Origin of the sequence: Alteribacillus iranensis (assembly GCF_900113025.1) — a bacterium.
GTDB lineage: Bacteria > Bacillota > Bacilli > Bacillales > Marinococcaceae > Alteribacillus_A > Alteribacillus_A iranensis.
Genome location: NZ_FONT01000003.1, coordinates 230,687 through 288,357, shown reverse-complemented (window position 1 = coordinate 288,357; position 57,671 = coordinate 230,687). Strand labels below are relative to the sequence as shown.

Annotated in this window: 54 protein-coding genes (2 of these 54 running past the window's edge); 15 read left to right on the top strand and 39 right to left on the bottom strand. The window is 42.4% G+C overall.

The annotated features are described in order from the left end of the window. Together BM095_RS09120 and BM095_RS09115 are read right to left on the bottom strand one after the other, a co-directional pair. Positions 1–543, bottom strand: partial view of a Ger(x)C family spore germination protein gene (locus BM095_RS09120; RefSeq protein WP_091660564.1) — the 5' end (the start) only. 660 nt of this gene lie to the left of the window's left edge; 543 of the gene's 1,203 nt are visible here — the first part of the coding sequence; the start codon lies at positions 541–543; its stop codon lies beyond the left edge, outside the window. Next, positions 540–2,096 carry a spore germination protein gene (locus BM095_RS09115; protein WP_177194760.1) on the bottom strand — a complete coding sequence of 519 codons (1,557 nt, stop codon included), beginning with the start codon at positions 2,094–2,096 and terminating at the stop codon, positions 540–542. The genes BM095_RS09120 and BM095_RS09115 overlap by 4 nt, the downstream gene beginning before the upstream one ends. A 130-nt stretch (positions 2,097–2,226) precedes the next feature. Between BM095_RS09115 and BM095_RS09110 the strand changes: the two genes are divergently transcribed. Further along, a complete protein-coding gene (locus tag BM095_RS09110; protein WP_091660990.1) occupies positions 2,227–3,519 on the top strand; it encodes a purine/pyrimidine permease in 1,293 nt (430 codons plus the stop codon). 408 nt (positions 3,520–3,927) lie between these two features. Then, entirely contained in the window at positions 3,928–4,911 is a 984-nt protein-coding gene (locus tag BM095_RS09105; RefSeq protein WP_091660558.1) for a sodium:calcium antiporter, read from the top strand. 20 nt (positions 4,912–4,931) lie between these two features. Here the strand turns inward: BM095_RS09105 and BM095_RS09100 are convergent, their stop codons facing one another. Both BM095_RS09100 and BM095_RS09095 read right to left on the bottom strand, forming a co-directional pair. After that, positions 4,932–5,492 (bottom strand): TlpA family protein disulfide reductase, encoded by a 561-nt coding sequence (locus tag BM095_RS09100; RefSeq protein ID WP_091660555.1) that lies wholly within the window; start codon positions 5,490–5,492, stop codon positions 4,932–4,934. After that, positions 5,489–6,574, bottom strand: a complete 1,086-nt coding sequence (locus BM095_RS09095) for a glycosyltransferase (protein WP_177194759.1) — start codon at positions 6,572–6,574, stop codon at positions 5,489–5,491. The genes BM095_RS09100 and BM095_RS09095 overlap by 4 nt, the downstream gene beginning before the upstream one ends. Before the next feature lie 456 nt (positions 6,575–7,030). On the opposite strand from BM095_RS09095, the gene trpS reads away from it, so the two are divergent. Further along, a complete protein-coding gene (gene trpS, locus BM095_RS09090) occupies positions 7,031–8,020 on the top strand; it encodes a tryptophan--tRNA ligase (RefSeq protein WP_091660550.1) in 990 nt (329 codons plus the stop codon). A 907-nt stretch (positions 8,021–8,927) separates the two neighbouring features. Here the strand turns inward: trpS and BM095_RS09085 are convergent. Both BM095_RS09085 and BM095_RS09080 read right to left on the bottom strand, forming a co-directional pair. Continuing rightward, entirely contained in the window at positions 8,928–9,680 is a 753-nt protein-coding gene (locus BM095_RS09085; RefSeq protein WP_091660547.1) for a DUF3603 family protein, read from the bottom strand. Positions 9,681–9,760: 80 nt separating this feature from the next. Then, entirely contained in the window at positions 9,761–9,970 is a 210-nt protein-coding gene (locus BM095_RS09080; protein ID WP_091660545.1) for a hypothetical protein, read from the bottom strand. A gap of 93 nt (positions 9,971–10,063) precedes the next feature. On the opposite strand from BM095_RS09080, the gene BM095_RS09075 reads away from it, so the two are divergent. Genes BM095_RS09075 through BM095_RS09065 form a run of 3 tightly spaced genes read left to right on the top strand, consistent with a single transcriptional unit; the run spans position 10,064 to position 14,036 of the window. Next, on the top strand, positions 10,064–10,345 hold the full coding sequence (locus BM095_RS09075; protein ID WP_091660542.1) for a hypothetical protein: 282 nt from the start codon (positions 10,064–10,066) through the stop codon (positions 10,343–10,345). 21 nt (positions 10,346–10,366) lie between these two features. Next, positions 10,367–12,931, top strand: coding sequence for a CBS domain-containing protein (locus BM095_RS09070; RefSeq protein WP_091660539.1), 2,565 nt, complete (start codon positions 10,367–10,369; stop codon positions 12,929–12,931). 58 nt (positions 12,932–12,989) lie between these two features. Next, complete coding sequence (locus BM095_RS09065) at positions 12,990–14,036, top strand: LCP family protein (protein ID WP_245757859.1); 1,047 nt, start codon at positions 12,990–12,992, stop codon at positions 14,034–14,036. Between the two features lie 79 nt (positions 14,037–14,115). Here the strand turns inward: BM095_RS09065 and fabF are convergent, their stop codons facing one another. Next, on the bottom strand, positions 14,116–15,360 hold the full coding sequence (gene fabF, locus BM095_RS09060) for a beta-ketoacyl-ACP synthase II (protein WP_091660537.1): 1,245 nt from the start codon (positions 15,358–15,360) through the stop codon (positions 14,116–14,118). A gap of 57 nt (positions 15,361–15,417) precedes the next feature. Next, positions 15,418–16,353, bottom strand: coding sequence for a beta-ketoacyl-ACP synthase III (locus BM095_RS09055; RefSeq protein WP_091660535.1), 936 nt, complete (start codon positions 16,351–16,353; stop codon positions 15,418–15,420). A gap of 215 nt (positions 16,354–16,568) precedes the next feature. On the opposite strand from BM095_RS09055, the gene mnmH reads away from it, so the two are divergent. Further along, a complete protein-coding gene (mnmH, locus tag BM095_RS09050) occupies positions 16,569–17,642 on the top strand; it encodes a tRNA 2-selenouridine(34) synthase MnmH (protein ID WP_091660533.1) in 1,074 nt (357 codons plus the stop codon). A 59-nt stretch (positions 17,643–17,701) separates the two neighbouring features. Here the strand turns inward: mnmH and argF are convergent, their stop codons facing one another. The 11 genes from argF to ctaG all read right to left on the bottom strand — a co-directional run bounded on the left by argF (position 17,702) and on the right by ctaG (position 30,299). After that, positions 17,702–18,673: an ornithine carbamoyltransferase gene (argF, locus tag BM095_RS09045; RefSeq protein WP_091660530.1), complete on the bottom strand. Its 972-nt coding sequence runs from the start codon at positions 18,671–18,673 to the stop codon at positions 17,702–17,704. Next, positions 18,660–21,848 (bottom strand): carbamoyl phosphate synthase large subunit, encoded by a 3,189-nt coding sequence (locus BM095_RS09040; RefSeq protein WP_091660528.1) that lies wholly within the window; start codon positions 21,846–21,848, stop codon positions 18,660–18,662. Before BM095_RS09040 ends, argF begins: the two co-directional genes overlap by 14 nt. After that, positions 21,841–22,914 (bottom strand): carbamoyl phosphate synthase small subunit, encoded by a 1,074-nt coding sequence (locus BM095_RS09035; protein WP_091660525.1) that lies wholly within the window; start codon positions 22,912–22,914, stop codon positions 21,841–21,843. The genes BM095_RS09040 and BM095_RS09035 overlap by 8 nt, the downstream gene beginning before the upstream one ends. A gap of 28 nt (positions 22,915–22,942) precedes the next feature. Then, positions 22,943–24,112: an acetylornithine transaminase gene (locus tag BM095_RS09030; protein ID WP_091660523.1), complete on the bottom strand. Its 1,170-nt coding sequence runs from the start codon at positions 24,110–24,112 to the stop codon at positions 22,943–22,945. 33 nt (positions 24,113–24,145) lie between these two features. Beyond that, positions 24,146–24,925: an acetylglutamate kinase gene (argB, locus tag BM095_RS09025; RefSeq protein WP_091660520.1), complete on the bottom strand. Its 780-nt coding sequence runs from the start codon at positions 24,923–24,925 to the stop codon at positions 24,146–24,148. 24 nt (positions 24,926–24,949) lie between these two features. Continuing rightward, entirely contained in the window at positions 24,950–26,182 is a 1,233-nt protein-coding gene (gene argJ / locus BM095_RS09020; protein ID WP_091660517.1) for a bifunctional glutamate N-acetyltransferase/amino-acid acetyltransferase ArgJ, read from the bottom strand. Between the two features lie 16 nt (positions 26,183–26,198). Continuing rightward, on the bottom strand, positions 26,199–27,230 hold the full coding sequence (gene argC, locus BM095_RS09015) for an N-acetyl-gamma-glutamyl-phosphate reductase (RefSeq protein WP_091660985.1): 1,032 nt from the start codon (positions 27,228–27,230) through the stop codon (positions 26,199–26,201). Positions 27,231–28,121: 891 nt separating this feature from the next. Next, positions 28,122–28,433 (bottom strand): peroxiredoxin family protein, encoded by a 312-nt coding sequence (locus BM095_RS09005; protein ID WP_091660512.1) that lies wholly within the window; start codon positions 28,431–28,433, stop codon positions 28,122–28,124. A gap of 9 nt (positions 28,434–28,442) precedes the next feature. Continuing rightward, positions 28,443–28,622 (bottom strand): hypothetical protein, encoded by a 180-nt coding sequence (locus tag BM095_RS09000; protein WP_091660510.1) that lies wholly within the window; start codon positions 28,620–28,622, stop codon positions 28,443–28,445. A gap of 96 nt (positions 28,623–28,718) precedes the next feature. Next, a complete protein-coding gene (locus BM095_RS08995; protein ID WP_245757857.1) occupies positions 28,719–29,342 on the bottom strand; it encodes an SCO family protein in 624 nt (207 codons plus the stop codon). A gap of 24 nt (positions 29,343–29,366) precedes the next feature. Further along, positions 29,367–30,299, bottom strand: coding sequence for a cytochrome c oxidase assembly factor CtaG (gene ctaG / locus BM095_RS08990; RefSeq protein ID WP_091660507.1), 933 nt, complete (start codon positions 30,297–30,299; stop codon positions 29,367–29,369). A gap of 201 nt (positions 30,300–30,500) precedes the next feature. Between ctaG and BM095_RS08985 the strand changes: the two genes are divergently transcribed. Beyond that, positions 30,501–31,316 (top strand): Cof-type HAD-IIB family hydrolase, encoded by an 816-nt coding sequence (locus tag BM095_RS08985; protein ID WP_091660504.1) that lies wholly within the window; start codon positions 30,501–30,503, stop codon positions 31,314–31,316. Between the two features lie 62 nt (positions 31,317–31,378). Next, entirely contained in the window at positions 31,379–31,831 is a 453-nt protein-coding gene (locus BM095_RS08980) for a GNAT family N-acetyltransferase (protein WP_091660501.1), read from the top strand. A gap of 49 nt (positions 31,832–31,880) precedes the next feature. Here the strand turns inward: BM095_RS08980 and BM095_RS08975 are convergent, their stop codons facing one another. After that, positions 31,881–32,444 (bottom strand): helix-turn-helix domain-containing protein, encoded by a 564-nt coding sequence (locus BM095_RS08975; protein ID WP_091660498.1) that lies wholly within the window; start codon positions 32,442–32,444, stop codon positions 31,881–31,883. Positions 32,445–32,539: 95 nt separating this feature from the next. Between BM095_RS08975 and BM095_RS08970 the strand changes: the two genes are divergently transcribed. Both BM095_RS08970 and BM095_RS08965 read left to right on the top strand, forming a co-directional pair. After that, positions 32,540–33,262, top strand: coding sequence for an AzlC family ABC transporter permease (locus tag BM095_RS08970; protein WP_091660496.1), 723 nt, complete (start codon positions 32,540–32,542; stop codon positions 33,260–33,262). Further along, positions 33,262–33,567 carry an AzlD domain-containing protein gene (locus BM095_RS08965; RefSeq protein ID WP_091660494.1) on the top strand — a complete coding sequence of 102 codons (306 nt, stop codon included), beginning with the start codon at positions 33,262–33,264 and terminating at the stop codon, positions 33,565–33,567. The genes BM095_RS08970 and BM095_RS08965 overlap by 1 nt, the downstream gene beginning before the upstream one ends. Before the next feature lie 91 nt (positions 33,568–33,658). Here BM095_RS08965 and BM095_RS08960 read toward each other — a convergent pair whose 3' ends face one another. The 7 genes from BM095_RS08960 to BM095_RS08930 all read right to left on the bottom strand — a co-directional run bounded on the left by BM095_RS08960 (position 33,659) and on the right by BM095_RS08930 (position 38,844). Then, positions 33,659–34,480 (bottom strand): YitT family protein, encoded by an 822-nt coding sequence (locus BM095_RS08960; protein WP_091660980.1) that lies wholly within the window; start codon positions 34,478–34,480, stop codon positions 33,659–33,661. A gap of 48 nt (positions 34,481–34,528) precedes the next feature. After that, positions 34,529–35,290: a serine aminopeptidase domain-containing protein gene (locus BM095_RS08955; RefSeq protein ID WP_177194757.1), complete on the bottom strand. Its 762-nt coding sequence runs from the start codon at positions 35,288–35,290 to the stop codon at positions 34,529–34,531. A 295-nt stretch (positions 35,291–35,585) separates the two neighbouring features. Beyond that, positions 35,586–35,894 (bottom strand): hypothetical protein, encoded by a 309-nt coding sequence (locus BM095_RS08950; protein ID WP_091660488.1) that lies wholly within the window; start codon positions 35,892–35,894, stop codon positions 35,586–35,588. A gap of 102 nt (positions 35,895–35,996) precedes the next feature. Further along, positions 35,997–36,884 carry a hypothetical protein gene (locus tag BM095_RS08945; RefSeq protein ID WP_091660486.1) on the bottom strand — a complete coding sequence of 296 codons (888 nt, stop codon included), beginning with the start codon at positions 36,882–36,884 and terminating at the stop codon, positions 35,997–35,999. Positions 36,885–36,977: 93 nt separating this feature from the next. After that, positions 36,978–37,121 (bottom strand): lmo0937 family membrane protein, encoded by a 144-nt coding sequence (locus tag BM095_RS16375; protein WP_143083206.1) that lies wholly within the window; start codon positions 37,119–37,121, stop codon positions 36,978–36,980. Positions 37,122–37,354: 233 nt separating this feature from the next. Further along, entirely contained in the window at positions 37,355–37,723 is a 369-nt protein-coding gene (locus BM095_RS08935) for a rhodanese-like domain-containing protein (protein ID WP_091660481.1), read from the bottom strand. 14 nt (positions 37,724–37,737) lie between these two features. Further along, positions 37,738–38,844 carry an AI-2E family transporter gene (locus tag BM095_RS08930; RefSeq protein ID WP_091660478.1) on the bottom strand — a complete coding sequence of 369 codons (1,107 nt, stop codon included), beginning with the start codon at positions 38,842–38,844 and terminating at the stop codon, positions 37,738–37,740. 684 nt (positions 38,845–39,528) lie between these two features. On the opposite strand from BM095_RS08930, the gene BM095_RS08925 reads away from it, so the two are divergent. After that, on the top strand, positions 39,529–40,707 hold the full coding sequence (locus tag BM095_RS08925) for a TAXI family TRAP transporter solute-binding subunit (protein ID WP_245757856.1): 1,179 nt from the start codon (positions 39,529–39,531) through the stop codon (positions 40,705–40,707). A gap of 255 nt (positions 40,708–40,962) precedes the next feature. After that, complete coding sequence (locus BM095_RS08920) at positions 40,963–42,912, top strand: TRAP transporter permease (protein WP_091660476.1); 1,950 nt, start codon at positions 40,963–40,965, stop codon at positions 42,910–42,912. A gap of 44 nt (positions 42,913–42,956) precedes the next feature. Here BM095_RS08920 and BM095_RS08915 read toward each other — a convergent pair whose 3' ends face one another. From BM095_RS08915 to BM095_RS08905, 3 genes are all read right to left on the bottom strand, one after another. Next, on the bottom strand, positions 42,957–43,352 hold the full coding sequence (locus BM095_RS08915; RefSeq protein ID WP_091660473.1) for a hypothetical protein: 396 nt from the start codon (positions 43,350–43,352) through the stop codon (positions 42,957–42,959). Between the two features lie 365 nt (positions 43,353–43,717). Then, complete coding sequence (locus BM095_RS08910) at positions 43,718–44,572, bottom strand: MurR/RpiR family transcriptional regulator (protein WP_091660471.1); 855 nt, start codon at positions 44,570–44,572, stop codon at positions 43,718–43,720. A 26-nt stretch (positions 44,573–44,598) separates the two neighbouring features. Beyond that, positions 44,599–45,993 carry an aspartate aminotransferase family protein gene (locus BM095_RS08905; RefSeq protein WP_091660468.1) on the bottom strand — a complete coding sequence of 465 codons (1,395 nt, stop codon included), beginning with the start codon at positions 45,991–45,993 and terminating at the stop codon, positions 44,599–44,601. 355 nt (positions 45,994–46,348) lie between these two features. Here BM095_RS08905 and BM095_RS08900 point away from each other — a divergent pair, with 355 nt between their 5' ends. After that, on the top strand, positions 46,349–47,545 hold the full coding sequence (locus BM095_RS08900) for a KamA family radical SAM protein (protein WP_091660466.1): 1,197 nt from the start codon (positions 46,349–46,351) through the stop codon (positions 47,543–47,545). 89 nt (positions 47,546–47,634) lie between these two features. Here the strand turns inward: BM095_RS08900 and BM095_RS08895 are convergent, their stop codons facing one another. The 7 genes from BM095_RS08895 to BM095_RS08865 form a co-directional block, all read right to left on the bottom strand. Next, a complete protein-coding gene (locus tag BM095_RS08895) occupies positions 47,635–49,095 on the bottom strand; it encodes a sodium:solute symporter family protein (protein WP_091660463.1) in 1,461 nt (486 codons plus the stop codon). A 1-nt stretch (position 49,096) separates the two neighbouring features. Continuing rightward, a complete protein-coding gene (locus BM095_RS08890) occupies positions 49,097–49,321 on the bottom strand; it encodes a DUF3311 domain-containing protein (protein ID WP_091660461.1) in 225 nt (74 codons plus the stop codon). Positions 49,322–49,470: 149 nt separating this feature from the next. Beyond that, the gene (locus BM095_RS08885; protein ID WP_091660458.1) at positions 49,471–50,379 is read right to left on the bottom strand and encodes a fumarylacetoacetate hydrolase family protein; all 909 of its coding nucleotides are present in this window, start codon (positions 50,377–50,379) and stop codon (positions 49,471–49,473) included. A gap of 100 nt (positions 50,380–50,479) precedes the next feature. Further along, complete coding sequence (locus BM095_RS08880) at positions 50,480–51,274, bottom strand: ABC transporter ATP-binding protein (RefSeq protein ID WP_091660455.1); 795 nt, start codon at positions 51,272–51,274, stop codon at positions 50,480–50,482. Then, complete coding sequence (locus BM095_RS08875) at positions 51,261–52,271, bottom strand: ABC transporter permease (protein ID WP_091660452.1); 1,011 nt, start codon at positions 52,269–52,271, stop codon at positions 51,261–51,263. The genes BM095_RS08880 and BM095_RS08875 overlap by 14 nt, the downstream gene beginning before the upstream one ends. A gap of 89 nt (positions 52,272–52,360) precedes the next feature. Continuing rightward, positions 52,361–53,425 carry an ABC transporter substrate-binding protein gene (locus BM095_RS08870; RefSeq protein WP_091660450.1) on the bottom strand — a complete coding sequence of 355 codons (1,065 nt, stop codon included), beginning with the start codon at positions 53,423–53,425 and terminating at the stop codon, positions 52,361–52,363. A 640-nt stretch (positions 53,426–54,065) separates the two neighbouring features. Then, the gene (locus BM095_RS08865) at positions 54,066–54,635 is read right to left on the bottom strand and encodes a hypothetical protein (RefSeq protein ID WP_091660447.1); all 570 of its coding nucleotides are present in this window, start codon (positions 54,633–54,635) and stop codon (positions 54,066–54,068) included. A 133-nt stretch (positions 54,636–54,768) separates the two neighbouring features. On the opposite strand from BM095_RS08865, the gene BM095_RS08860 reads away from it, so the two are divergent. Then, positions 54,769–56,535 (top strand): B12-binding domain-containing radical SAM protein, encoded by a 1,767-nt coding sequence (locus tag BM095_RS08860; protein ID WP_091660445.1) that lies wholly within the window; start codon positions 54,769–54,771, stop codon positions 56,533–56,535. Here the strand turns inward: BM095_RS08860 and csaA are convergent. Beyond that, positions 56,528–56,857, bottom strand: a complete 330-nt coding sequence (gene csaA / locus BM095_RS08855) for a chaperone CsaA (RefSeq protein WP_091660442.1) — start codon at positions 56,855–56,857, stop codon at positions 56,528–56,530. The genes BM095_RS08860 and csaA overlap by 8 nt on opposite strands. A gap of 5 nt (positions 56,858–56,862) precedes the next feature. Continuing rightward, positions 56,863–57,671, bottom strand: partial view of a hypothetical protein gene (locus BM095_RS08850; protein ID WP_091660438.1) — the 3' portion only. The gene runs 37 nt beyond the window's last position; the window shows 809 of its 846 coding nt (coding positions 38–846); the start codon falls outside the window, past its right edge — the gene reads right to left on this strand; the stop codon is at positions 56,863–56,865.

Sequence of the window (57,671 nt, the reverse complement as noted above, 5' to 3'; positions counted from 1 at the left end):
CTTATAAAATTCACGCATTTTTACTACCGTATATTCTGCTATGAATTCCGTTTGGTCTAGCGCTGAGATGATTTCCAACGAGGACAGATCACTATACAACGTAGCCGTATTTAAAATATCGAGAGGATCATGAGGAGTAATAAAGAAGTAACTATTCAAGCGAAGCATTTCATTTCTCCTCAATATATCTAAATGCTGCATGAAATGATCGTCTCGAGCCAATTCTTCTCCCAATATCCAAGTACGGGTATGAGCAAAATACAAACGCCGTTTTGCATAGCGAATAAATTCCCGGGCGCCATTTAATAAGGTATCCGCTTCTTTTTGTAAAATTACGTTGCTTCCACCGTCCCCTCCTCCTTGAGGAGCTCCTGAACTTTCCGTCGAAGTCGGTTTAATACTTTCTGTCGTCATCACTATTTTGTCTTCTTCTTTATTCAACCCAACCCCTAACACGAATAAGGAATCATCGATTTCCTGGTTGTTCCAGCAAGCTGTTAATAGGAAGAGACAACTTGTCATGATAATCAGCTTCTTTTTCATTCTTTGCCACCTGTCTTTGGTAAAGCTGTAATTTTTTCATCGCGGCGGTGAGGCACGCTTCTCGGTCGGTGTTTAATCCACCGAAGAGGCAAGCGAATGAGGGCGTCCTCCCAATCACGGAAATAAACAGGAGCAAATGGGGCCATATACGGAACACCGACAGAAGTTAACGAAACCATGTGTGTTAAAAGGCCAAGCATGGCCACGAACAAGCCATAAGCCCCAAACAAGCTGCTAGCCGCAAAAAAGAAAACTCTTAAGAGAGCGGTTACGTCTGCAATCGGATTTATTACAAAGGATGCAATATAAGCAATAGATACTACGATGACAGTTGGGGCTCCAAACAATCCAGCGGACACAGCAACTTCACCTAATATAAGTGCCCCAACTATCGATAAGGCCGATCCTACTTGCTGCGGCAATCGAATGCCTGCCTCCCGAACGACTTCAAACATAATAATGGATAAGATAACCTCCATAGCTAATGGGAAAGGTACCAGCTCACGCGCTTGGACAATGGGCACGATCATGTCAGAGGGGATGGTTTCTTTGTGAAAATTTAGCGCCGCAATATAGATAGCAGGAAATGTTGTACTAATAATAAACGACAAAAATCGTAACAACCTTATGAACGATACATAGTAAGGTCTGGAATTGTAATCCTCGACATTCTGCATATTTTCGATAAATAGGTGCGGGATAAATAAGCATATCGGTGTTCCGTTGATAAGTACGAGAATACGCCCTTCCATTAATAAAGCGGCCGCTTTGTCAGGCCGTGCCGTATTACCAATGGTAGGAAACATCGTATAAGGATGATCCTCGATGTATTGCTCGAGCTCTCCAGAACTTTTCAGACTATCTACCTTTACCTCTTTTATTCTCTCTCGAACTCTATTCAAAAGCTGTGTATCCACGATGTCATTCATGTAGGCCAGTGTAATCGTTGTTCGACTGATCTCTCCTACCACTATGGTTTGGAAACGCAAACTGGGATGGGAAATACGCTGACGTAACAAGGAGATATTGACTGCCGTTGATTCCACAAACCCATCTCTTGCTCCCCGGATTGCCTGCTCTGCCTGCGGTTCATCAATCGAACGCACTTCAAATTTAGAAGCGTTTATTAAGAGAGCCTTATTCGATCCTTCCGTAAGAAGCAGAGTATTTCCCTTCAGTACTTGTTCTACTGCTTGATAAACATTTTCTTCTTCTTTCCATTCATTGATAGTTATCCTTTCTTTCAGCCTATTTCCTTGGCTGTCTTCAGGCTTTTTTAACAGTGGCTCAATGACATGTTCACGGATTGCTTCATCGTCTATGATCCCGTCTATGGAAAGCAAAAGAGCAGCTTGGGTTCCCCGGTTCACCATAGGGATCGACATCGTACGAAACATGACGTCCGGACTGTCCCCTAACTGCTGTTTCAATATGTTTTTATTTTCATCAAGAGAGATAGTAAAAGAAATAGAAGGTTTGGCAGGTTTCTGTTGATCATTTCTATTTCTTTTTAGTCGTTGTAACACACGGTATACATTAGGATATCCTCTCATTGTTTCCCTCCTGCTATTCCTTACACTCTTAGGATGATGGAAATGTGTCCAATTTATGTACGTTTTGAAACGCTTTGTGATACACTTAACAAGAATGCAGGACATAGTACATAGTTGAGGAGGGATTCTTGTGAGGTTGGTGTTATCTTCCTTACAGTGGGTCGCCTTCATTTTAGCGAGTACCATTGTCGTTCCAATCGTTATCGGAGAAGCATTTGGCATGACGTCTCTTGAAATCTCTGAGTTTCTGCAACGTACTTTATTTGTGCTTGGAATTGCAGGTTTGCTGCAAGTACTGTTTGGCCATCGTCTTCCTTTAATGGAAGGGCCGGCCGGGTTGTGGTGGGGAGTGTTCATCGTTTATGCGGGATTGGTTTCATCAGGAGGTCTCACAGGCGAAAGTGCCCTGCGGCAGCTTGAAGCAGGTATGCTGATCAGCGGTACACTTTTTTTAATCGCTAGTCTCTTCCGCTGGATTGACACGATAAAACAATTATTTACCCCGTTGGTGACAGGCACATATCTCATTCTTCTCGTGTCCCAATTAAGCGGGTCATTCATCCAAGGCATTTTAGGGATTGATTATTTTACGGATCAAGTGGATGCCAAAGTGGCTGTACCTGCTATTGGTATATTAATCGTTACTATCCTATTATCGAAAACAAGCATCCCTTTTATCCGCAGTTATTCTATCCTCATTAGTTTAGTAGCCGGCTGGTTACTTTTTTATCTACTTGGACTGACAAAAGAAACTACGAAGCGGACGGACATGTTTTCTTTTCCTGAACCATTGGCTTTTGGCATACCAGAGCTTTCAAGTGGAATGGTAATTAACGCTATAATGACAGCGATGCTATTATTAACAAATATGATTGCAAGTATGAAAGTGGTAGAAAAGGTCATCAGTTCACATTCTCCACAATCAAGAGAGCTCGATTATAATCGTGCCGGTGTCATTACAGGGATCAATCAATGGCTGAGTGGATTGTTTGCAGCCGTCGGTAATGTACCTCTTTCTTCTACGGCAGGTTTTTTGTTAACGACAAAAACGATAGAAAGATTACCGTTTATTATTGGGAATGTCCTTGTTATTCTCATTAGTTTTTTTCCAGTTTTCACTTCGTTTGCGGCCAATATTCCGACGCCAGTTGGATATGCCGTCATTTTCATTACGATTGCCAGTCTTGCTTCTCTCGGAGTAAGGGAATACCACTCTTTACAATTGACGGAGCGTAACCTATTTATTATCTCGATTTCGTTAATGATTGGTATCGGCAGTTTATTTGTCCCTGGTGAAACACTCACACATTTGCCAGGTGTTATTATGGCTCTCACGAATAACGGCCTCATTCTCGGTACTCTCGTATGTATCCTTCTCGAACAAGGCTACCGGGTCATCGACCACCATAAACATAAAAAATGAATCAAAATGGAATAAGATGCACGCTCTATCAGAACCCAGCTGCCCTATGACCAGGCAGCTGGGGAGTCAGAATTTTTATTGGTTCCATCCTGAGATAATCTTAACGCCCCTCCCATTAATAAGTCATTGACCCGCTACGAACTCCATGCTACTATGAAACTGTGAATAAAAAGGGGAGTAGCGTCCAATAGGATAAACAAATCGTCATGACAGTGCTGAATGCACTCGGTTTGTTTAGGTTGTGCTGTGCACAACGCACGCAAGACCTTTTTATGAGAGGGTTCCTGTATCTACGTACAGCCTTCTCATAAGAAGGTCTTTTTTTGTGTGTTCTTTTAAACACCCTGTATATCACTTGTTAAAACTCGAAGATCGCGGGGTATTGGTAAAAAGGAGAGGAGAATTGCTATGATATTTGTTTTATTTGGTATTGCCGCCCTCATTACAGTGGTAACAGCTGTTAAGCTGTCTACTTATGCGGATGTCATTAGTGAGAAGTCAAAATTAGGAGGCATGATGGTCGGTACCTTGCTTCTAGCTGGAGCAACGTCCCTTCCTGAAGTAACGACAAGTTTAACCGCTGTTTTTCTTGATAATCCAGACATCGCAGTCGGAAACGTGCTGGGTAGTAATATGTTCAATTTACTAATTATTGCTGTCTTTGATTTAGTTTATCGAAAAGAGAAATTGTTTTCACAAACGTCCTTTTCTCACGTGTACACCGCGGTGCTTGGAATGTTTTTAGCCGCAATGGCTTTGTTTGCTTTGATGATAAAAACAGAGATTTCCATTCTTGGTATTGGTATCGATAGTCTCTTGATACTCGGCGTATACGCAGTCGGCATGTATATCATCAATAAGAATGGCGAGGGCGTGGTTCCTGCAGAGGAAGAAATCAGCGAAGAAGGTCCAGCATACGCCATATCCCTTCGTCATGCAGTCATCGGATTTATCATCGCGGCCATTGTTATTTTAGGTGCCGGGTCTGCCCTTACCATGACTGGTGACCAAATAGCAATTCAAACCGGACTGGGCTCTAGTTTTGTCGGAAGTTTTCTGATTGCTGCTTCGACATCCTTACCGGAAGCAATAGCCGTGCTCGTTGCACTTCAGCTTCATAATCACAACCTGGCTCTCGGTTCGATTCTCGGAAGCAACCTATTTAATATGATTTTATTAGCGGTGAGTGATATTGGTTACTTTCATGGGCCCATTATTGCAGCAGCCAGCACCGTTCACCAAATTACAGCAGGCGCTGTCTTAGTACTTGGAACAATTGTATTGTTGGCGGTACTTCGCGGCCGAAAAAAATCATTTCGAGTGTACCCATGGCCTTCTGCTCTCCTGATTGTCGTTTACTTTATTTCCTCTTATCTCATTTTTGTTATCTAGCAAGCTGAAGGCTGGACAAGCTAAGAGCTGGGAATGGATCTCAGCTCTTTATTTAATTCATCAGCTGAAATCGGTCCATAAAAGGTATTTTGGATCGTACCATTTGTATCGATAAGAAAGGAGACGGGTACCATCGAAACATGAAACGCCTCTATGGCCTCTCCTTCTTTATCCAGCAACACAGGCATCGATAACTTTGCTTCCCGGACGAAGGAATAGACGTCTTCTTTTCGATACTCTTTTGAGGTGGCATTGACAGCTGCCACGTGAAACTTATCTTTATTCGACTCGTAAAGTTGCGATAACTGCGGAAGCTCTTTCTGACAGATATCACACCAGCTCGCAAAAAATGTGAGAAGAAGCGGTTTGTCCGAAAACTGTCCGACTGTGTACATATCTCCGTCCATTCCCGGTAACTTTACATCCGGAGCTTTCTCCATCGCTCCTGCCGTCTCGTAGTCAGATGTCGCTCGTACTGCTTCTTCTACAGGAGTGGTAGCTGCTTGATAATACATCCCTGATAACAGAATAATGCCACAAACCGCTAAGAAAGTTAATCTCTTTCTAAAAAAGTGCATCATTCATACTCCTTCCTCTTTTCTTCCCATGAGAAAGTCTTCGAGATACTTAGTATTGTGTCTACACTATTTTCCTCTTTCATTCGCCGGAGTCTTCTCTTCCATTTTACTTGCTTAAACGGATCGTTTAGTAATTCATCAGCTTGTACCTTTATAGCCTGGGTTGAGTGCGCCCAATAGGCAGCTTTGTTCTCTACAAACCGTGCGGCATTTTTCTCTTCTTGTCCGGGAAGCGGAGAATAAATGATAAGAGGGACTTCTCCTAATGCCGCTTCTGCCATCGTCATTCCCCCTGCTTTGCTTATTAGTAAATCTGCGGCCTGCAAGTATTCCAAATAATCGGCTGAAAACGTTTTGACATACACATCATGGCCTCGAATGACCATTTCCTTTTTTCTTGCTTTTTTGTCTCCCATCATAACGATCGTTGAAGGCGTCTCCCGTTTTGTAAGGACGTTCAGCACTTTTTTGTAGGGAAACCACCCTGTTCCTCCCCCGCACAAAAGAATCAGTGGTTTATTTCCATCCCAGCCATTCCGAAGATGGGTTTCTTTTTTTGAGAGCTTCCTTTTCTCCATCAAAGCAGGAAGTCCCGTCGGACATACAAATTGTCCTGACTGTATAAAAGAAGGTTTATCCAATTTCGAGGTAAACCATCCATTTACCATAGGGTGACTCGTTATAGGCGGCGTCCAATAATCTGTGGCGATATTATATAAGGGGGTACGAATGCGATGGCGAGCTTTTATATCTGCAGCAACAGCAGTCAGCAGCGGATGAACTGATAAAATAAAATCCGAACGAAATATAGTCATAAATGACGGATCAAGTCGGCGTGATAACCATCCTATGACAGGCTGTATAGATGCCGTTTCCATCGCAGCAATGGTTCTCCAAATGTCTGGATAAAACCGTATGCTATATTTATATGCGATTTTGCTACTTTGAAAGAGATACAGCATCCGTTCTTCCAAGGGCCGAAAAATTTGCGCGACATCCTGACGGTCCTCAGCTCTTCTCTGTAATAATTCGGCTGCACGATCATGCCCTTTCCCGTAACCCGCTGTAAGAATATGAACCTTCATGTTAAGTCTCCTCATCAGTTTGTCCTACTATATGCAATATCGAAGGAAGACATGCATAAGAAAAGCGAAAGTGTGTAAGGAAGATCGGCTAAAGAAAAAGGAACTTCTACTAAAACCACCCACATCGTGTGGGCCTCCAGAGCGTCTGGTCGCTGGAGCTAGACATCACTCCATGAATGTTATGCTTTCCTATCTTCTGAAAAAGGACTCCTGTTTACTAGGCGCATGACTTTCGTTATGATGTTATTAGCCGAAAAGCGCTTTTTAAGAAAACTTGGATGACCACCAAGTCTTCACGAAAACACAAGCGTTTTGCTTTCGAGGATCAGGGCATGGAAATACACAGCAAGATCAAACCAAAAAGCCCTTTTGAAAGCAAGCAATGAAGCTAGATCGTATGAAAACATAAAATACTTTTATACTTTCTAAAAGTACATAGAAAGGAATGGAATCGTCATGAAAACAGTATTTTCAGGCATCCAGCCAAGTGGCACATTAACATTAGGGAATTATTTAGGGGCACTTCAGCATTTTGTAGAATTACAGGAAGATCATCACTGTTTCTTTTGTATCGTGGATCAACATGCGATTACCGTCCCCCAGGAAAAAATGAAGCTTCGTAAGAATATCCGCAGCCTGGCTGCTCTCTACCTTGCATCAGGGATCGATCCGGAAAAATCTACATTGTTCATTCAGTCGGAGGTACCCGCACATGCCCAACTCGGCTGGATTATGCAATGTGTGTCCTATATTGGTGAACTCGAACGCATGACCCAGTTTAAAGATAAGTCAGCGGGAAAAGAAGCTGTCTCTGCCGCCCTCTTAACATACCCGCCTTTAATGGCTGCGGACATTCTTTTGTATAATACCGATATCGTGCCCGTTGGAGAAGATCAGAAACAGCACCTGGAACTCACTCGTGACTTGGCCGAACGATTTAACCACAAATATAATGATATCTTCACTATTCCGGAGGCTCATATTCCAAAAGTAGGCGCTCGTATTATGTCTCTTCAGAACCCGGAAAAGAAAATGAGCAAATCCGATGAGAATCAGAAAGCATTTGTTTCTATGCTTGATGAAGAAAAAACAATCATAAAAAAAATCAAGAGTGCTGTGACAGACTCTGAAAATGAGATCCGTTTCGATAGGGAAAACAAGCCTGGTATTGCTAATTTAATGTCTATTTATTCTCTTGCCACTGGAGACAGTCTAGAGGACATTGAAAAGAGATATACCGGGAAGGGATATGGGGACTTTAAGCAAGATACGGCGGAAGCGGTGGCTGCGCTATTACGCCCCGTACGAGAACGCTATCATGAACTCATTGAGTCCGAGGAGTTAGATAAGATTTTGGACGAAGGTGCAGAACGAGCAGGACGAGTGGCTGCAAAAACATTAGCGAAAGCAGAACGAGCCATGGGCCTTGGCCGGAAAAGAAGATAACTAAAGAAAAGCAAAAGGCTCTTGTACAGGACATGCTGACTTTTGCGTTGACTTTTGCGTTAGCTAGTACACGACGTACCGACCTCTGTTTGCGGTCCTAGAAGAAGATCAACTACTGACGTTCGTGTATTTAGCAAAGGATCCGTATCCTGACGTTTGTGATCTTAGCAGAAGATCGACTGTTTATGTTTGTGTACTAAGCAAAAGTTCCCTGCCTGTCGTTTGCGTTTTTAGCAGAAGAATCGCTATTCGACAAGCGCTGGAGACCCGTCAAGGTGGCTTGCCGCCGCAGCACGGGTTGAAGCGACCTCGAGCCGATGGCACCTGGAGCTAGACAAATAGAAATGCGCAAGGAGAGCCAGGCCGCCAAGAGAAGGAAAGAGACCCCGCCCCCATGGGGACGCCTATCTCCATAAAAGTTACACGTACCAAAATAAACCAGGGATAACCGGCCATGGTTGTCCCTGGTTTTTCCTGAAATATAGGAAAGGTATGGTTCGTAATGTACGAACCACTTAGATGGCATGCCAATAAAAAAGAACACCGCCTATGTATTCCATGTTCTGTGGAAACGGCGATGCTCGTCATCCTTTTACGTCAGAAACTATTGTGTTTCTGCTAAAAACACAAATGTCCTGCACCACTCAGGTCGCTTGTGTTTTACTTATCTTAATAGCCTTTGTCTTTCTGCCACACTTTGCCTACCCAAAAGCTGATGCCCACTGTTCCGAGGGCAAAAACGATTGTCGAAATTTGCATTACTACAGTAACGAATCCATCCATCATGCTTGTCCACCTGCCTCATTGTCTTGTTCTACCATCTATTATAGAAAACTATTATCTCTCTGTAAAGCTTCTCTTCCCTTATAAGACAGACGAAGCGGGTATGTTCTCCTATGTTTCAACGTTATTTCACTTCTTCTTCGTGATGCATGTTCCAAATCTTTTCAAAGAATGGCTGTCCTTTGATCATTTTCTGGCACAAATCATAATGAGAATCCGACCATCCATGTTTTACTTCATCAAATAAACGATCCCAGACTTCCTCTTTCTCATTCATTTGCACCTCTTCGTATCCGGCAGGATTCCATTCTGTGTACCAATATCTTGTTTCAGCCGAGGTCCCGGAGGTTTGCAGTTGATCCAAAGCCATAAACAGTAACTGCTTTAATTGTCGTTCTTTTCGCGTCAATCCAACCATATACTTGGGATGCGGTGAAAGAATGTGATATTCTTTCGGCGGCGGATCAAACGACAGATCAAAACATTTCTTTTTCTCTGAATGACTTTCCATAATTTCTTTCGTGAGCCGCTCTTGCTTCGTAGTAAGACGGCTTTTTCGTATAGGTGTCTGATAACCTAGTGTATCGATGGCTAATGCTCGCTCGCCATCAAACATAACAAAGCAATAATCTAGCGTGATCTTTGTCATGTTTTTACGAAGCACACTTTTTTGATACACTTCATGCAAGAGCTCTTCCGGAATGTCCTCCATACGGTTTTCGATAAAATCAAATAATCGTTCTGTTACTTTTACAATTTCTGCTTGTTCTAATACTTCAATTCTGTCTTCTGACGTCCATTCTTGAAAAGGACATACATTATACCCGTTTTCTTCTCCCTCAAACCAATTTATCCATACGTCACGGATCCGGGCCATGTCCTCACCCTCCTTGATATCCAGTAGTATCCACAGTATAGTCAGAGAGAAAATGTTTTATTCTGCCTGCCTTTGTATTTCTATCTATATTTTTCCGGAAAACAAATACTGGCGGCCATTAAAAGAAGTCCTATCGCAAAAATAATGGTTTCCATTCTTCTACTAACAAACATAAAATATCCCAAAAATGACAACCCGGCTGGGATATAATTAAGGTAGGCAATTAAACAAATGCCACCGCCTGCAGCTAAGCCGCAGCCGGTGCACCACATCATTAGTCTCGCGGTCATAGACACCGCTCCTTATCCAAAGTTTAGTAATAGTAAGGACATCATTGGTTGTGCGATGCCAGCCTTTACTACACTATGCAAAAGGGGATTTGAATGACTACTCATCGGGAAAAATTACAAAACGAATTATACGAGAAAATGGAGGAGTATGACGATCTTGTTCGGGAATTAAATGAACGAGCCAGACATTTAGGGAATGAAACATATTTTACTCACCTGCGCCTCTACAAAGAACAAAAAGACCAAATAGAAGATATCATGCGTTATTTTGATGAGGTCGGAGTAAACGCTTCAGAAAACACGACGGAAATGATAGTCACTCTCGCTTTAAAAGAGTTTCATCAACAGCTCATGCGGATAAAAAATGATCAGTAAGTGAGAGATGGGAGGATATAAATGGAGATAATTTTAACTCATGAAAATATGGATTTCGATGCGTTAGCATCCCTCGTTGCTGCATCTAAGCTTCACCCCCATGCAAAGATGGTGCTTCCTTCCTTGCAGTCCGATCAAGTGAAGCAATACTTAGCCATATACCGAGATAGTTTTTCATTTCTTTCCGAGTCACAAGTGGCATGGGAGGAGATCACTCATGTTATCTTAACGGATGTGAATACCATCACGCGTACGGTCGGTGCTTCGAAGTTAAAGGAAAAAAAGGTGTCCATCACTGTGTATGACCACCACCCTCTTCCTCAAGATACGAATTCATCAGAGGATACATACATCATACAAGACACAGGAGCAGCCGTAACCATCATCATAGAAGAAATGATGAACCAAAAAGTTGATATCAGTTCATACGAGGCCACGCTTTTTGCGCTTGGTCTTTACACAGATACCGGCTCCTTTACATATCCGGGAACCACCATTCGTGACTTAAAAGCAGCCGCCTTTCTTATGGAACATGGCATGCAGCTCGATGTTGTACAGCAATTTTCCGATGAAACTCTGTCGAAATCCCAACAACAGGCATTTCAGCATTTTTTAAACGAGTCCGAGCATGTCGAGATAGATGGGTTAGAAATTGTGATCGCATCTTTTGCAACGACTGAATTTGTTAACAGCCTTAACAGCATAACGTCACGTGTGTTAGAGACAACGGGAGCAGATGTGGTAGTAACCATTACGGACATGAAAAATAAAGTATTTGTTATCGGCCGTTCTGCTACAGATCGTTTTCAACTAGGAAAGCTGATGGAACATTTCAATGGAGGCGGCCATTCGAAAGCGGCTTCGGCTTCCATAAAAAACGGGGATATCGAGGAAGTGAAACAACAAGTATCTGATGTGATACCTCATATGGTCCTTTCTGCCGTACAAGCCGTTGACCTTATGTCAGCACCTGTTAAAACGATAGACCCAGCCACTACGATGGAAGAAGCCAAACAAAACATGCTTTATTACGGCCATAACGGCTTACCTGTTGTGAACGAAAATGGACAGCTCGTCGGTATTATTTCAAGACGAGATATTGATAAAGCGACTCAGCACGGCTATGGGCATGCTCCTGTTAAAGCTTATATGACATCACAGCCAGTCACTATCACGACATCCACCACGTTTGAAGAAATACAGCAATTGATGATCGAACATAACATCGGACGCCTACCTGTCATGGAAGACAACAAAATAATTGGGATTGTATCTAGAACCGATGTTATTGAGCATATGCATGAATCGTCACAATCCAAAAAAGAAACCTCTACAATTCGTCCTCAAATGGAAAAATTATTACCCGAGCCTACTTTTTCACTGCTAGAACGAGTCGGTGAGCTTGCGGATTCCATGAAGATGAATGCTTTTATCATTGGCGGAGTTGTGAGGGATTTAATTATGGGGATTCCGAATGAGGATATTGATATCGTCCTGGAGGGAAATGGCATTGAGTTTGCTGAAGCTTTTGCTAATAAAATCGGCGGTACAGTAAAACGTCACGAAACGTTCTATACAGCGACAGTCGAGACAGAGAGCGGGATCAAGCTAGATTTTACGACCTCTCGTACAGAATACTATGAAAAGCCGGCGGCTCTCCCGACGGTCTCTCGTTCCAACATTAAAGAAGACCTCTTTCGAAGAGATTTTACGATGAATGCTATCGCAGCGTCTTTACAGCCTGGCCGCTTTGGAGAATTAATTGATCATTTTCACGGTCTCTCTGATATCCATCATAAGCGGTTGCGCGTTCTACATAATCTCAGTTTTGTGGAAGATCCTACTCGTATTTTACGAGGCATTCGTTTCGAAGAACGGTTTGGCTTCCGTATGGACGAGCAAACAGAGGCTTTCATACGGCAATCCACTGGTTCGATCTCCGCATTATCCAAAGCGCGAATTATAACCGAGCTTCGCTATTTATTTTCTTCCGCTTCCCCGGTTCGGGTGTTCACTAGACTGTCCGAATTAGGCGTGCTTGATTCCTTCCTTCCAGGGGCCGTGTGGAGCACGTATTCCGAAGCCGTCCTTACTCACTTTTTGCGTCATCCTGAGGTACAGTCCTGGTCGGTAACGGAGAAAGAATATTGGTTTTTTATTACTCTGTGCTTGTACATCGAAGATTTTAAAAAGCCTTCTCTTGCTAGAATGGCAGCCGAAACGAGACAACAAAAGAAAGTAGTGAATGATATTTTTTCATTGTTGGAACACTATCCAGGATCCTATTTCAACACACCTGGTATGTTTCATAACATAGCACACCAAACAGAGGATCATGCTCTCCTCTTTACTTCCTGTGTTCTCTACCCTATAGACACAGATGTATCTGCTATGATAGAAGACTACCGACACAAAAGAAAAGATTTAACCAACTGGGTAGGCGGTGATGATTTAAAAGAAGCAGGAATATCTCCCGGTCCCTCCTACAAAAACTATTTATTCCAGCTTGAACAAGCGATTCTCGATCATAAAATTAAAAACCGGAGGGATGTTTTGCAATATATTCACACAAATTTCCTGTCATAATTCACTCCACCCCGTTCCTTTGTTATAATATCGATGAGAGGCTTGAGGGGGTCAAATTGTGAGAACGGATCGCAGGAAACGTTCCCGTAGGAAGAAACGTATATTAGGGACATTTTTATTTATATTAATGACAGCAGGAGCTGTAATTGTTTATTCTCAAACCAATTTGTTCGGGGGAGAAGATTCAACGGATCCAGCCCAAAATATAAAAGAATCGGGCCCGCCTGCTGTGGAAGGGTCACCAGCAGAGGTAGATGATGAACAGCAGACAGAAGAAACGCCAGAAGAGAGTTTGAATTTCCTATTAGTAGGAGTCGACGATAAAGAATCGGGAGCCGCTCGCACGGATACCATCATGTTGGCTAATCTAAAGCCAACGTCCGGAGAAGTAAAGCTAGCCTCTATTATGAGAGATACTTATGTAGAAATACCCGGGCACCAAAACAATAAAATTAATGCCTCCTTTTCCTTCGGAGGGATCGATTTACTAAAAGAAACAGTGGAAGATAACTTTAACATTCCTATTGATTATTATGCCACTGTGAACTTCGATGGATTTGTGGAAGTGGTCGACACCTTGGCTCCGAAGGGTCTTGAAATCGAAATTGAAGATCGCATGTATTACTCCGATCATTCAGGTGACGTCTATATCGACTTTCAACCTGGCAATCATAATTTAGATGGTGAAGAAACGTTGAACTATGTACGGTACAGAAGTGACCACGAAAATGATTTTGGCCGGGTCAGACGCCAACAGGAAATCTTACGGACATTAAAGGACAAGCTATTTTCAGCCAGCAGTGTTGTCAAGGTTCCTCAGCTGATTGGTGCGATACGCCCTAATCTTGATACCGATGTTTCAACAAGTAAGATGATAGGTTTGGGGAAAGACATCATGCTCCATCCGGTAGACCACATTGATACGATGCGGATTCCTACAGAAGATGCCTACACCGATCAACGCTACAGCCATGCAGGAGCTGTGTTAGAGCCTGATCTTGAGAAAAACCGGCAAATCCTTCATGAATTTTTTGAATTAGAAATGGAACATGACTCCATCGTGTCAAGTTCCATTCAACAGAACAATCTTAACACCTCTCCGTGACATGAAACTATCGCGAATGACCTGACTTGAATGTATAAAAAAGCTGACCACTGGCTGCATACCAGGATCAGCTTTTTTCTTATGCTTCAAACTTTTTAAATGCTAGCGTCGCGTTGTGTCCTCCAAACCCTAAAGAGTTACTGAGAGCCGCCTGAATGTCGGCCTTCCTCTGCTCATTTGGCACGTAATCCAAATCACACTTCGGATCGGGCTCTTTATAGTTAATGGTTGGCGGCACAATGCCTTCTGCTATTGCTTTTGTCGTGAAAATTGCTTCAATGGCGCCGGCTGCTCCAAGTAAATGACCAGTCATGGACTTGGTAGAACTCACCATTAAGTTGTCGGCATGAGTGCCGAACACGTTCTTAATAGCAGTCGTTTCAAACTCATCGTTATAAGGGGTGCTCGTCCCGTGTGCATTAATGTATTGAAAATCTTCCGGACGAAGATCGGCATCCTCTATTGCGATAGACATAGCGCGTGCTCCACCTTCTCCCTCAGGGGCAGGCGCAGTTAGATGGTACGCGTCGCCTGTCGCACCATAACCTACAATTTCCGCATAAATATGCGCTCCTCGTTTTTCAGCAGACTCCAATGATTCAAGGATAAGAATTCCGGCCCCTTCTCCCATCACGAAGCCATCACGGTTTTTATCGAATGGTCGAGAAGCCGTAGCTGGATCATCATTTGTTGAGATAGCTTTTGCGGAGCTAAAACCGGCTACTGAAATATTTGTGATCGGAGCCTCAGTGCCTCCTGTGATCATTGCATCTGCGTCCCCACGCTCAATGACTTTAAACGCATCTCCGATGGAATTAGCTCCAGAAGCACATGCTGTCACACTACAAGAATTAATGCCCTTCGCCCCTGTCATAATAGACACTTGGCCGGATGCCATATCCGGAATCATCATAGGAACAAAGAATGGGCTTACCCTGCGATAGCCTTTGTCCAAAAACTTTCTAAATTGTTCTTCGTACGTCTCCATACCGCCTATACCAGAACCAATCCATACACCCACTCGGTTTGCATTGTCGTCTGTAATCTCAAAATCTGCGTCATCAAGTGCCATTAAAGAGGCTGCAACAGCGAATTGAGTGAATCGATCCATCTTCCGTGCGTTTTTCCGTTCGATAAAGGAAGTAGCATCAAAATCTTTCACTTCCGCAGCGACTTTCATTGGAAATTCATCTTTATTTACACGTGTTAACTCACCAACACCTGATACACCTGCCACGACATTTTCCCATGTCGACTCTGTATCAAGGCCTAATGGGTTGACAGTCCCCAAGCCTGTGATAACCACTCGATTTTTCTTAGCCATGTCTCTTTCTCTCCTTTGTCTGAATATCCTATCTTACCATAACAGTCATCCGAATGATCAGCGACCCCAGCGCATAGCAACAGAACCCCAGACGAGGCCAGAGCCAAAACCAACCATTACAAGGAGGTCTCCGTCTTTTATTTTACCATTATTCCTCTCTTCCACCACAGCGATAGGGATAGAGGAAGAAGAAGTATTACCATATTTATGAACTGTAGCAGCCATTTTCTCTTTTGGCAATTCTAATCGCTGTCTCGCTGCTTCCATAATGCGAATATTGGCTTGGTGAGGTACTAGAAAATCAACATCCTCTTTCGAATACCCTGCTTTCTCTACGACATTTATGGATGACTCTCCCATTTGGCGTACCGCAAATTTAAAAACTTCCCGTCCGTTCATTTGTAAATAAGGATCCTGCATGATGTGCTTCGCACCCGAACCGTCCGCACCAAGTTCAAATGCGAGAAATCCTTTTCCTTCTGATACGGGTCCGACTACAGCTGCTCCCGCTCCATCTCCAAATAATACGGCTGTGTTTCGATCACTCATATCCGTGACTTTAGAAAGCTTTTCTACTCCGATAACGAGTACTTTCTCATAAGTTCCCGTTTTTACGAATTGGTCTGCGGTAGACAGCCCGTAAATGAATCCAGCACATGCAGCGCTAATATCCATGGCAGCTGCTTTTTTAGCACCTAGTCTTTCTTGTAAAAGAGCAGATACCGAAGGAAAAGGATAATCCGGAGTAACTGTTGCCACGAGAATCATATCTAATTCTTCGGCACTTACTCCCGCATCATCCAATGCTTTTTCAGCAGCATAAAAAGCCATATCTGAAGTATCTACATCATCGTCTGCAAACACTCTTCGTTCTATTCCGGTTCTCGTCCGAATCCATTCATCACTTGTATCTAACGTCTTTTCAAACTCTGCATTCGTAATTTCTCTACCCTCAGTAAACGTCCCCATTCCCCAAATTCCTGCGTTACGCATAAAAGGTTCCTCCTATAGACAATCTCTCACTGTTTTTATTTATAGTTATCATTTCATATTATGACCAGGTATTATTTTATATGAAGTATACACAGATGTCTAGCTGTTGTAATCCTCTGGAACTCTGATAACCTTTACTCCATTACATAAGAAGCATATAATAAAATAAGATGTATTCCGCGGCTTTGCCGTTCAATTCAACTGAGGTGTATACCATGTTACAAGATATAACATTAACAGAATTGCTGGAACGACGAGATCGACCAACACACGCACTAGTCGATGTCCGGTCTCCGATCGAATTCGAAGAAGGTACCATCCCAGGGAGTATCAATATTCCTATTTTCACAAACGAAGAGCGTGCGGAAGTAGGAACCATTTATAAACAAGAAGGTCCAGAAGCCGCGAAAGATCATGGTCTCGTTCTGTTCTCGAAGAAGCTTCCTGACTTTATTAATACTTGTAAACAATTAAATACCCCGATCACTGTCTTCTGCTGGCGCGGAGGCATGCGCAGCAAAACAGCTGCCACTGTCCTTGACCTGATGGGAGTGCCGGTGACTCGCCTGCAAGGAGGTATTAAATCCTACCGCCGCTGGGTTGTTCACACACTAGATACGCTGGACTTTTCCCCAGAAATGGTAGTTCTTAATGGATATACAGGCACGGGAAAAACGAAGATATTAAAACAGCTGGCTGCCGACGGCGTCCCTGTCATTGATTTCGAAGGGCTGGCTCACCACCGCGGTTCTATTTTCGGCCATATCGGAAAGAATCCAGTGAATCAGAAAACCTTTGAATCTACTCTTCTTCATGAATTGCTTCGCTTTCAATCGGAGCCGTTTGTTGTAGTAGAAGGGGAAAGTAAACGGATTGGTAAGTCAGTGCTTCCATCCTTTATTTTTGATAAAAAAGACAAAGGACGACAAATATTTATCCAACTCCCTATCGAAGAGAGAGTGAGTAATATCGTAGAGGATTATCAGCCGGACAAGTACTTTGATGAATTCATTGAAGCTTTTGAGCGCATTCAAAAGCGTATTCATACTCCCGTCGCAAAAGAAATCCGACTTCACTTAAAAAGTGGCCGTTATAGAGAAGCTGTTCGTCTTTTACTGGAATTTTATTATGATCCTCGCTATAACCATTCGACAGAGCATTTTCCTGAACACCAAAAGCTAACAATCAAGGCAACGAACACGACCGATGCGTACAAGCAAATTACCAGCCTTTTATCCGACCGACTCCCTATAAGGGAAGTGGTAACAAATAACCAGACAGGATCCTAATGTCCTGCCTGGCTTTTATAAAATGTATTTCCTTCTGTAGTCTCTTTCTGCGTGGAACCTTATCCTCCAATGACAGCTGCAAGCATTGCTTTTTGAGCGTGCAGCCTATTTTCTGCTTGATCATACACAAACGAATGCGCTCCATCAATGATTTCTGATGTCACTTCTTCTCCGCGATGAGCAGGGAGGCAATGCAAAAAGATAAAATCCTCTTTCGCATGAGAACATAGCTCTTCTGAAACTTGAAAACCTTCGAATGCTTTTTCTCTATCACCTTGTTCTTCTTCATATCCCATACTAGCCCACACATCGGTATAAATCACATCTGCCTCTTTCACCGCTTCCTTCGGAGAATGAGTGAGCTCTACTTTTGTCCCTTTTTCTTCCGCCACCGCTTCAATTTCTTTCCAGACGTTTTCATCAGGCTCGTACCCTTTTGGAACTGCCAATGCTGCGTCCATTCCCAATTTGGCACAAATAATCATTAATGAATGTGCCACATTGTTTCCATCCCCTACAAAGGTAACTTTTAAGCCCTCGAGGCTTCCTTTCTGTTCTTTCACTGTTAAAATATCTGCGAGCGCCTGACAAGGATGGTATAAGTCCGTTAAAGCGTTAATGACAGGGACCTCTGCATAGGACGCCAGTTCTTCTACCATTTCATGAGAGTTTGTCCGTATCATAATAGCATCTAGAAACCGCGACAAAACATGCCCTGTATCTTTTATTGGTTCACCGCGCCCAATTTGCATATCTCTCGGACTTAAAAAGAGAGCATGACCGCCAAGCTGTGTCATCCCAACTTCAAAAGACACTCTCGTCCGTGTAGACGCATTCTCAAAGATCATGCCAAGTGATTTCCCTTGTAACATGTCTGGTTGGTAAGGTGCTTTCTTTAGTTGTTCCGCAAATTCCAACAGTTGTGTTAGTTCGTCTCCCGTATAATCAAGGAGAGTCAGGATGTCCCTGCCTTGAAAACCGGCAGGGATATCAATTCTCGTATTTTCACTCACTCCGTTACACTCCTTCATAAACTTCCGTGAACTGTTCCAGCCATTCATCAATAGCTTGAGGCTCTTTCATCGTTCCTGTCATGGCCTCGGCCATCAATGTAAATGTCTGCGGGTTGGTCACAATGGTTTTACGCTGTTTCAGCGCTTGCTGTCTCCGCGCTTTTCCTGTAGAATGACCCGTTTTCGGGAAGCTGAGATATGCTGCCGATTCTTCATTCGTTATCCATTGATCAAAGGACATCACTTGATCGGCAAAGTCTGTATCGCTGTCTGTCACTAACGTACACCCTAGTTCTTTTAAATGTTTCAGAGCAGGAAGACTTGCTGCTACCTGTGATTCATCAATGTCACAGAACACAAGACCTTTTTTCTTAAATAACAATGGAATTTGACTTTCAGACCAAGCAAACGCTTTTTGGAAGGCTTCTTTTTTGTCTTTAGCCATGGCAATCAATTCACCCGTCGATTTCATGTCCGCTTCAAGAAGAGGGTCGATGCCTGCAAGCTTTTCATTAGAGAAAACAGGAGCCTTCACCGTATAATAAGGTGTCTCTTCCAATATACCTGTTTTGCCTCCGCTCCACTTTTTCACAGAGGTCCCAAGCAGCATTTGCACAGCGCCTTCTACCATTTTTACTCCTGTTACTTTAGAAAAGATAGGAACAGTTCTTGATGCCCGTGGATTAATTTCGATAACATACAGACGCCCATTTTCATAGACAAATTGGATGTTAAATATGCCTTTAAAATCCATGCCTTTCGCAATGTTTTGAGCATATTGAACAGCCAGCTCTTTCGTTGTTTCATCGAGGGAAAATGGCGGAGTTACTGCCATGGAGTCACCTGAGTGGACACCCGCTGGTTCTACGTGTTCGAACATACCTGGTATGAAAATATCATGTCCGTCTGTAAGAACGTCTACTTCTAGTTCCTTCCCTGGTAAAAACGCATCGATGAGAATAGGATATTCTACATTCTCGTTTACCGACGATAAGTAACTTTCGAGTTCCTCTTTATTTGTCAAAATCGCCATTCCCTGACCGCCGATAACATAAGAAGGACGCAAAAGGATTGGATATCCAACTGTCTCTGCTTTTTGAAGAACGTCTTCTCGATCATAACCGGTCACGCCGGGAATATGAGGAACGTCTACTCGCTGCATAAATTCATAAAATCGTCCTCGGTCCTCCAGTTGGTCAATCGTGTCGGAAGAGGTACCCAGTACTTTCAGGCCGGCCGCTTCCAGCTCTTCCGTCAGTGAAATGCCGGTCTGACCGCCAAGTTGTACAATGACCGACTCCACCTTTTCTACGTGAGCCACGTGAAGCACATCTTCAATGGTCAACGGTTCAAAATAGAGATGATCCGCCATCTCGAAATCGGTACTCACTGTTTCTGGGTTGTTATTAATAATAACCGCTTCATATCCAGCTTCTTGTACTTCCATAGCTCCATGAACCGAACAGTAATCAAACTCAATACCTTGACCTATTCGAATCGGCCCTGAACCGACAATAAGAATTTTAGGTTTACTTGTAGCATCCTTCTCATCACTGTTTTTATACCAGCTGGAATAATAGTAAGGAGTTTCCGCGGTAAATTCTCCGGCACACGTGTCCACCATATGATAGGATGGCAGGATTCCCCACTCTTTTCTCTGATTATAAATATATAATGGATCTATTTTCCACTCGTCAGCCAGCCACTTATCCGTAAAACCGGCTTTCTTCCAAGAAAGTAACTTGCTCTCTGATACGTCGCTCCACGTATAAGTTTTAATGTCCTCTTCCATGTGAATCAATTTCTGGAATACATGTAAAAAGAATAAGTCAATCTCTGTTTTATCGTGAATCGTCTGTACGCTTTCTCCATGTCGTAACAGATCCATAATAATAAAGAAGCGCTGGTCGTTTTGCTCATCAAGCTTATGATAGAGCTCGCTCACTGTGTTTTTTGCCAGGATTGGCAACGATAAACCGTACGTTTTAATTTCGAGAGACCGTACAGCTTTTTGAAGAGCCGCTTCCAAATTACGTTCAATGGCCATGACTTCCCCGGTCGCTTTCATTTGTGTGCCAAGCGTCCGATCGGCATACGTAAATTTATCAAATGGAAAACGCGGAAACTTTACAACAACGTAGTCAAGAGCCGGTTCAAAACTTGCATACGTATGACCGGTTACTGGGTTTAACAGCTCATGCAGATGATAGCCCGCGCTAAGCTTAGCGGCCATTCGTGCAATGGGATAACCGGTTGCTTTGGAGGCGAGAGCCGAGGAACGGCTGACACGAGGGTTTACCTCAATAATGTAGTATTGCTTGCTCTTTGGATCCAAAGCAAATTGAATATTACATCCACCTACAATACCAAGGGCTCGAATGACTTTTAAGGAAGAAGAGCGAAGCATTTGGTATTCCATATCAGTCAATGTTTGAGCAGGTGCCACTACGATGGAATCACCTGTATGGACGCCGACCGGGTCAATATTCTCCATGCTGCAGATCGTGATACACGTGTCATTGCTGTCCCGCATGACCTCAAATTCAATTTCCTTAAATCCTGCAATACTTTTTTCGACAAGACATTGATGGATGGGGCTTGCTTCTAAGCCGCCTTGTATAATATAACGGAGTTCCTCTTCATTATGAGCAATTCCCCCGCCTCCTCCACCGAGCGTGTAAGCGGGACGGATAATGATCGGATACCCTGTTGCATTTGCAAAATCTACGGCTTCTTCTTCTTTCTCCACTATATCACTTTCAGGGACGGGCTCCCCTAGTTCATTCATGAGAGAACGAAACAGCTCCCGGTCTTCCCCTTTTTTTATCGACTCTACCGGCGTTCCAAGAAGAGTCACATTGTATTTGTTTAAAATGCCTTCTTCATCTAAGGCAAATGCGAGATTCAGTCCTGTCTGCCCACCTAACGTAGCGAGAAGACCATCCGGTTGTTCCTTTTGTATCACTTTCTCCACCGATGCCACCGTTAGTGGTTCAAAATATACCTTATCAGCACATGCTTCATCCGTCATCACGGTAGCGGGGTTGTTATTCATTAAAATAACCTCCATCCCTTCTTCCCGCAATGCAAGACATGCCTGTGTACCAGCGTAGTCAAATTCCGCAGCCTGACCGATAACAATGGGCCCAGACCCGATGACAAGCACCTTTTTTATCTTCGTCTCTTTAGGCATAGGTTCTCTCTCTCCCTTTTTTCTTTAGATGTACATAAAACTGATCATATATTTCTTTGCTGTCCGCTGAGCTGGCATCAGGGTGAAACTGGGTCGTGATGATATCATGCTTTAAATGAGAGAGCCCTTCCACGGAACCATCATTCACATTTTTATATTGAACAATAAACTCTCCTTTTGGAAGGCTGTTTTCGTCTACTTTATAACTGTGATTTTGTGCGGTCATAAAGACTTTGTTTGTCTTTACATTCAAGACAGGTTGATTTGCGCCACGATGACCAAAATGAAGTTTCTCTGTTTTCGCTCCAAATGCTAATGCAAGAATCTGATGACCCATGCACAAGCCGAGCGTTGGATACGTTTCAGCGAGCTCTCTGTATTCTGGAAGTTGTGCTTTCACTTGAGCTGGGTTACCAGGACCGTCCGAGAAGAAAATTCCGTCCGGTTTTAGTTCGCTTATTTTCTCTGAACCATAGTTGTACGGCACAACCGTTACCCGGCACCCATATTGAAGTAAATGTGAAACGGTTGACGGCTTGTATCCAAAATCGATCATCACCACATGGAATCCGTCTTTTCCAAAAGAGAGAGGTTCCTTTGTACTTACCTCACGAATCACTTTTCTTTCTTCCATCGGTTGATACGTTTGAAAGCTGGCTTTTTCGTGGGAGGTGCTGAGAACAGCACCCATTTCTCCTTTTTCACGGACTGTTTTTACAAGCGCTCGTGTGTCCACATCGGACAAAAAAGGGATGCCAGCCTTTCGGAACACGTCTGGAAGTGACTCTTCTGCCTCATAATGAAACACTTGGTCTTGTGTCTCACTAATGACAATACCCGCCGGCTGAATGGAGTTCTTATCGATGTCGTTCAGATTCCATCCATAGTTACCAATGAGGGGATATGTAAATACAACAATTTGTCCATAGTAAGAAGGGTCTGTTAACACATCCTGATATCCCGTCATGTCCGTACAAAACACAATTTCTCCATAGATATCCTCCGTGCTCTCTGCAAGCTGCCCTTCAAATATCTCTCCGCTCTCCAGCTTAATATATCCCTTCATTTCAATACCTCCTCTTGTTGACTCTTTTTCACTTCTCTAGTACAGCCTTTACAGCTTCGATGCCTTTCATGAGAGTATCCCATTCAATCGTAAGCGGCGGCAACAAACGAATGACATTCGGACCGGCTCCGATGACGAGAACGCCCTTCTTCTGGACTTCTTTGATGTAATCGGCAGCTGGTTCGGTCAGTTCAATCCCAATCATAAGTCCCTTTCCACGTACTTCTTTTACATTAGGAAGCGGACCAATAAGCTGCTCTATTGCTGAAAAACATTTTTCACCTTTAGAAGCTGCCTCTTCGATCCAATTCTCTTCTATTAATGTAGTTAACGTCGCTTCCGCTGCAGCCATTGCCAACGGATTGCCTCCAAAAGTAGAACCATGGCTTCCAGGACCGAAAGCGTCTTTTAATTTCTCTTTTCCAATTACAGCTCCTGTCGGAAATCCATTCCCCAATGCTTTCGCTGTAGTAATAATATCAGGAGTTAAGTTGTAATGCTGGTGAGCAAAGAAAGCTCCGGTACGACCTAATCCCGTTTGTATCTCATCAACCATGAAAAGTGCGCCTTTTTCTTTGGCCAAACGCTCTGCCGTTGTAAGAAATGACTCCTCCCCTGGAATGACGCCGCCTTCCCCTTGCACGACTTCTACGAGGACAGCAGCTGTAGTATCATCAATAGCTTTCTCCAGCTCATTCACGTTGTTGTAAGGTATATATTCAAATCCTTCAAGCTTTGGCCCAAATCCCTGATGGATGCTATCTTGGCCAGTAGCAGCCATACTGCCATAGGTACGACCGTGAAAAGACTGGACAAAGCTGATGATCTTTTGTCGTCCGGTATGCTTTCTTGCGAGTTTAATCGCTGCTTCATTTGCTTCTGTACCACTATTTACAAACAATACTAGATCGCCGCATGAATGTTTTGTCAGCAGATCTGCAGTGTTGGCCTGCCCTTCATATTGAAAAAAATTGGAGCCATGCCAGCCTTTGTGCAGCTGGTCTTCAACAGCTCTCGTAACGGCGGGATGACAATGACCAAGGCTTGTTACTCCTATTCCTGACATGAGGTCAATATATTGTGTCCCGTCCTGGCCGGTAATAAAAGAGCCAGCTGCCTCTTTAAAAGCAATATCCCATCGTTTATATACTGGAAAAAGTTGTTCTCCTAACTGTGCTGGATCTGTATATGAGCTCATCCACGGTTCCTCCCATGCTGCATCGTTTTATACTTACGTAATAGTTTCTTTTTGCTTCATAATCGCAGTTCCCTTTAAAGAGCCATTCGCATACGTGTTTTTCCCGTTCCCATTCGCAATCGTTACCTTTTCAATATTCCCTGTTAAACTAGCTGCTGCGGCTTTTACTTTAGGAATCATGCCGCCATAAATCGTTTTGTTCTTAATTAACGTGTCAATTTCATCTACGTCTAACTTCTCGGTGATCTTTCCATTAATGAGAACCCCGTCTACGTCTGTCACAAATACGAGTTCTTCTGCTTCTAATGCCCGGGCTACTGCTGCAGCCGCTTCATCTGCGTTGACATTTAATTTTTCCCCATCGCCTGCAGAAGCAATCGGCGCGATGACCGGTATCACATCATTCTTAATAAAAAATTCAATAATTGTTTCATTCACTTCTTCCACTTTCCCAACAAGACCCAATGTTTCAAGGTCTACAGGAGATGCTTTAAGAAGCTCTCCGTCTACACCTGACATACCGACAGCTTGTGTTCCAGCTTTTTGGAAAGCAGCTACGAGGTTTTTATTCACTTTTCCGCTCAATACCATTTCTGCAGCCTCTAATACCTCATCGGTAGTCTTCCGAAGACCGTTCACAAACTCAGATTCAATGTCTAGCTGCTTGAGCATGTCATTGATTGCCGGTCCGCCTCCGTGGACAACCACAGGATGTTTCCCGCACTCCTTCATTGCCGCAATGCTTTCAAAAAAAGCGGAGGGCAGAGCATCAACCGTAGAGCCTCCGCATTTTATAACTACAATCTGGTCCATGATCCACCATCTCTCCTTCTTCGGTTACGAACGATAACCTGCATTGATACGAACATAATCATACGTTAAGTCACATCCCCAAGCTTTCCCAGTGCCAGTACCCATGTTTAAATTTACATCAATCACAATGGTATCCTGTTCTAAATAGGCTTTTGCTTCCGTTTCAGAAAAATCTACCGGCGTACTGTCTTTTAATGTTACGACCGGTCCAACTGCGATATCGATCGTGTCCGGATCTAAGCTAATTTCACTGTATCCTAGTGCACATATAATCCTTCCCCAGTTCGCATCTGTACCGAAGACTGCCGTTTTAACGAGGTCAGAACCGACAATTTGCTTTGCCGCTTTTCCAGCTTCCTCGTCTGTTGCTGCTCCTTTTACGTTCACTTCAATCAGCTTTGTTGCTCCCTCGCCGTCCCGGGCAATTTTTTTGGAAAGATCTTCGCATGCCATCTCCAGCGCTTTCACAAATTTATTCCATTCCGGATGAGAAGGAGTAAGAGAGTCATTTTCTGCAAGACCGCTTGCCATCACGACAGCCATATCATTCGTAGATGTATCTCCATCGATAGTAATTCGATTAAACGTTTTGTTCGTCACTTGAGATAAAGCTGTTTGTAAATGTTCCGGCTCAATGGCAGCATCGGTTGTCACAAAACTAAGCATCGTGGCCATGTTTGGGTTAATCATCCCTGACCCTTTTGCTGTCCCGCCGAACGTTACTTTTTTATTATCAATCGTTGTTTCATAGCAAGTGTGCTTTTTTACGATGTCAGTCGTGAGAATTGCTTCATTAAACTGATCCGCATCTTCAAAGTCAGACTGAGGTTGCAGACTTTGTATACCTGGAACAATCTTTTCCATATTTAATTTCTCACCAATTATTCCAGTCGAAGCAACGGCGACATGATGATCGGGCACTTCAAACGTTTCTGCCGCTGTATTTCTCATTTCGTAGGCATCTGCCAAGCCTTGCTTCCCTGTACATGAATTGGCATTGCCGCTATTCACTACAATCGCCCGGAGTTTTCCTTCAGTCTCTATGCTCTCTTTACTAACTTGGAGAGGTGCAGCTTGAATTTTATTCAATGTATAAACCGCAGCCGCTGATGCAGGAACATCACAATAAATGACACCTAGATCTCTGCGTTTCTTTTTAACTTTAGAGTAGACTCCCGCTGCTTTAAAACCAATTGGTGTAATAATGCTGCCGTCGTTTACCTCTGTAATATCTGTAGCTGTTTCCATCTTGCTCATAATTCGCCTCTCCTCCTTATGGATAAATTGGAATGGTGTTTAATCCTGTTCCCTCTTCAAAGCCAAACATTAGATTCATATTTTGGACAGCCTGCCCGGACGCTCCTTTCACGAGGTTGTCAATGACTGAAACGACCGTTATCCTTCCCGTTCTTTCATCGATAGAAAAACTCATATCGCAATAGTTCGTACCATACACTTCTTTCGTGAATGGAAATGTCCCATTTTCTCGTACCCGCACAAATGGCTGATCCGCATACACAGATTCGTACAGAGCAGTAATTTTTTCTGTTGACCAACCTTCTGTTAACGGCGCATACATCGTAGCCATAATTCCCCTGGTCATTGGGACAAGATGAGGAGTAAATGTGACGGTTACTTCTTTGTTAGCCCAGTCACTTAGCTGCTGCTCGATCTCTGGTGTATGCTTGTGTTCATTCACCTTGTAAACTTTGAAATTATCATTCATTTCACTGAAGTGAGTCATGGCGGAAGGGGAACGTCCTGCCCCTGTCGTACCTGACTTCGCATCTATAATTAAGTATTCCGGTTGTATCGCACCTTCTTGGATCAGAGGGGCCAGCCCTAATAGAATAGCTGTTGGGTAACAACCAGGATTCGAAAGCAGCGATGTATTCTTAATGCTTTCTTTTTTCCATTCGGACAGTCCGTAAACGGCTTGCTGTAGCAAGTGATTCGGAGCACTCTTCCTGCCGTACCATGCTTCGTAAATATCGCTTCTTTTCAATCGAAGATCTCCAGACAAATCGATGACTTTCGTTTCTGGCACCAATTCAGCGCTCAGTTCAGCTGACACTCCTGGTGGTGTAGATAAAAACACAACGTCATATTCTTTTAAAGTTGCTGCATCTATGGTTTCTAACGTTTCATCAATAATCTCTGTCACATGAGGATAGCTTTGAGCCATCGTTTTCCCTTCTTGAGAGGATGAGAATACAGCAATATGCTCTATTTCCTGATGATTATGCAATAGTCGTATTAACTCTATTCCCCCATAGCCTGTTGCTCCGACAATAGCTGCTTTCATAAACTTGCACCCCGTTCTATCTTTATACATTTTCTGTTGAGTATTATTATAAGTGTGAATATATATTAATGCAACTGTATTTTTATATTTTTTCTGCTGAAATCTTTTCTTTTGATTCACTTGCTGTTTACCCTCTAATTCCAAAAGGTGAAACCGCAAATTTTATACATGTATGTATGAATAATGCATTTCTATCTTATTTGTATTTATATGCATGATTGACGAAACACCATGTTGTGCGAGGGGCTGCTTATTGCATTCTTTATCTCTTCAATCCTTCTCCAATGATTAACTGACACCAGCATCCATTCGTAAAATTCCATGAGCGAGCCTGTGCAATTTTAGGGATTTCGCATCTTTGCCTGACTTTCCGGGAAATGCGCGTTGATTTTGGGTACCTTTCGTCTCCTTGCCTTACCTCATGACATCTCCACTTCTCTTCTTGGGCAGCTTTCCGCCTCCTGCCTGACCTCCTAGAAAATTCACCGCAGTTTTGGGTACTATTTATCTCTTTGCCTTACCTTATGACACCACCACTTCTCTTTTTGGGCAGCTTTCCGCCTCTTACCTGACCTCCTAGAAAATCCACCGCGGTTTTGAGTACCTTTCGTCTCCTTGCCTTACCTTATGACACCACCACTTCTCTTTTTGGGCAGCTTTCCACCTCTTGCCTGACCTCCTAGAAAATCCACCGCAGTTTTGGGTACTATTCATCTCCTTGCCTGACTTTCCACAAAAACCAGCATAATTTTTGGTCAACTTTCGCCCTCCTCTTCCTCACGGTGAACGTTCCAAGGGGGGTACGACCTCCCTCCGATTTCCACTTTTCAGTAAAACCGATTAAAAAAAACCCTTTTAATGATCTGGATTAGTCATTAAAAGGGCAGCAAGTTATTCTAAAGCATTATTTATTTTTTCTGCTGTATCGTTAATGTTCTCTCCCCAATAATCGTCTTCTTCCGAAGTAATCAATTCACCATTTTCATCGAATACAGAATAACCACGAACAGATGTCTCTTGTCCTTTCATATCTGCTTTCTCTATAACGTCCATGGAGGGATCAGATAAAAATTCAAAAGTAAAACCCATCTCTTCCTTCAATTCCACATGGTGTTCAGGAGAGTCACTGCTTAAGGCATACACGTTTGCATCCATCTCTTCAAACAACTCATAGTTCTCCTGCAGCTGCACGAGCTGCGCAATACAATGACTTCAGCCAACCCCGGTAAAGTGTAAAAATACGGTTGGTTTGCCACTTTCCGTAACCGTTACTTCTTCCCAATTTTCATTAACTAAAGTCATTTCCTCTTCATCGCCGCCTCCACAGGCCGTGAGCAACAAGCTCGTTACTGCAGCAACGATAAAGAAAAGGAATCTTTTTGATTTCGGCAAAGTCCTTCCCTCCTTTACATAAGGGTTCCCATGAAGTTTACCACTTTCACAGTTTATCAATATTAGATGGAAATCACTAGTCTTATATCCTAATATCTATTCCATTAGCTGCTTTAAATCATTTACAATCGGCTCAGGGTCATTTTCCAAACCATCATAACTTCGTATGACTTGTCCTTCAGGATTAATTAAGAAGAACGTAGTAGCGTGAATGATGTCTTCATTTTCTGGATCCTTTTCTACCACGCTCTTAAAAGACTCTTTTCCTATTTCTTTTATTTCCTCTTGCGTATAACCCGTCAAGAAATCCCAGGAACTATAATCCGCCCCGTAATCATCCCCATATTTCTTCAACTGTTCCGGTCCGTCGAATTCTGGATCTACTGTAAACGAAACAAGTCTGACGTCTAAACCTTCCTCTTGTAATTTTCCTTGTAAATTCAGCATGTTCGGAGTCATCAAGTTGCAAACCGTCGGGCACCGGGTGAAAATCATATTAGCCATCCAATAGTCCCCTTCTAAGTCCTTATCCGTTACTGTATCTCCATGTTGGTTTACCGCTTCAAATGGAATAATCTCCATCTCTGCGGCTGATAAATCATTCCCATTTTTCGCTTCTGGTTCACTGCCGATTTCATACAACCATGAACAACCGCTTAACAACACAAGTCCTATCGTTATACTTATCAGCACTTGTACAAGCCGTTTCAAGATGATCACTCTCTTCCTCTTATCCTTGTACTTTTACCGGTTTTTTAAATGGTTTGCATGAGCCGGAATATCACTAATGGTCGTCTCCCCGTCTTGTAATGACTCTTTGGAGAGCCACTGTTTAAACACATAACCAATAGTACTCATGTATACAATCTCTTGTGCAATTTTCATCAGTACTCCTGCCAGCTGCTGATCTGGGTGAACATCCAAAAAGCGGAAACTGCTTCCCGCGGAGTCCACGAGGCCTGGCGGCAGTGTGTCACCGGGCGGCAGACAATAAGCCATTACGTTAGACCACACCGCTGGGTTGGTATATGTTTCATACATGGCACTTCCAGCAAATATAATTAAAGCACAAGCCGGCGTGATGAGAATACCGTTCCCAAATATATAAATAATCCGGCGTAAATCAGATAAATTATGATTAGATGGCAGCGGTGCAAGCATGTGCCACCACATTAACCCTGCCGCTCCCAGTAACACAATGTAATAAACACTGTGCAAAGGCTTATTAAGCATTAACGCGTCAAAAACAGCAGGTATATGATACACAGAAAACAAACCATTAAATAATAGCAGGCCAAGAACCGGATTCATTATTACAGTATGAGACCAATTTGCTTTCTTTTTCCATTTATAAATGAATGTATGAAGAACCCATTTTGGGATCGATAACAAAAATAAAGGCACCGCCGCAAAATAGGCAAACACCATTTGTATCATATGAATGGTCATGGATGAATGACCGGCAATATATAATGGACTTCCCCACCCAAGATATAAAGCAAACAGCCCTAACACAAAGTAAACTTTTTGTCGCAATGGAACGTCCTCTGCCCCAATAAACCGATCGCGGCGCTTTACTGTTATCCAATAATACACGAACGCTACTCCGGCTAAAACGGCGATTAATTCAGGCGTCCACAGAGCCCGAAATGAAAAAGTAGAGAAAAATTCTTGCATCGTACGCACTCCTTCGTTGATACCGTACCGGCTAGAAACTTTTATTTATCATGACACTAGTTTAAAATAGAAGCGAGCATCTTCTTTTAAATATAGCATATTTTAAAAAAAGAAGAGATAGTCTCAGACGTCATTTCTAACAATCTGTTGAACGGTACGTTGCTTTTTTTATTATGGACAGAAAGACGAGGTTAAAGACGTATGCGCAGACATTTAATTGCACTTGATTTGGATGGGACCCTGTTAAAGAATGATAAGACGATTTCTACACGTACGTATCAAGCTCTTAGAAAGGCAGCGGCAGCCGGCCATATTCTCGCCATTGCGACGGGAAGGCCTTATCGTGCGAGTAAGATGTACTATCAGCAACTCGGAATGAAAACACCAATTGTAAATTCAAATGGTGCATACGTACATCATCCAGGTGATTTCTCGTATAAAGCCCATCACTCTCCATTAGACTTGGAGACGGCCAAAACCGTTATCGATACGTGTGAAGCATTTGATGTATATAACATCCTGGCAGAAGTAGTAGATGACGTTTTCCTTAATAACTACGATGAACAGTTTCTTGACATGTTAGCAATCAGTACAGAACCGGCAGCGTTCGGCAATTTAAAAAGAATCTTACCGACCGATCCTACTTCTATGCTCGTCTACCCGAAAGCAGAAAATGCCGAAGAACTACAAAATATTATATCAGGCAAGAAAAGCCAAGGCGTCAATCAACGATCATGGGGCGCTCCGTATCATATGATCGAGGTGATACGAGCTGGGAATAATAAGGCGATGGGGTTACGTAAAGTAACAGAGTATTGCAATGTGACGATGGATGACGTGATTGCATTTGGAGATGAAGTAAACGACTTAGAAATGCTGAGCGAAGCAGGACTCGGAGTTGCGATGGGGAATGCTTCCGCCGAAGCGAAGTCTGCCGCCAATCATGTTACGTTAAGCAATGAAGAAAATGGAATAGCTATTTTCTTAGAGGAATATTTGAATATAGAACGTGCGTAACTTATGATAAAATAAAAAAAGTGGCGTTCGGGAATAGATGTTAAAGAGAGAGGAGGCCTGACATGCATATTTATGAAGTAGAAAAAGACAGCAGTCAAGACATGCGAGAACGAATTGCTGATTTAATGATGGGTCAAATGGAATCTATAGGAAAAGAGAATGCATACGATTTGCTATTACATTCGATTGACTTAGCGTTGACAGATGATTCAATGGCTCATATATTCGTGGCAGAAGACAACGACAGCATACTCGGAGTCGCATTTCTAAACGTTAGCATCAGCCTGCAAAAAGGCGGCTACTACATCTGGCTTAACGATCTATATGTACATAAAGAGTACCGTAATCAGGGGATTGCTAAAAAACTGTTACTAAAAATTATTTACTGGGCAGAAAACAACGGTATAAAAGGCATTGAGCTGGAAACAGGGGTCAGCAATGCTGCCACGAAGGCTTTATACAACTCTCTTGGCTTTTATGATGTCGTATCAAAACGATATGGCTTTCAGTTTTAATCGCTACCATACAAATCAGTGTCTTTAATGGCACTGATTTTCTTATTCTTCAGGAGGAGGAATAATAAATGATCATCGTACATCTGGCCATATGATTAGATTTATTTCTGTAAGTATGGTCATGATTCGCTTTAAATCGAAGAGCGTCTCCTGTTTTTAATACATACGACCTACCCTTTATATGAACCTCGAGCTCCCCTTCTGTGAGGAAGAGATACTCCTCTACTCCTTCAGGATGAGCTTGGGAAAAATATTCATCTTGAGCATCCAATTCAATATAATACACTTCAAACGGTGTTTCTGTATTTTTAGGGATGACCGGCTTAACATGAAACGTTCCTTGTTCTCCCTGTAACACTTCTAGTCTGTCATAGTCAATATACTGCACATCCGGCCGCTCTGATTCGATGAACGTACTAAATGCAACGTGAAGGCCGTTTGCTATTTTCCATAGTGTCCCTACTGTCGGATTCGATATTCCTCTCTCAATTTGTCCAAGCATCGGTTTGCTCACTCCGGTCCGCGCTGCTGTTTCCTCGAGGCTTAACCCTCTTCTTTTTCGTATGTAACGGAGCTTGTTTCCAATCTGTTTGTTTAAGTCCTCATATTCCATAGCAACCACCTTGAAAGATTATATGCTCTAACATACAATTGTTATATTATAGCATATACTATCGTTGGAAAAGATACAATGGGAGGACATTACATATGAAAGCAACGTTGACATGGTCCCATGATAATTCTTTTGCTATCGGCATACGAGACGGTATTCCTATAGCATTAGGCTATATTCCAGCCGCTATTACATTTGGTTTTCTTTCTCAGACAACTGGATTAACAGCGGTGGAATCCATATTAATGAGTCTCCTCGTGTTCACAGGGGCTGCTCAATTTATGGCTCTGAGTTTATTAGCAGCAGGAACGGGCTCTGTGGAAATCATTTTCACCACTTTCATCCTGAATATTAGGCATTTGCTCATGAGCGCCTCTCTTCATGAAAAAGCAGCTCCAGACCGCCTCATCAGAAAGGTGATTTATGCGTTTGGCATCACCGATGAAGTGTTTGCAGTGACAGCTACGAAAGAAGGACAAGTCCGTACCGGATATATTTTTGGAGTATCCGTTATTGCTTACATGAGCTGGGTCATTCATACCGGTGTCGGCTATGCAGTAGGCGGGTTTCTTCCTGATGTCTTACAGCAAAGTCTCACATTTGCTTTGTATGCCTTATTTATTGCACTGCTCGCCCCTTCTATGAAGAAACATAGAAAGGTATTGGTGCTTGCCGCATTCGCTGCTGTATTAAATAGCATGTTTTCCTTGTTTATGGCGGACGGATGGTCGATCATACTTGCTACAATACTATCAGCCTCATTGGTAGAGCTGGTCGAGCCTTCTTATCAAAAACAACGAAAGGGAGGGGAAACATAATGTCCATGAATATGCTCCTCCTTATTATTGGAATGGCGGCAGCTACTTACTCAACAAGAGTTCTTCCCTTTCTTTTTTTTAATGCAGAAAAAATCCCGCCGCGTTTAGAGGGGATATTAAAAAATGTCCCTTATGCCGCTCTCGGGGCATTAATATTTCCTGGAGCTTTATTTATTCATGATCATGTTTTATTTGGGATCATCGGCATTGTCTCCGCTTTTGTTATTTCTTTTCTTGGAGGTAGTCTCATTTTTGTCGTCCTAGGATCGATTCTTGTATTAACACTCATTAGCCCGCTATTTTAAGCGCGAATACAGAGTTCCCTACAAACAAAGAACAGCACCGAAGAAAGCAGCTAGCTCACATCCAAGCTAGCTGCTTTTCATTTCTCTGTCTTCAATCTGTTTTTCGGAACAATCCGTATATCCCTGCTGTGTTAACAATATTCGTAAATGCGTTTTCATCGATTTCATTGATCACTTGCTCGAGGGCATATAGCTCATAACGGGTAATAACGATCATTAACACTTCTTTTTCCGTAGCATCAAATCCACCTTTTGCCGGAATTCTTGTTATACCCCGAGTGATGTGTTTGTGAATGGCTTCTCTCAGTTCATCTGGTCGTTTCGTAACAATAAAAGCCGTCACTTTGACATGGCGGGTATGGATTGTATCGATGACTCTTGAACTAACGTAAAGAGTAACTAACGTATAAAGAGCACTTTCCCAATTGAATAACACACCTGCCGCTAAAACAATCGCACCGTTTAGCCCAAAAAAGTAAACACCAACCGGCCTATCGCTCATCCGCGCTAACACGAGAGCGATGATGTCCAGCCCGCCTGCTGACGCCCCCCATTTTAAAGCACTGGCTGCACCAACAGCGGTAATCACACCGCCAAACACACCGTTAAGCAGAATATCCTGTGACAATTCAACCACTGGAATCAATTCTAGAAAAAATGTAGTCAATGCCACATGCAGGAAACTGTAAAAAGTAAAAAGCTTTCCGACTTTCACCCAACCGAGAATGGCAATGGGTAAGTTGAGTAAGAATAAAAAGACACCAGTGGACAGCGGTAACAAGGCTGCTAAAATTTGAGCAATACCTGTAGCACCGCTAGCAAATACATTAGCCGGGATTAAAAACAAATTTAACCCGACAGCCATGATAATAGCACCGAGAATAATGACGATGACTTTTTGGATTTCTTGCATTAATGTGGTATGTCTCGTTATCAAGGGCTGTCACTCCAATCCTCCACGTCAAATGTAGTCAGCTGTCCACTCGGCCATTAACAACATGCCGTCGCGGGACACCTTATGCCCGGCTGCAGGGTCCAAGTGATAGACGAGGCTGTCGTCATCTTTCCTTTTCTCTTTTATCTGCTCATAAAACTCATACGAGGACAAGTATGGTACCACTTCATCTCTTTTTCCATGCCAGAAAAAGAGAGGACGGTTGGCAATAGCGGACGTTTGCTGAGAAAGATCAAATGGAATAAGCTGACTCACTTGCTTTTCTGCTTCTTCTTCCGTTAGGGGAAGCGACCCTTGCTGCTCCATTAAGCGAATTTGCTGACGGGCGAAAGTTTCCCATGCCGGATTCCCCATGAGAACCGCTCCTCCCTTCACCCATGGATAAGCAGCAAGAACACCGCATGTAATAATCCCCCCCATAGACGTCCCAGCTACAAATACGCGATTCTCTTCTATTAACTTCCTTTTTTGCAGGCATTCCCAAACCTGTTTTGTCTCTCTTACGCTTTGAAGGACAATACTCCAGAATTGAAACACTCGTTCTTTTTCCGTCAATCCACTATCTCTTACTCCGTGATGAAGGGCCTCCGGAAGGATAACACGGATATTTTTTTTAGCCAGATGGTAAGCAATATGGAGGTTATGTTCTTTTCCGCTTGTGAAACCGTGCCAAAAAATAATTACAGGCAACGGTTGATGAATATACTCTTCTTTACATATATGTAGGACCGGTATCTGATCCAACGTCTCTTCTGTTATCGTTAACATATAAAACTTCCTTTTCCTAGGTTTAGGCAAAATGGTGTCGCAATATTCCTTTTCACAAAAAACCATCATACCTTCTTACAGTCTAAGCAAACATCTGGAAAAAACCAAGCTTCTTAAACATTTTATAAATAAACAGAAAGACATCCGCTAACTTATCGGCAACGGGCTCGAAAAACTGTCAAGTCGGGGCCGTGCGGGGTGGAGGCGACCTATCAAGGTGGTGCAGCGGAAGGACACCACCGCAAACTTACAAGAAAAGCTGTCCTCCCTATCGGCAGGGGAACAGCTTTTCCGGTTATTTATCATTCATTGTCGTTTCCAACGGTTGTTCATTTTCTTCCTGTGCCTTGTTAAAGTGGTGAACCGAGTACTGAGATCCTTCAGAGACCATTCTATTATCTTCAATATCTTCTGGGTCAGAATATCCTACTTTTTCATTTAGTTTTTCGTCCTCGGCCTCTTCCGTCTTCCCTTTCATCTTAGCCATATAACGCTGGTAGCTTTGTTTGACCCGGTCTCGTTTATCTTCGTCCTTCAGCAAGAATGCGGCAGTACCAACAGCCCCTGCTACGATAGATGGAACCAATACAGCTTTTTTATTCATTATCCTTCTCCCCCTCGTTTGGATTTTCTTACTTATAAGTAATTAAACCTTCTATTTATTTCTTTCCCTAAAAACGGGGGGATGTAAACCTGTTTCCAACACTTACCTTTCAAAGCCCTCCAACTGAGTATCCCAGAGACCAATTCTTTCTACTTCACGTGTATTTTCATTAGCGATAAACCATATGCTTCCATGATTCACATGATAAATATAGACTATTTTTCCATCTACGGATTCTTTCACATAGTCAGAGCCATGCGCACGGGTGACATCAAATAAGGAATCTCCCACCGTAATCCCTTTTGCCGTTTCATAAGACTCGTCAGAAATAATAATGTATGTAAGAAGTCCATCGATAATCTCGAGCTGAAGTTCTGGAACTTCTCCTGACCGTTCTTCTCCGTAACGGTCCGTATATGTATACTCTTTCATATCCCCGACAAAACCAATATAATCGGCTGGCTGTCCATAGCCCGTATTCCAGTGAATATTCACTTTTTCCTCCACTTCAGAAATGGTATCACCAACCTCTAGATCATCGACTGTCAGTAAGTCAGCGGTCTCTAGATGAAGGCGACCAGGGTCGTCATACCATTGTGCTTTCACGCCCAAATCCTGCAAGTGTGATACCCTTACCACTTCTCGGTTATTCACACTTTCTATGAAATCATTATCTTCTAAATAATCATAAGGGGAAAGCTCATCAGCAAAGGGAGCAGTTGGATCTATTTCGGCTTTTTCATTTAATGCCTGGATTGCTCCAGGAACTGTCACGTATAACACACCTTGATGGAATATTGGTTCTCCAGTATACGATTGCTCTTGGCCATCAATATACAATGAGTGGCCCGAATCCGCTTGCTCCTGTTGTTGTTCTTCCTCTCTTTCCAATTCCGTCTGGAAAGGAACAGTAGCCAAAGCGGCTGGCGTTCCCCACGTCGTACATAAAATAAGCCCACCCGCGACTATTGTTCTAACAATACGTTTCATATTTTTCCTCTCCCGCCATTTCCTATCTTTTTCTCTATTATACCTTAATATCCGACAGCGACCTACCCTTATTTTCGAGAGAAAAGCCTCTTGCTATCTCTTTCTATTTGCAAAGAATCGATAGATAAGAATAATAAGAGCAGCGATAAGCAATAGATTAATAAGCCCGCCCGCAATCTCGAATATTAATCCGATCAACCAAAGAACTACTAAAATAATGATGATTGTCCAAAGCATTTGTCCTTCCTCCCTTCCTTGCTTTTTACTTGTTCGTGTACCCTCTTCTCTAAATAATAAAACAATGGGAAAGCAGGCCGTATCAGACCAACTTAGAAATGTATTTAGAATGAACAAGTCATGAAAAAAAGACTGCCTAGAGGTTTCCCCACTAAGACAGTCTTCCCGAACCATATCTCACCATACTCCGTGACCATGTTATTCCCGCTGACACCATACATTTTCTGCGATTTCTATTTATATAACTCTTTCACATCGTCAATTTCGTTTTCCATTCCCGTTTCCACTTCTTCATCCCAAGCGAGCATACCACCGGCAAAATTTCTCACATTCTCAATTCCATGATCTTTAAAAAATAATGCCGTGTGGTGACTCCGATTCCCGCTTCGGCAAACGAGAATATAGCTTTTCTCTTTATCAAATTCTTCGATTACTTCGGGCATTTTCCGCATAGGAAGAAGAGGTACACCTGGAATATGTCCTTCTATATACTCTCCCGGTTCACGTACATCAATCAATATGGGCGATGGTTCTTCAGTGTCACGGATTTCCTGCATTTCATTTTTATCAATTTGCTCTATTCCTTCACGTTCGTAAGCCATTATGACACCCTTTCTTAACTCCCGTTTTCCTTTGGTGGATTATGTCTTAATTTTAACAATCGGTAAGTATGACTGACAATAACTTTTAGTACGGCATACGTAGGTACAGCGAGTAAGAGCCCGACTACCCCTGCAAACCTTCCCGCTACAAGCAACAACAAAATAATGGTGACCGGGTGAACATCGAGCTTTTTCCCCATTACTTGAGGAGAAATAAGATTACTTTCAAGCTGCTGTACGATCACTACCACAATGATAACAAGAAGAGCGGTAAATGGCGAATCCAGAAAGCCAACGACCACTCCTGGAAGCGTACCAATCCACGGTCCTATAAACGGGATCACATTTGTGAACATGGCCACTAACGCCAGGACTAGCGAGTACTCTAAACCTATAATCGTGTACCCTATCAATACACAAACACCTACAAAAAAACTGACAATAATTTGCCCCTGTATATACGAACTTAGGGCTGTATCCATGTCACCTAATATACGACGGCCCTCTGTCTCCTGTTTCTTAGGTAGAAGTCTCAATATAAATTCTGGAGCCTTCTCCCCCTCTTTCAGCATGTAATAAAGAATGAAAGGCAGGATGAGCAGGACAATAACCACATTAGTAATTGCCCCTACAATACTTACTACGTTACTTCCTAAATTAGACAGGACTTGATTCGCATACTCTGCTGCACGTGCAGTCAGTTCATTCCAAGAAACACCTTCCATTTCCTCTAAAAAGCGATTAAACCATTCCTGATGTTGAAGTTCTACAATAATCCGCTGTATCTCATTAATTAAACGTGGTGTATTATTAATCAGACTTGTCAGCTGATGCTGGAGCGGTGGGCCTACCAAGAGTACGAGTAAGGCGATGACTCCGAGCACCAAAAGATACAAGAGTAAAATCGCCATCCCTCTTGGTATTTTCATATAATGGGACATAACATGTATGACTGGTCGGAACAAGTAATAAAGCACCCCGGCAACGACAATTGGAGCAAAGAGGGAGGTGACCAGTACAATGACTGGTTCGAACATAAAGTCAACGAGTGTCCCTAAGTATACAATGAGAAGTAGTAATATAATCCCGTAACAAATCCGATAAAACTTTCCTTGAGGCATGTCATCACCACATATTCTTGATTTTCTTTTTCAATGATAATTATAACTCTAAATTTATTCCTCGTCTTTGTCGAGTACACGATGGTCGAAAGGTGTAAGAAAACTGCTTTCTGACATTAAGTAAGTTTACAAACTGTGCTGGCAAAGGTGCAACGCCGATGGCAGCTTCCAATGTCCAGGTGGTACGTACCTTAGCGTTTTTACAGGAGAAATTTAATTCTAGACCAGTCTGATAGTCGGTGGCGGAGACTAGAATAAATAGTTAAGCAGACACGGGAAAGTGATTTCAGAAATACCGCTCCCTCATCATACAAAGGAGAGATAACCTACAGTGATATTGTTTCTTTAAACGATGTTTCCTAAAATGATATGAAAAAGAAGAGCAGTCAATTACCAATTTTCTCTTCCATTGTCCTGTTGTCAGTATAATCCAAGGCTCTCTTTGACAGTACCTTCCACAATGACACCTTTTAGGCGGATTGTCCAACAGTATCTAAAACCCATCCAAGATTCGTAGTTTCATGTATTAACCAAGCTCAATTCCATGCCGGACTTCGACAACACTCCCGTCTAATTTTGTCTATATTTCTAAGAACTTACTACCTTCTTAAACTTTGACAATAGGCCCTTTTTCTGATTTAATTAAACTGATTATTTAAAAAAAGATAAAAAGGGGGAAAACAAGTGAAGAAAAGTTCTATTCTACTTATTTTGCTATTTGCACTTCTTATGTTGCTCGCAGCTTGCGGCGGTGGAGATAACGGCGGTGACAGCGGAAACACAGATACCGGCGAGACAGAAAACACTGCTGAAGACAGCGGCGATGCATCCGGCAATACGGAAGGAATGACTGAACTTCAATTAGGTACTGGTTCTACGGGTGGTACGTATTATCCTCTTGGACAAGAAATTGCCAATGTTATGAATGATAACGTTGACATTGAGGGATTTGACGTCAGTGCCGTTTCCTCCGATGCCTCTGTTGATAACCTGGCTCAAATTGGCCGCGGCGAAATGCAGCTTGGTATGTCCGTTCACCTTACTGCTCTTCAAGCACTAGAAGGTGAAGGAGACTTTGGCGGTACAGTGATCGAAAACTTCGGTTTTATGGGCCATATATATCCGGAGGTCATGCAGGTAGTTACGACAGAAGACACCGGTGTTACCTCTATTGAAGAATTAGAAGGGAAACGAGTAAACCTCGGCCCTCCAGGAAGTGCTACAAACTCTGCAGCTCGTTTAATTTTAGAAGCTCATGGTCTTGAGGAAGGAGACTATGAAGCCTATGAAGAAGGCTTCGGTGACGCTGCCGGACGTCTTCAAGATGGTAACCTGGATGCTAACTTCGGTCTGCTTGGACTGCCGGCAGGTAACGTAACAGAGCTTTCCACACAACGTGATGTGGTCATCCTGCCTATCGAAGGGGAGCCTCTTCAATATATTCAAGACAACAGTGATTATGGTCAGTTAGACATTGAGGCAGATACGTATGACTTCCTTGACGAGTCAGTAAGTACAGTAACGGCTTATGCGATACTCGTTGGCTCTCTGGACCAAGTCGATGAAGATACAGCTTATGAGGTCACAAAACAACTCTACGAAAATGCTGACTCCATTTCCCACGAACAAGGGAATTACATGACAAAGGAAAATGTAATGAACGGTTCAGAAGGCATGCCTTTGCACCCTGGTTCTGAGCGTTATTTTGAGGAAGAGGGTTTATTAGACGGTCAAAACAGCACCGGGGAAGATAGTGAAGAAGATGCCGATTCTGCCGATGAATCCGATCAAGGTAATGAAGAAGATGGATCCGGAGAAGAGGAAAACACGACATCAGATGACACAGAAGACTCGGAAGAATAAATACATCCGTCATCTCACCATACCGGGGCTAGACCTATCTAGTCCCGGTATTTCGTTTTCTACACGATCACTTTTACCATGAAGATCTGGTTCTTTTCTCCTTCTTGCGTGATATGATTATAAGCAAGGGAGAAAAACAGCTTTTCATGAAATGTGATCTAGTGTTATTATTCTGATTGTGTATGTACTTTTCTTCCCTGCCTCCCGCTATTGTGGGTTAAGACCTATCCCATTTTTTAAAGGTGGTGACCGTTTATGACGGAAAGACAGAACAATGAGAATGTATCCCAAGAAGAACTCATTAAAAAATACGATAAGGAATCTACATACCGCACAAATTTAGGCAAGTGGGCAATTCTTGTCACTCTTATTGGAATTGCGCTAACTATTTTCCATTTGTGGACAGCAAACAATCCTTATCGCTCCGTTATTCAAGGGGCAATACACCTCGCTGGCGGGATGTCATTAATATTCCTTTTGTACCCTGTGAAAAAATCAATGACCGGACGCAGAGGAGTCCCTTGGTATGATGTTATCTTAGCATTTATTGCACTCTTCACTAATTTTTATCTCGTTTTTAATTATGATCAATTATTTAGAAGTTCCATCGTGGCAGGATATACGACTTTCGATCACATCATGGCGGCAGTCTTTATCGTTTTATTATTGGAAGGCACAAGACGGGCCGTTGGCTTACCTATCGTCATTATCGCTCTTCTCGGCATAGCTTATGGTCTATGGGGGAATAACATCCCATACTTCGGGCATGCTGGTTTTGACTTTAATAGATTAATGACAAGGCTCGTCTACTCGAGCGAGGCTATATTCGGAACGCCTATTCAAATATCTTCTACTTATATTTACTTATTTCTTTTCTTTGGTGTTATGCTCGTTCGCACGAACATTGGTCAGTTTTTTAATGACTTAGCTTTCAGTTTAACAGGGCGTTATACAGGTGGGACAGCGAAAGCGGCTGTGGTCGCTTCTGGCTTACAAGGTATGGTCACGGGGAGCTCTGTTGCAAATACAGTCAGCTCCGGGAGCTTTACCATCCCAATGATGAAGCGCGCCGGGTTCAAGCCGGAGTTTGCTGCGGCTGCTGAGGCTTCCGCTTCGACAGGCGGCCAGATCATGCCTCCCATTATGGGTGCTGCCGCTTTTATCATGATTGAAACAATTGGTGTGCCCTATAACGAAATTATCCTAGTCGCTTTGATACCAGCTATCCTTTATTTTTCCGGTGTGTTTATCGGTACGCATTTCGAAGCGCGCAAGTTGAAAATATACGGCTTGCCGAAAAGTGAGCTTCCTTCCGCCGCAGCTATGCTAAGGAGAATAGACTTACTGTTGCCGCTCGTTGCTATATTATTTATGCTTTACAGCGGATTCACTCCTACTACTGCAGCTTTATGGGGAATATTTGCAGCTTTTGTAATTAGCTTCTTCCGTAAAGATACACGATTATCGATCAAAGACATGGTGTTTACTTTAGAACAAGGCGCTCGTATTGCACTTCCTGTTATAGCAGCCTGTGCATCAGCAGGTATTATTGTAGGAATTGTTGTGTTTACAGGGCTCGGTGGTAAGATTGCAAACGGTATTATCGATCTTGCCGGCGGAAACTTCTTTCTTGTCATGTTCTTTACGATGATTGCTTGTATTATTTTAGGTATGGGGCTTCCTACAACTGCAAACTACGTTGTGACAGCATCACTTGCAGCTCCAGCTATTATTGCCTTCGGAGTTCCGGAAATCGCAGCCCACTTCTTTGTGTTCTATTTCGGAATTGTGGCAGATATTACGCCTCCTGTTTGTTTAGCGGCTTACGCTGGTGCCGGGATCGCCCGAGCCAATCCAATGAAATCAGGGGTCACTTCGGTCAAACTGGCCATTGCAGCGTTTGTTATTCCATACATTTTTGTTACAAATCCGGTCCTCGTATTACAAGATGCCACGGCTGGGACATTGATACCAGCCATTATTACAGCGTTAATTGGAATGGCGGGTATTAGTGCCGGAATGATTAATTTCTTTGTTGTCAAAAATAATATACTAGAACGGCTCTTACTGTTAGCGGGAGGTATTATGTTACTGATACCAGACCTTCTCATCTCCTTTTCCGGGTTAATCCTCGTGGCACTTGTCTACGTAATGCAAAAAGCCCGGGAAAAGAAATCTACTCCAAAACCAACTGCATCTGTTTAATAACTCATAAGACCTGCACGTTCCCTGTGCAGGTCTTTCATTCATCAGAAAGAATTCCTATTCATCCACCACCATGGAAACGACCAACTCCCCGTCCCATTACCGGGCCCTGAACCAGCTCCTGGACTAGGCGAGGGTGCAGGAGACGGAGGTGGTGCAGGTTGATAAGGAGGGATGGGGCCTGTATAAGGAACAGCTTCAGATATTTGATGCGTATAAAAAGTCATTACCTGTAATCGGTTATCCGGAGGCAAATATACCTCGACTTCAATATAATCAGTCGCCGGATCTCCGGTATCCCCCACGAATATAAGCCTGCCAATATATGTCCTGCCGGTAACATCTCCATAGAACTGAATGTGTCTTCCCATTAAGTTCTGAAGTACAGAGACAGGCTGAGCATATGTCACTCTCGGCTGATAAGGTCTGTAATGGTACATACTTGTATCAACTCCCCTTTCCCTACCAGCCTATGACTACATTCGTTGGATCGTTCTCTATGAAATTAGCACTAAGCTCCTGGTCAGTTTCGACAGCGTCTAGAGAAGCAAGCAGCAAAAAAGATATAGTGTCCCTTTTACACACTAAAAAGATCGCCAGGCTTTTCTTCCTTGGCGATCTTTCTTTATTAGTTAGGCAGACATTAAATTGAGCGATCGTTGTCTAGCTTCAGCGCCCACTCACTCGCTCGAGGTTGCTTTAGACAACTCGCAGAAGCCAAAAAACGGCTGCTGCCAGCGGGCTTCCAGCACATGTCGCATCCTGTGCAAGCCAGGGTGCTTGCGCTTTTCTTATTCTTTGTCGCTTAATCATAAAATACATCAAATGTTTCCCACAAACCTTCAAGTTGCTCTAGACGTCTTTCTACTTTTTCATGTTCTTGACGAGTCACAGCTGTAACTAAAGCACTGACAATGCTTAAAGGAGCAGAGAAAGAGTTTATAAAAGAATTAATTTCTGTAACTGCTAATAACTTCCGATCTCCATAGGGTACCAACGGGGATAGGAGGTGATCGGTTATAACGAGGGTTTTTGCCCCTTGCTGCTTCGCATACTTTATTGCTTCGACTGTCCTTTTCGTGTACCGGGAAAACCCAAAACCAATGACAAGATCATCTGACGTAATATCTAACAAATGTTCCGATACCCCGTCCGCTTCTCGTATCAACTCCGTGTTTTGTAACACCAAATCTAAGTAAAATTCAAGAAACGAGGCAACACTTACTGCGCTACGATAAGCAATAATATAGATACGGTTTGCCTGAACAATATCTTTCACCGCTCCTTCAAATTCTTTCATATCCATTTGCTGCATCGTTTCTTTTAAATTTTGAACATCATCCGTTAAAATCTCAGACACCGCATTTTCCGGGCGGTCTTCTTTATCTGTAGTACGCGCGAAAACTTCAGCGGATGTCCATTTACGTTGCAGTGCTTCCTGAAGATGTCTTTGCATATCAGGATACCCTTTGTAATCTAAAAACGTCGCAAACCGGATAACGGTCGCTTCCCCTACCCCTGCATTTTTTGCCAGTTTGGATGCCGTCAAAAACGGAGCCGTATCCGCATGTTTGATAAGGTAATTCGCAATTTTCTTTTGCGACTTACTCATCGAATCCTGCAATTCCATAATGCGTTGTAATACATCGCTTTCCAGCATGGCAAACCTCATTTCCGTTCAAACTGTTAGAAACGAGAACCTCCATAAACCTCCTGCAAGGCTTTCTCAAATGCATCCAGTGTGTTTTCTATATCCTCTTTGGTATGCGCCGTTGACACACTATAGCGATTAACAGGCTTCATATATATACCTTTCCTGAAAAGACTGAAGTCCAGCTCTTTTCTAGTAGCCAGGTCGGTTTTCTGAAGGTCCCTGTAGTTTCTTATCTTCATATTAGATAATACTACACTAAAGATTGAGCCTGTGCCAACCGTCTGGCCTTTTACTTTGTACTTTTTCAGCAGTTCATTCATGCCGGTTTTTAATTGTTCTGTTTTTCTAAGTGTTGATTCTAATTCCCTCTCCAAAATATCTATTACAGCCATGCCTGCTGCTAAAATCATAGGGTGCCCGTTATATGTCCCGCTATGGAACAACACATCCTTAGCTGTCCCTGACTTAGTCTGGCTGCTGTCAAACACATCTGCGCCTTCTACCGGTGAACTGTGCATCATGATTTCTTTCTTTCCTCCCACGACACCGATGGGGTATCCTCCCCCAATGGCTTTCCCTAAGGTGGTCAGGTCCGGCTTCACATCATATATATGTTGCGCCCCGCCGAGACACGTTCGATACCCCGTTTTCACTTCATCAAAAATGAGCACCATTCCTAATTCTTCTGTCACTTGGCGAAGCCCTTTCAAGAAGGATGGATCTGCTGGAATAAAACCCGCCTGAATGGGTTCTATCATGACTGCACCTATTTCATCTTTATGCTCATGTAAAATCCGTTTACAAGCCTTTGCATCATTAAATGGAAGAACGATAGTATTTCGCAAATGAGAGGTACTCATTCCTTTCGAGTCTGGTAGTGACTCTGGAGATTCCGGATCTCCTGCCTGATGGACGGGAGGGCTGACACTAACCAACATCTGATCGTACCCGCCATGATAATGTCCCTCAAATTTTGCTATTTTGTGTTTCCCTGTATGTGCTGCGGCTATTCTAAGAGCGAGCAATGTTGCCTCAGTACCAGAGTTGGTATATCGAAGCAATTCCATGCTCGGAAAATGTTGTTGAAGCCTTTTTCCCATCTCTACCTCAAGGGAATGAGGGGTACCAAAAAGCCAGGTGCCGTCTCTTTCCATTTGTTCGATGACAGCTTTCTTTACCTCATTGTGGCCATGACCGGTAACAAGCGACCCATAACTCATTAAATAATCAATATACTCTTGGTTATCCATATCAATGAGCTTTGCACCTTTTCCATATTTCATGACAATAGGATAAGGTTCAAAGTATTTAATGTTCGCTGTCACACCTCCTGGCATCACTTGGGCTGCTTCATTCATAAATTCCTTTGAGGATGATGTTTTTTTCTGGTAATCAAACATCGGATGTTCAAGCTTTTGAATAGCCATCTTCTCTAATTCTCCTTTTTGTTTTTCAATATTTCCTTCACTTTTGTTTATATATGAATTATGAATTTCATTATAACGTCAATATGCCGATTTGTGAATAACAAATTTCAATAATATTATTTATGAAGGTTTATTTTCATTATATGAATTATGAATTTCATTATCCACTAATTCATCATGTCAAACTTCAAAATAGGCTTTTGCACTGTTTTAGTAGAAAAAAATCCTTCATTTTCTTTTTTGTTTTAATTTTTTCTTTCTTTTTTGACTATTTTTAATGTTAGTTGTTATACTCTTTATGGGTCTGAATGAGATTTTTCAGTACTGAAAAAGTCTTAGAAAGGTGTGGGGAAAGATGGCACAACCAAAGTACATTACTAAAATTGATCAAATTGAACAAATTCCGGAAGCGGAACGGGAGCGTTTGAAAAAAATTACCGAAAAATTCGTATTCCGTGTAAATGAATACTATTTAAGTTTAATAGACTGGGAGGATCCTAACGATCCTATTAAAAACCTCGTTATCCCTAACGAAGGAGAATTATCTGAGTATGGGCGTTGGGATGCTTCTGATGAAGATACGAACTATGTAGTGCCGGGGTGTCAACATAAATATGAAACTACCGCATTACTTATCTGTTCCGAAGTATGCGGGGCATATTGCCGCTATTGCTTCCGTAAACGTCTGTTCCGTAACGACGTAAAAGAAGCAATGACCGATGTGGATCCAGGTCTAGAATATATCCGCAACCATCCTGAGATTAATAACGTGTTATTAACAGGTGGCGACCCGATGATACTTGCTACGAAAAAGCTTCGTTACATTATCGAAGAATTACGAAGCATTCCACATGTGAAGATCATTCGTATCGGCTCTAAGCTTCCTGTGTTTAACCCGATGCGTATCTACGAAGATGAATCGTTACTTGAACTAATCCGTGAGTACTCTACTCCAGATAACCGTATTTATGTTATGGCTCATATCAATCATCCACGGGAAATTACAGATGAAGCAAGAAAAGCATTTAAAGCTCTCCACGATGCAGGAGCTATTGTTGTAAATCAGACACCAGTACTGAAAAACATAAACAGCAATCCCGATGATTTGGCGGAGCTTTTAGATAAGCTATCCTGGGCTGGTGTCACTCCTTATTATTTCTTTATTAACCGTCCAGTAGCTGGGAATAACGATTTTGTCCTCACACTTAAAGAGGCGTATGAGGCTGTAGAGGAAGCAAAAGCGAAAACGAGCGGTTTAGGTAAAAGAATCCGTCTCTCGATGAGCCACACTTCAGGTAAGATTGAAATATTAGCCATCGAGGATGGAAAAGCATACTTGAAGTATCACCAATCCCGTGACGGCAACTATGGTAAATTCATGGTACTTGATTGCCCGGATGATGCTGCCTGGTTTGATGACCTTCCTGGAAACGAACAATATTGGAATAAACCAGAAAAGAAAGTGGAAGAAGTTGTATCTGTTAACGAAATGCCTGACATGCCTGAGAAGAAGAGAAGAGCAAGAGCAAAAACAGCTGCAGCTACCAAATAATATGCGACTATTCAACTACGCAAAAAAGCCGGCCTCCTTCTTGGTGACCGGCTTTTTCTTTTATTTGTAAATATAACCAACGTCATTCGTTATTTCATTTCAACATAAGCATTTGCTGCTTCTTTAGGTTGCGGTTTTGTTAAATAGCTTACAATGATTACTAATCCTATATTAATAATTAATCCTACAATCCCTGCATGAATATCAAAAGGAGTCGATGAAGCTACGAGTTGAAAATAAAAATTAGTGACCGTTCCTGCAACTAAACCGGTGATGATAGCTGGAGCGGTAGCACGCCGCCAATAAAGAGCACTGTAGACGCCAGGAGCAAATTGGACAATGGAACCGTACGCCCCTAATAAGAGAGCGATAAGCCCTTGTCCCCCAAAAATAGTAATACAATAAGCGAGACCACCAATAACGACAACTGCTATTCTCATGATTAACAGTGTAACATTATCAGTCAGTGAGCTCCGCGTATTATGGATGACTCCATTGGTGAACTCGAGCGAAGCACTATGAGTAATCGCGTCGGCGGATGACATAGCAGCTGCCAGGGCCCCGGCACCAACTAAACCATACAACCATCCTGGCATTTCAAGGACAGAGGTAATTAAATAAGGTAAGACTTGATCGGGTACAATATCTCCACTGTTCACCACGCCGATTGCTGCATAGCCAGCCAATAACAGCGGAATTAAGAATAGTGCAAAAATGGGATAGATTAACACAGTTCTCTTTATCGTCACAGGCGGTGAAGAAAACGACTTTGAAAACAAATGAGGCCACATCAACAATCCGATGAGAGATACTAGGATGGTAGTCGTATAGTCTACCCCTGACATAGTAGATCCGTCTCGGCCAATTTCTAAAAATCCGGGCTGTGATTGGTTGATCGATTGAAACATATCCGTAGTCCCGCCATGCAGCTGCATAATGACCGCTATGCCGACGACCCAAGATATGATTACCATAAGAGCTCCCTGGAACACGTCAGACCAGGCGGCTGCTCGAAGCCCTCCAGTCGCTACATAAATGACAACGATACCGTAAGCAAATAAAGCCCCCATCCAAAATGGAACACGGCCCTCTGTCATAATATTAAAAATATGAGCCATCCCTGTCATCTGGGTTGCTAAATATTGAATAAAAGCTAATAATGAAATAATCCCTACTAAAATTGCAAGAGTTTTACTTTGAAAACGCGTTTTCAAAAATCCCGCTAACGTATATAAGTCATATTTACGCCCTATTTTTCCAATCTTAGGCCCAATAATATACCAAGGTAAAATAGCAAAAGCTGTGTAGACAATAATATACAGCGCAGGAGCACCTCGTTCAAACGCCCATCCCGGAGCCCCGAGAAAGGAAAAAGCACTGAACACGGCACCGCCCATTAAAAAGCTAGTGACAATTAAACCTAGTTTTCGGCCGGCAACAACATATTCGCTTAAGGATGCCTTTTTTGTTCTACCCGCAAGAATGCCTACAAATAGAGCGACAACCAAATAACCAATCATGATGACTAATGCTATTTGCCAGTGAGGCATACTATTCCTCCCCCCATCCTTCGTCTACATCCGGATCTTTGAAGTATAGCGTAAGCACCGCAAGGAACGTAATAACTATCCACATCACAACCCAAAAGAAGTTAAATGGCAATCCAATAATTATAGGTTCTGCTCGATTTGCTATTTCGAAAATTGGAAAAATAGTCATCAAAAAAGTAATGCATGTCACTGAAATATAGATAGTGTAAAAACGTTTTTTACTCATATCAGCTCACCTCCTTACCCTTACCAAACCTGTATGCTTGTTCATTCAAAAACATGATACAAAAGAAGATACACTTCAATTATATATACCCAGAATGGAATGATAAAAAACCCCCTATTCCACTTTTTGAGGAACAGGGGGTTACGTGATTAATCTGGTGCTACTGTATTTTGAAGCTGACCAATCCCGTCTACTTCGATAACCACTTTATCACCCGGTTGTAAAAATTTAGGAGGATTAAACCCAGCTCCCACTCCAGCTGGCGTTCCTGTGGCTATAATATCTCCAGGTTCAAGTGTCATTCCCCGGGAAATAATTTCAATCAGCTGGGGGATGGAAAATATCATATTCTCGGTCGTCGTTTCTTGCCGTAAATCATTATTTACATACGTTCTAAGCGATAAATGTTGTCCGTCCAACTCTTCTTTCGGTACAATAGCAGGTCCCATGGGTGAAAAGGTATCAAAACTTTTTCCTAGGAAAAATTGCTTATGTCTCTTTTGCACATCACGGGCCGTCACATCATTTAAAAGAGTGTATCCATAAATATGATCATTGGCATGTTCCGCTTTAATATTCTTTCCTTGTTTTCCGATAATTACTGCGATTTCTCCCTCATAATCGAGGGATTCCGTGACATCTCGATGAGGGTTGATTTCATCGTGATTTGCAATAACAGTTGTTGGTGATTTCGTGAATATGATCGGGTCTGTGGGGATATCTGCTTCGCTCCCCATTTCTTTTGCGTGCTCTGCATAATTTTTTCCAGCACACATTATATTTTTTGCAGGTCGCGGGATCGGCGCCTGAACCTTCACGTTTTTATCATCTATAGCATAAACAAACTCTGCTTTCTTTTGTTCCAGTGTCCAGTTTACAATCTCTTTAGCTTCGGCAAGGAAACGATCTCCTTGTTTGATGGCTTCTATCATAGTCTTAGGAACAGGAGCCGTTGTCCCTTTTTCTTGTCCTGCAGCTTCTAGATCGATCAGTTTCCCATCGTCCACCAGAGCCGCTATGAGAGTGCGGTTGTTCATTGTCACAGTTGCCAATTTCATATGTATCTCTCCTTTTTAAAAACATACAAAAGAAGGATTCTACGAAAACAGGGCAGAATCCTTCCTTCTTCGTAAATGGATCTGGAAAAACGACAAATCATTAACCCAAAATTGCTTTGTCATTCGCCATTTGCTCCCCGCGTATGCGTTGAAATTCATTTAGCAACTTATCAATGGTTAAGTCTTTTTTCTCGCTTTCGTCCACGTCTAATATTATTTGCCCTTTATCCATCATAATGAGACGATTGCCGAGATCAAGAGCTTGTTGCATGTTATGAGTAACCATCATCGTCGTGAGATTAAATTTGTCGACGATTTCTGCTGTTAAGTTAGTAATAAGCTCAGCTCGAGAAGGATCAAGGGCTGCTGTATGCTCATCCAGCAATAATATTTTGGGCTCCGTAAATGTTGCCATTAACAAGGATAACGCTTGTCGTTCTCCTCCAGAAAGAAGACCTACTTTTGCTGAAAGTCTGTCTTCTAATCCCAAGTGTAATGATTCCAGATGTTCACGAAACAAATCTTTTCTCTTTTTTGTTACACCTGGGATTAATTTTCTTTTTTTGTTTCGAGACCAAGCCATCGCTAAGTTTTCCTCAATCGTCATGGATGGAGCAGTTCCAGCCATCGGATCCTGAAACACCCTTCCAATTAATTGTGCCCGCTTATACTCTTGTAAATGAGTAACGGGGGATTCGTCAATCACAACATCTCCCGCATCAGGCAGGAGTGATCCCGAAACGATATTCATCATCGTCGATTTCCCAGCACCGTTACTTCCTATAATTGTTAAAAAGTCACCATGCTTTAAATCAAGGTTTACGTGTTGTAAAGCTTTTTTCTCATCCATCGTACCTTCATTGAATGTAAGAAAAACTTGGCTAAGTTGCAGCATTCCGTTTTCCTCCTTCTTCCAAACTTGCCACTTCAGCAAGCTCCGCTTTTTTACGAAGCCTTCTACGCCTTTCACGCTGTGACTCTAAGATTTTTGGAGTGACTAGTGCTGCAATGACAATAATAGCAGTGATGAGCTTCATGTCTCCTGTTTCGAGGAAATCGACCCGAAGAGCCAGAGATACCACAATTCTATATATCACCGCTCCTCCAATGACTGCTAATGTCGTTCGGGCGATCGTCTTCGTTCCAAATAATGCCTCTCCAATAATAACAGATGCCAGTCCGATAATAATCATGCCAATTCCCATGCCTACGTCAGCAAATCCTCCGTGTTGCGCAATGAGTGCACCAGACAAAGCAACAAAAGCATTAGAAATCCCTAATCCCATAATGATTAATATATCGGTATTTGCAGAAAAGCTGCGAATCATTTTTTGATTATCACCTGTGGCACGAAGAGCTAACCCTACTTCCGTTTTTAGAAAATAATCAGTAATACATTTAATGATAAGCGTAACAATTAGTGCAATAAATAAGATGGCCCATGTTTGCGGTGTCCCTGGCACTCCAAGGGCACCAATGACTGCATTAAATGGGGCACTGAGATTTAAGCTTTCCCAAAATGAAGTGACAGATGAAAAAATGGTTGTTTCTCCTAGTAAAGGTATGTTGGACTGTCCCATGATACGCAGATTTATAGAATAGAGAGCAATCATCATTAAAATGCCAGATAATAATGGGTTAATTTTACCTTTCGTGTGTAAAAGACCAGTAAAGCACCCTGCTATAAACCCTGTAATAACAGCTGCGATTGTCGCTACTACAGGAGATTGACCGTTAATAATCATAACTGCCGCCATAGCGGCGCCGGTCACAAAGCTGCCGTCTACCGTCAAATCCGGAAAATCGAGCACACGGAATGATAAATAGACACCAAGTGCCATTAACGCATATATTAAACCGGACTCAAGAGCGCCAAATATGGAAATAAACATCCTCCGGTTCTCCTTCCTATCACCTAAGATATTAGGATAAGGCCTAGCCCTAAGCTCACACATTCAGGCCAGGCCTTATTACCTCTCCCTTATTCCTCTCCGTTAATAAATTGAGCCTCTTCTTCCCAATCTTCGTGGATGTCAACCCCTTGGGCTTCTCCTGCTTCTCTATTAATAAACAACTCCATGTCTTGTGGGTATTCTGCAGGAATGTCAGCTGGTGTGCTTTCTTCGCTCAGTACTTCCGCAGCCATCTCACCAGCCCGGTATCCGATATCATGATAGTTGATACCAAATGTAGCAAACCCGCCTCGTTCGAGGGAATCAGGTTCACCGACTATTAATGGAAGACTTTGTGATTCTGCAATGCCAACCACTGATTCCAGCGCAGAAACAACCGTATTATCTGTAATGATATAGAGCAAATCCGCTTCTCCGACTAATGATTCTGTTGCCTGCTGAACCTCTGCAGATGTTGAAACACTTCTAGTTTCGACTTCCAACCCTGAGTCAGTTGCCGCCTCCTCTACTGCTTCAATTTGAGTGACGGAGTTTTGCTCTCCTGAATTGTATACCATTCCGACAGTCGAATCTGGAAAATATTCAGAAATAAAATCAACTGTCATGTTAATGGCATCCGGATGAAGGTCTACTACTCCCGTAATTAATTCCCCTGGCGTATCCATGCCGTCGATTAATCCTGCTTCTACAGCGTCGGTGACGGAAGTGAAAATAATTGGTGTATCGTTGCTTGCTTGCAGTGCAGCCTGAGCGCTAGGTGTAGAATTAGCAAAAATCAAGTCTACTCCTTCAGAGATGAAATTGTTAGCAATCGTTGCCGTATTGTTTTGATCCCCTTGCGCACTTTGGTGATCATATTCTACATTTTCTCCTTCGACGAATCCATTATCAGCGAGTCCTTCTTTAAAACCTTCGTAGGCAGCATCCAGTGAAGGATGTTCTACAATTTGAGTAGCGCCGATAACATAAGTATCTTCTGAACCTGATTCTTCGTTCGATGCTGCCTCTTCGGTCCCGCCTTCACTTGTGCCAGTGTCTTCACTCGCAGCATCTTCTTCTGATTCCCCGCACGCTGCCAATACAGATGCGGATAGCGCACCTGCAAACAACGCTTTCAGCCATTTCTTGTTCATTTTTTCTCCCCCTCTTTTTTTAAGAAAAATAATACTCCTTAAGTAACATACTCAGGAGATCCATTCTGCTTAGACGAAACAAAATAGATGTCATTATTTTAGCATATATACGATTTTTTAAATAGTTTTACTTTTTATTTGTAAGCCCTTTCATAACAGAACAAAAGAAATGTACACCCCTCCTCGAAATTTTTCAGGTATAATAATTTTAAAGATCATATGAGAGAAATGACGAATATGGAACGAGGGATTAAAATTCGCAATATGTTTTCGGTTAACTTGAATGTACTAGACTTTATTTATTTTGTCAATAGAAAATCATTGAAATTTTCTGAATTAACAAAGGCTGTGAATTATTGATATTGCTGAAAATTTAAGGATAATAACGGTCTAAATTATTCTATTACTATAATTTAATTTAAAGCGTTAATACAAATTTGCGTTAAAGCATTATTGCAACAAAGTGTGATGGAATGAAAACGTCTGCGCACAATAATGTCATGTTCAAGGATCATAAGGCTTAAAAAAATGAGGCGCCCAACTTCTCGGCGCCATTTTCTAAAGAAGTGCATGGCGGTGCTCTCACCCCCAGGAGTCTGTAAGCTTTCAACAGCTCTTCTGACAGACTTCTTCAGCAAACTCATTTTTTTACTTTATCCATTTGTAATTCGACTCCTGGGATATCGACTTCTTCTCGTTCCCTGGCTGCCTCGAGTACTTGTTTCCATTCCTCATTATATGCTTGTTTAAAGAGAAAACGAGACTCATTAATAAACATCCCATTTCCCGTTACATAATCCGAATAATTCTCTAGAAATGCTACTTCATCCTCTATAAGAAAAGTCATCCTATACTCATTACCTTGAAGGACATCCTCCACGACATACCCGTATTCATATAACCTTTCTATGACTACGTAGTCCCCAAGAGGGATGAGCACTTCTTGTTCTTCCCCCACGGTCTTAGATCCAGAGGAAGTTACTATTTTTTCACCTAACGAAGCTCTGTCCGTAAATCCTTCTGTTATGTAAAAATAAAAACCTGCCATTACGACCGCAAGAAGTAATGCTAGCAGTCTATCCTGCCACTTCCTTGACTTTTCTTTCTTTGACAAGAAATGATACAGACCTCTGCCAATGATAAAAGCTAGAATAAGGATAATAATGGACAGGATGAGATGAAACAGCCACGGTGCCATAGAAATTACCACAAACACTCATTCCTTTAATTTTCAATTTGCTGGTATAGAAGAATTTCATGCCGAACATATGATAACATAAGACCAGTGCCAATGCGATTGTTCATCCGTTTTGCACTATTTATGAGAAGGAGAGATATTCCACATGAATGTAATTGTAAGCACGTTGAACGCAAAATATATACATACTTGTCTGGCGCTACGTTATTTAAAAGCCTCCGCTTACCCAGATTACGATATAGAAATGGCCGAGTACACCATTAAAGACCCTTCGATGAATATCGTAACTGATTTATTTGAAAAACACCCCGATGTCATCGGTTTTTCTTGTTATATCTGGAATATCGAAGAGACCATTGAAGTCGTCTCTATGCTAAAAAAAATAAAGCCAGAATTAAAAATTGTTCTCGGTGGTCCGGAAGTATCATATGACACCGAGTATTGGATGAACCGACTCTCGGATGTGGACTTTATTGTCATCAATGAAGGCGAAGAAACTTTTAAACATTTACTCGATGAAATAGCGGGAGAAGAGAAGTATCATATGGTATTCGGAGCAGCTTTCCGCAAGAAGGGAGAAGTAGTCATCAACCCGCCGCGTCCGAAAGCAGATCTCGAAAAAATTCCGAGCCCTTACCGCTTTGCAGAAGACAAAAAAGACCTCTCCCGGCGCATCACTTATTTTGAAACGAGTCGTGGATGTCCGTTTAGCTGTCAGTTTTGTTTGTCATCGATTGAAGCCGGTGTTCGTTATTTCGACATTGAAAAAGTTAAAGACGATTTGCTTTATTTAATAGAAAATGGCGCAAAAATGATTAAATTTGTAGACCGAACGTTTAATATCCAACGAGAATATGCACGAGAGATTTTTCAATTCTTAATAGATAATCACCAAGGATGTCAGTTTCAATTTGAAATTACCGCAGATATTATGCCTCCAGAGCTATTAGAATTTCTGAACGAGCATGCTCCCCCTGGACTATTCCGCTTTGAGATTGGTGTTCAATCTACCAATGACATTACGAACAAGCTCGTCAAGAGGCATCAAAATCTAAAGAAACTGGAACGGACAGTTCGTATGGTAAAAGAAGGCGGCAAAATTGTACAGCACCTTGACTTAATTGCAGGTCTTCCAGAAGAAGATTATGATCGATTTAAACAAACATTTAATGATGTATTTGCAATGGAACCAGAAGAATTACAGCTCGGTTTTTTAAAAATGCTTCGAGGAACTGGTCTGCGCATTCAAGCAGAAAAATTCGGGTACGTGTATATGAACCAAGCTCCTTATGAAATGTTGTATAACGATGTCATAAGCTTCTCTGACATTTCTCGAATTAAAAGAGTAGAAGATATTCTCGATAAGTATTGGAATGACCATCGAATGGATCATACCATTCATCACTTAGTAAAAGATGTATTTGACACACCTTTCGACTTTTTCCAAGAGTTTGGGGATTACTGGTATGAAAAAGGATGGGGAAAAATAGGACATCAACTAGAAGACCTTTTTCTTCGTCTACAGGAGTTTTTAAAACACCGTGACACTAAAGGAATGGACATCATTGAAGGGCTGATGACGTATGATTATTTCCTGCACCAAAAACACAAGCCAAGAAAATCATGGGGAACCCCGGTTTTATCCAAAGAAGAACATATCCAATGTTTGCGTTTATTGAGAGAACAACCAGACCTTATAGATCTTCCTAAAACTCTTGAATCTCATGATTGGCCGAAGCATTCCATTACCGAACAGCTGCCGTTTTCCTTAGCTACCTATTTAGATACAGGAGCCATCATACGAGAACCTGAAATATTATTTGTACATTACAACGTGAAGACAAAAACAAAAACCGTACGGCATCTTCCCCTCCGTACGTTGAAAGAGCTAACGGTAACGTCTGCTAACTAACAGGAGTACCGTTCTGAACTGATTCCACTGGCTGAAGCAAGACGACATCTCCTTCTTCAGGGACTGCTCCTAGAACGAGCACCTCTGATTTATAACCAGCGATGCGCATCGGAGGAAAATTCACGACAGCCGTTACTTGCTGTCCGACGAGCTCCTCCGGTTCGTACCGATTGGTTATTTGGGCAGAGGATGCTTTTATGCCTATCTCCCCAAAGTCTATTTTTAATTTGATAGCCGGTTTCCGCGCTTCCGGAAATGGTTCCGCTTCTACGATCGTACCTATTCGGATTTCAAGGTTCATAAAATCAGCAATTTCCGCCATTTGTCTCACTCCTCCTCTTCTTTTACTTCAATTTCTATGTCCTCTGAAAATGAAATGGTTGTTTCCTCGTCTATTTGAAGGTCCGTTGATATCGTAATCACATATTGTCCTTCAGGCAGTCCTTCCTTATTAAAAAACTCCTCATGAAATTCTGTCTCTCCTATTTCACCGGTTTTTTCGAATGTTTCTATGTGCCATTCATCATTGGTCAATGTGGTTTGGCTGAAAATGGACGCGTGAGCCCAATCTATCGTGATATCACGGGTTTTCTCTTCAACTTTAAAACGCATCAGCTGAAAGCCGCCATGCCCCACTTCAACGGATTCTTTCTTTCCTCCATATCGAATCATACCAGCAATGTGAACAGGCTCATGTGGGTTATATGTTTTCTTTTCTGACACAGCCCGGAACACAAAATCGCCTTCTTTTTGTTCTTGTATGATTTCTTCTTCGTTTAAGCTGCTTCCCGTTGTTTCTTCTGTTCCGACAACAATTTTAGAAGCCTTCACTTGTGGCGGCATACTTTCCATAACTATGTCATCTTTAAGCCAAATACTCACGTACTCTCCTGTACTAAGCGCTTCATACGCAATGTCGTCTCCCATTGTATTTTTGATTTGGGTATCTTCTTCTATCCAAACAATCAGGGAGTCGTAATCCACGTCACTCGATTGGACGACCTCACCTGAGACAGTGAGCTGTTCTGTATCAGATTCCATCATATCCGAAATCATCCCTTTGTAGAAGGGAGCTTCTTCTTTTTCTAATTCTTCATTGGATTCTCCCGTATCCCCTTGCCCGCAAGAGGACAGAA

Bases quoted from the DNA above. Each gene is read 5' to 3' on its own strand.
- BM095_RS08985 (WP_091660504.1), top strand. From the start codon at position 30,501: ATGCGCAGACATTTAATTGCACTTGATTTGGATGGGACCCTGTTAAAG.
- BM095_RS08915 (WP_091660473.1), bottom strand. From the start codon at position 43,352: ATGTACCATTACAGACCTTATCAGCCGAGAGTGACATATGCTCAGCCT.
- BM095_RS08860 (WP_091660445.1), top strand. From the start codon at position 54,769: ATGAATGTAATTGTAAGCACGTTGAACGCAAAATATATACATACTTGT.
- BM095_RS09095 (WP_177194759.1), bottom strand. From the start codon at position 6,574: ATGAAGGTTCATATTCTTACAGCGGGTTACGGGAAAGGGCATGATCGT.
- argB (WP_091660520.1), bottom strand. From the start codon at position 24,925: ATGGACCAGATTGTAGTTATAAAATGCGGAGGCTCTACGGTTGATGCT.
- BM095_RS08895 (WP_091660463.1), bottom strand. From the start codon at position 49,095: ATGCCTCACTGGCAAATAGCATTAGTCATCATGATTGGTTATTTGGTT.
- mnmH (WP_091660533.1), top strand. From the start codon at position 16,569: ATGTTACAAGATATAACATTAACAGAATTGCTGGAACGACGAGATCGA.
- BM095_RS08960 (WP_091660980.1), bottom strand. From the start codon at position 34,480: ATGCAAGAAATCCAAAAAGTCATCGTCATTATTCTCGGTGCTATTATC.
- BM095_RS09080 (WP_091660545.1), bottom strand. From the start codon at position 9,970: ATGACCGCGAGACTAATGATGTGGTGCACCGGCTGCGGCTTAGCTGCA.
- BM095_RS09100 (WP_091660555.1), bottom strand. From the start codon at position 5,492: ATGATGCACTTTTTTAGAAAGAGATTAACTTTCTTAGCGGTTTGTGGC.
- BM095_RS08900 (WP_091660466.1), top strand. From the start codon at position 46,349: ATGGCACAACCAAAGTACATTACTAAAATTGATCAAATTGAACAAATT.
- argF (WP_091660530.1), bottom strand. From the start codon at position 18,673: ATGAAGGAGTGTAACGGAGTGAGTGAAAATACGAGAATTGATATCCCT.
- BM095_RS08920 (WP_091660476.1), top strand. From the start codon at position 40,963: ATGACGGAAAGACAGAACAATGAGAATGTATCCCAAGAAGAACTCATT.
- BM095_RS08875 (WP_091660452.1), bottom strand. From the start codon at position 52,271: ATGTTTATTTCCATATTTGGCGCTCTTGAGTCCGGTTTAATATATGCG.
- BM095_RS09030 (WP_091660523.1), bottom strand. From the start codon at position 24,112: ATGAGCTCATATACAGATCCAGCACAGTTAGGAGAACAACTTTTTCCA.
- BM095_RS09070 (WP_091660539.1), top strand. From the start codon at position 10,367: ATGGAGATAATTTTAACTCATGAAAATATGGATTTCGATGCGTTAGCA.
- BM095_RS09055 (WP_091660535.1), bottom strand. From the start codon at position 16,353: ATGCGTAACGCAGGAATTTGGGGAATGGGGACGTTTACTGAGGGTAGA.
- BM095_RS08980 (WP_091660501.1), top strand. From the start codon at position 31,379: ATGCATATTTATGAAGTAGAAAAAGACAGCAGTCAAGACATGCGAGAA.
- BM095_RS08945 (WP_091660486.1), bottom strand. From the start codon at position 36,884: ATGAAACGTATTGTTAGAACAATAGTCGCGGGTGGGCTTATTTTATGT.
- ctaG (WP_091660507.1), bottom strand. From the start codon at position 30,299: ATGCAAGAATTTTTCTCTACTTTTTCATTTCGGGCTCTGTGGACGCCT.
- argJ (WP_091660517.1), bottom strand. From the start codon at position 26,182: ATGAGCAAGATGGAAACAGCTACAGATATTACAGAGGTAAACGACGGC.
- BM095_RS09115 (WP_177194760.1), bottom strand. From the start codon at position 2,096: ATGAGAGGATATCCTAATGTATACCGTGTGTTACAACGACTAAAAAGA.
- BM095_RS09085 (WP_091660547.1), bottom strand. From the start codon at position 9,680: ATGGCCCGGATCCGTGACGTATGGATAAATTGGTTTGAGGGAGAAGAA.
- argC (WP_091660985.1), bottom strand. From the start codon at position 27,230: ATGAAAGCAGCTATTGTCGGAGCAACAGGCTATGGGGGAATAGAGTTA.
- BM095_RS08950 (WP_091660488.1), bottom strand. From the start codon at position 35,894: ATGAATAAAAAAGCTGTATTGGTTCCATCTATCGTAGCAGGGGCTGTT.
- BM095_RS08975 (WP_091660498.1), bottom strand. From the start codon at position 32,444: ATGGAATATGAGGACTTAAACAAACAGATTGGAAACAAGCTCCGTTAC.
- BM095_RS08905 (WP_091660468.1), bottom strand. From the start codon at position 45,993: ATGGCTATTCAAAAGCTTGAACATCCGATGTTTGATTACCAGAAAAAA.
- BM095_RS08970 (WP_091660496.1), top strand. From the start codon at position 32,540: ATGAAAGCAACGTTGACATGGTCCCATGATAATTCTTTTGCTATCGGC.
- csaA (WP_091660442.1), bottom strand. From the start codon at position 56,857: ATGGCGGAAATTGCTGATTTTATGAACCTTGAAATCCGAATAGGTACG.
- BM095_RS08870 (WP_091660450.1), bottom strand. From the start codon at position 53,425: ATGAACAAGAAATGGCTGAAAGCGTTGTTTGCAGGTGCGCTATCCGCA.
- BM095_RS09075 (WP_091660542.1), top strand. From the start codon at position 10,064: ATGACTACTCATCGGGAAAAATTACAAAACGAATTATACGAGAAAATG.
- BM095_RS08890 (WP_091660461.1), bottom strand. From the start codon at position 49,321: ATGAGTAAAAAACGTTTTTACACTATCTATATTTCAGTGACATGCATT.
- BM095_RS08930 (WP_091660478.1), bottom strand. From the start codon at position 38,844: ATGCCTCAAGGAAAGTTTTATCGGATTTGTTACGGGATTATATTACTA.
- BM095_RS09105 (WP_091660558.1), top strand. From the start codon at position 3,928: ATGATATTTGTTTTATTTGGTATTGCCGCCCTCATTACAGTGGTAACA.
- BM095_RS08965 (WP_091660494.1), top strand. From the start codon at position 33,262: ATGTCCATGAATATGCTCCTCCTTATTATTGGAATGGCGGCAGCTACT.
- trpS (WP_091660550.1), top strand. From the start codon at position 7,031: ATGAAAACAGTATTTTCAGGCATCCAGCCAAGTGGCACATTAACATTA.
- BM095_RS08880 (WP_091660455.1), bottom strand. From the start codon at position 51,274: ATGCTGCAACTTAGCCAAGTTTTTCTTACATTCAATGAAGGTACGATG.
- BM095_RS08910 (WP_091660471.1), bottom strand. From the start codon at position 44,572: ATGCTGGAAAGCGATGTATTACAACGCATTATGGAATTGCAGGATTCG.
- BM095_RS16375 (WP_143083206.1), bottom strand. From the start codon at position 37,121: ATGCTTTGGACAATCATCATTATTTTAGTAGTTCTTTGGTTGATCGGA.
- BM095_RS09040 (WP_091660528.1), bottom strand. From the start codon at position 21,848: ATGCCTAAAGAGACGAAGATAAAAAAGGTGCTTGTCATCGGGTCTGGG.
- BM095_RS08885 (WP_091660458.1), bottom strand. From the start codon at position 50,379: ATGAAATTGGCAACTGTGACAATGAACAACCGCACTCTCATAGCGGCT.
- BM095_RS08955 (WP_177194757.1), bottom strand. From the start codon at position 35,290: ATGTTAACGATAACAGAAGAGACGTTGGATCAGATACCGGTCCTACAT.
- fabF (WP_091660537.1), bottom strand. From the start codon at position 15,360: ATGGCTAAGAAAAATCGAGTGGTTATCACAGGCTTGGGGACTGTCAAC.
- BM095_RS08935 (WP_091660481.1), bottom strand. From the start codon at position 37,723: ATGGCTTACGAACGTGAAGGAATAGAGCAAATTGATAAAAATGAAATG.
- BM095_RS09035 (WP_091660525.1), bottom strand. From the start codon at position 22,914: ATGAAGGGATATATTAAGCTGGAGAGCGGAGAGATATTTGAAGGGCAG.